This is a genomic window from Acidobacteriota bacterium, assembly GCA_030697165.1.
In the GTDB taxonomy this organism is placed as follows: domain Bacteria; phylum Acidobacteriota; class Vicinamibacteria; order Vicinamibacterales; family UBA2999; genus 12-FULL-67-14b.
On record JAUYQQ010000019.1, the window covers coordinates 113660 to 171330 of the forward strand.

The window sequence follows — 57671 nt, forward strand, 5'->3', positions numbered from 1 at the left end:
TAACCGGACGAGCCCGGCTCGTTGAATGCCGCCGAGGTCAGGCCCATGGTGAAGTGTTCGGTCACCGGGAACCGCTGCCAGTCGGCGCCCGCGCGGACGCGATAGCGGCCGGAGCCACGATTGTACCGGCCGCTCACGGTGAACGTGGACAGCCGCCGCTCCTGGGCGGCGGTCACCGGCGTGTCACCGGCGCTCGGCAGCAGCGACGCGCTCGTGGTCCGGTAGCCGGCCGTCCCCTCGAACGACGCGCCGGCATCCAGGGTCCTGACCAGCGTGGTCCACACCGACACATCATCCAGTTCCTGCCGTTGGTCCTGGCCGGAGGCGTGCTGCGAACGCTGGTTGGCCAGCTCGAAGCGCGAGCCCCCGGCCATGATGTGGCCGCGCAGATGCGTGCGATCGTTAACGGCCATGTCGACGCGGCCGAAGGAACGCGCAAACCGCCCCGCGTTGTGCAAGTTGTCGATCGAGACCTGGTCGAGAAAGCGATCGGTGGTCAGGGCCGTCAGTGAGCCAAAGTAGCCGAAGCGCCCGCGCTCGCCGCCCAGTTGCAGCGATCCTTGTCCCGTGCCCGCCGCCCCGCCGGCGAGCGAGAACGATCCGGTCACCCCTCGTCCTGTGCCACGTCCGCTGCGGCTGTTCAGAATCGCCACGCCGGAGACCTTGCTGCCAAACTCGGCAGGAATATTTCCGGTCAGCAGCTCCGCCGTCTGAATCACCGCCACATCGAGGGAGTTGGCGAACGCGCCGGTCAACTGGTCGCTGATCGGCAACCCGTCGATCAGGAACGTCATCTGATTGTGCGCGCCACGCGGATGAATGGCGCCATTGGCATTCTGCGCGAAGCCTGGAAACGCGACGAGCACGGCCTCGATGCCGCGGCTGGAGACGGCGACCGGCATCCGCTCGAAACGCGTGACGCTGACGGCATGCCGGGTGCCGGCGGACGTCGTGTCCATGGCCGGCTGCTCAGGCACGACCTGCACGGTGTCGGTGAACGTCGCCACGGTCACCAGGGCATCAACGTGACTGGGGCTGGCATCGAGCGCGTCGACGCGCTGTTGGAAGGAATTGAATCCAGGCATCGCAATCGTCACGTGATGCGTGCCAAGGGGAAGGTTCTCGATCTTGAACCGGCCCGACGCTTCTGTGGTGGTGTGGCGTTCAAGGCCGCTGGCGGCGTGGCGCGCGGTCACGAGCGCGCCCGGGATGGCGCCCGCCTGCTCGTCGCGCACGACCCCCGTGATGGTGGCGGTGCTCTGCGCGGTAGCAAGCAGCGGCAGCAAGAGGCACAGGGCCAAGCAAAAGGCGAGGCGACGTTGGGTAGTGGAAAATATTGTCGCCATCTATGAAAACATATATTTTGAGTTATCAAAATATACTGACATAGCTAGGCTGTCAAGGGCTTTGGGGCCAAATTATTGGGGTGGGAGGACGCGGCCGCCGGTAATGAAGCGGCGATACCCGGAATACTGCGTGCTGGTGCGCAGCCGCGGCATGCCGGATCCGCGGGTAATGCGGAACGAGGTGGCCGATGCCGGCAGCACCAGCGTTTCAGGCGGATCCTCGAACGTCACCGGCTTGAAACGAATCGACGTATCCCACCGCTCCATCGTCCACGACGGCCACGAATTACGGTGGGCGACCTTTCGCGGCAGCGGGATGTCGACCAGGCCGATCAGCCCCTGATCCATGCGCAGCACGTCATAGGTTTCGGCATCAATCCAGATGCGCCCGCGCAGGCCGCCATCGAGTGTGTAGCTGAGGCAGTCTTCGTTGCCGTTGACCAGTTCCACTGTGACCGACGGCTTCTGCACCATGCGGTAGTCCACCAGGATGGCCGCGCGGTTATCGACCCTTCCGGCGCCGGCCAGCTTGAACGAGTACTCGTGGCGCTGTTGCGGCAACAACAATGACAGGGGCTGAATCTCGGAGGTGTTCTGCTCGGGCCCGGTGCAGTTGTCGCGATCGTTCTTGCGCGGTGGATGGCCGTTGACCTTGAGCACCTGGCGCAGCGTGCGCGCTTCGATGGGGATGGGGTTCTCGTCAGTCGGTTCCCACGACAACCGCAGTTCCGACTCCACCGTGCGGCCGCGCGAGGGGCCACCCGAATCAAACGGCATCAGGCCGACAATCTCGATGCAGACAATGCTTTGGGCGCGCGCGAAGTACTGCTCGACGCGTGCGCCCACTCGCTGCAGCACTTCAGCCAGGTCCGGCCCGTTTGTGGGCTGGCGCGCGGCGGCCGTCGCCGCGAACAACACGAGCGCGGGAAGGGTCAGCGCCGTTCGGCTGGGACGAGCCACAACGCGGGAATTATACTCAGGGATCAGGGATCAGGGATCAGGGATCAGGGATCAGGGATCAGGGATCAGGGATCAGGGCGGTCACGTCGTCCGCAGGGCATCGCCGGGATCGACCTTCGACGCGGCCAGCGCCGGCCGCAAACCAGCCAAAACGCCGACCACGATGAACAGCAGCACGGCCGCGCCGAGCGTCCATGGATCAGTTGGCGCCAGCCCGTGCAGCAGCGCCGACGCAGATCGCGACGCGTACAGGGCCAGTGGGATGCCAATCGCAATCCCGGCGAGCGTCACGATCAGGCTCTCGCGCACCACCGCCCGCACCACGCGGTCGCGAGACGCGCCGAGCGCCATGCGAATGCCGATCTCGCGCGTCCGCCGCGCCACCGAGTACGCCAGCATGCTGAAAATGCCGATAAACGCCAGCACTACGGCGAGCCCGGCGAAGGTGGACGAGAGGGCCGCCAGCAGCCGGTCCTGCTTCAACGCGATCTCCACCTGCTCGTCCATCGAATAGATCCGCCGGGAGTACTCGTGCCCCATCTCGAAGATCGCCTTGGTCACGGCCGCGTCAAGCGCCGCCGGATCGCCATCACCGCGAAACAAGATAATCGGCGTGCGAAACCGCGGCTCCTGCGCCTTGGGCCGAAAGGCCACCGGCTGATGGGTATTTCGAAAGCCGCCGACCGTCGCGTCAGACACGACGCCGATCACTTCCACTTCCCTGCGCGCCGCTTCGTCGCCGATCCGAATTCGTTGGCCGATCGCATCACCGTGGGGAAACAGCTTGCGCTGCAGGCTCTCGTTGATCACCGTCACGGCACGACCTTCGGCCGTGTCGGTCCAGGCCACGTCGCGGCCGGCGTGCAGCGTGATGCCGTTAATAGCGAAGAAGCCCGGCGTGATGAAGTCCATCATGCCCATCACCGCGCTGTCGGCCTCGGCGGCGCCGGTCCTGGCCATGGCGTGCTCGGTCGCGAGGTTGGCGAAGTTCCAGTAGGCCGGAAAATAATAGGACAGCGCGACGGCCGTGACGCCCGGCACCGCCGACAACCGCTCGACCAGCGCCGGATAGTAGGCCGCGTCGTTGATGGCGCGATAGCCGCCCGGCTGCGAGAACGCGCGCGTCCAGCGGACGCCCTCGGTGCGGACGCCGATGTCCAGGTCGCGCAGCGACGCCAGGCTGCGCACGAACAGCCCGGCGCCAAACAACAGCACCAGCGAAATCGCCACCTCGGCGATCAGTAACGCGCGGCCCCAGCGACTGGTGGCCGACGACACGGTGCGCGTGGCCCGCACCGGCTCGGTGCCGCCGCGGGTCGCGACGAGCGACGGCAGCGCGCTGACCAGCAGGCCAATCGCCGCCGCGCCGGCGGCCAGCACGGCGAAGACGCGCGCGTCGGGGGTGACGGACACCGCGGGCGTGATGCTGCTGTCCCACAACACCACGAGCAACCACGTCGCAATCGCCCAGGCCAGCGGCACGGCCAGCGCGGCACCGGCCAGCGACAGTAGCAGGCTGTGCGCCAGCAACTGCTGCGCGATCCGCCGGCGCGAGGCGCCAAGCGTCATGCGGACGAGCAGCGAGTGATGCTGCGCGAAAGCGCGCGTCAAGAGCAGTCCGCTCAGGTTGACGCAGCCGACCAGGAGCAACAGCACGCTGGCACCGGCCAACAGCCAGAGCGGATCGCGGTATCGCGTCCGCAGGGTCGAGAATCCGGTGGCCAGCGACTCGAGCTTCACGAGCCGCGTGCGCAGCTCGGCCTGTTCGTTCGCGGGCAACCCGGCCGGCGCGGCATCGACGCGCAATTGGGGCCATGCCGTTTCGAGTGCCGCACTGGCGTGCGCGAGCGTGGTGCCCTGGCGCAGCCGGCCAACCAGGTTCAGCCCGCGCATGGGTCCGCCGGTGAACTGGTTGATCGCCAGCTGCCGCCCCAGCACGCTTTGCGGCACCAGGACATCGGCGGCGCCTTCGATCGACAGACCCGTGTACTTGCGGGGCGTGATGCCGATGATCGTCAGCGGCACGGCGCTCACGGTCAGTTGCTCGCCGACGGCATTCGGATCGCCGCCGTAGTAGCGCTGCCAGAACCGGTGCGTGATCACCACCACCGGCGCCGACGGCCCGTCGCCGGGTGCATCCTGTTCGGTGAAGAAGCGGCCGAACTGCGGGGTCAGCCCCATCAGGGTGAAGTAGCCCGGGGTCACCGCTTCGATGGCGCCCTCGCCGGCGACGCCGCGCGCCTCGGTCAACAGCACGCCCCCACCGGAATAGAGCGCCAGCGCCTCGAACACCGGCAGGCGCGCGACCTCGGTATAGGTTCGGTAGTAAATCGGCCGAGGCTGGAGGCCGCGCTCGTCGGTTGAGGACACGACCACCAGGCTGGCGGGGTCCTGGATGGGCAGTGGACGCAACACCAGCGCGTTCAGCAAGCTGATGATGCCCGTCGTGACGCCCACGATCAGGGCGAGCACGGCGATGACGGACAGGGAGAAGGCGGGCTCCCGAGAGATCTGGCGTACAGCAAACCGGCAGTCGTGCACGAATCCGGCGATCATGCTCACTCTTCCCGGGGGGCGGGTGGTCGTGCTACTTCCGGTCGGGCTCCTTCACCGCGAGCGTAAAGCTGACCGGCACCCGCGTCGGAGCGTAGCAGACCCGGTCGTCACAGGCTTGATACTCGAGGCGGCCCGACAGCGTGACCGTGGGCGATGCCGCCAGCAGTTTCTGCGCCTCCGGCGTGGACAGGATGGTTACATCCTGCACCAGTTTGAAGGGCTTGCCGTAGGTCTCGACCTTCTCGTCCAGCACTTCGAAGTGGTACATCTCCGACGGCGGATAGGTGGTCGGCTGCACGCGAAACCACGACTGCGGATCGAGTTTCACGGCAATCACCTGGTAATCGTGCTTGCCGGGCGCGTAGACGTGCATCAGCTTCTTCGGCGTGACCGCGAACGCCAGCGACACGCGCTGGCCGGGCGCGACCTCGGTGTCGCTGATCGACGTCACCACGGTCAGGTGCATGGTGTCATTGCGCACCGCGCCCGACGCCGACTGGCCGAACGGCGACGACTGGCCCAACACGCCAGGGCCACTGGTGACGCAGATAGCGCAGAACACCATCAAACCAATGCGTTTCATAAGAGTTCCAATTCCACGCGACGTCCTAAACGATACCGCAACTGCTAAGATCGCGGAAACCATGTCGGCGAGGCCCCCCACCCGGATTCTGGTCGCGGAAGACGATCCCGACATTGGCAGCCTGCTCGAGCATTACCTGCGCAAGGCGGGCTTCATGGCCACGATTGTGACGTCGGGCCGCGACGTCATGCCGCAGATCAAGCGCGAGGCGCCCGACCTGGTGGTGCTGGACCTGATGCTGCCGGGTCTGGACGGCCTGCAGGTGTGCCGCGCAATCCGCGCCGACGCCAATACCGCGGCCATCCCGATCATCATGCTGACCGCCAAGGCCGAGGAATCGGACCGCATTGTCGGGCTCGAGCTGGGCGCCGACGATTACATCACCAAGCCCTTCAGCCCCAACGAAGTCGTGGCGCGGGTGCGGGCGCTGCTGCGCCGCGCTCACCGCGCCGCGCCGACCAACAGCCGGTTGACCTACGGCGGACTCACGGTTGACGTCGAACGTCACGTCGTCAAGTTCGACGGCGATGAGGTAAAGCTGACCGCGAAGGAGTTCCTGCTGCTGCAGTACCTGATGCTGCACCGCGGTCGCGTGCTGTCGCGCGACCTGCTGCTGTCGGACGTGTGGGGCTACTCCTACACCGGCGGCACCCGCACGGTTGACGTGCACGTGCGGCGCCTGCGCGAAAAGGTGCCGATGCTGGCCGACACGATTGTGACGATCAAGCAGTTCGGCTATAAGTTGCTCGACCCGGCGCCCGCCTGATGCCGCTCTCGACCACTACCCTCGTCTTGCTCGGCGCCGTGGCCGGCGTGGCCCTCGCCGTCGCGGCGCTGGCCTTGTTTCGCTCGTCGCGGGCCGCCGGCCTGCACCAGCGTGTCAGCGCGATCCAGGCGGTCGCCCGGCGCTACGCCCTGGGCGACCTGAGTCGGCCGGCCCCCGATTACGGAGACGATGACCTGGGCAGTGTCGCGCGCAGCATGGATCAGGCGGTGCAGGAGCTCGGCCGCCGCGTCGACAGCCTCGCTCGCGATCGCGCGCGCATGGAAGCCATTCTCGCCAGCATGATCGAAGGCGTGCTGGTCGTGGATGAACAGGGACGCCTGCAGTTGGTGAACGACGCCGCGCGGCGCATCCTGAAGCTCGAACAGGGCGCCATCAATCATTCCTACGTCGAAGCCATCCGCCATCCCGGGATCGTCGAACACCTGGGCCGCGCGCTGGCGGGCGGCGAGACCAGCGCGATGGAGTTGTCGGTCACGCGCGACACCACGCGAACCCTGATGGCCCAGGTGGCCCCGGTCGTGACCGCCGGGCGCGGCGCCGTGCTGGTGATGCACGACATCACCGAACTGCGGAAGGCCGACTTGATTCGTCGCGACTTCGTCGCCAACGTGTCACACGAGCTGCGCACGCCGCTCACCGCCATCAAGGGCTACGCCGAGGCGTTGCTCGACGATCCCGAAGATCCGGAAGCCCGCGAACGATTCATCGAGATCATCCACCGCCAGGCCGAGCGCATGGAGCGGCTGGTCAAGGACCTGCTGCGGCTGGCGCGCCTCGAGGCCGGCCAGGAAACCGTGGAAGTGGCGCCCTGCGACATCGCCGCGCTCATCAGGAGTATCGTCGCCGACTTCGAGCCGATGGCCACCAAGAAGAACCAGACCATCGCGGTGTCGGTGCCTGCGGACGCAGCGATGCTGCAGACCGATGCCGCGAAGCTGCACGACATCATCCGCAACCTGGTCGAGAACGCCGTGAACTACACGCCCGACTCTGGCGCGATCGACATCGGCGCGAAGGTCGCGGACGGGCGATTCCAGCTGACCGTGGCCGACACCGGCCACGGCATTGCGCCCGACGACCTCGGGCGCGTGTTCGAACGTTTCTACCGCGTGGACAAGTCGCGCGCGCGGCCCGGCGGCACGGGCCTGGGCCTGTCGATCGTCAAACACCTCGTCCAGGTGCTGGAAGGTGAAGTGTTCGTCGAGAACCAGCCCACCGGCGGCGCGCTCTTCACCATCAACCTGCCCTTCCGATGACGGCCGGCAACAAGGGGCCGCGCGCAAACGTGGCCGGGAACCTGTCGTTCCTGGATCGCTTCCTGACGGCCTGGATCTTCATGGCCATGGGCATCGGCGTGTCGGCCGGCTATTTCTTCCAAGGCGGCGTTGAGCAGTTCAACGCCGCGCTCACGGTCGGCGAGAACACCAACCTGCTGATTGCCGTCGGGCTGATCCTGATGATGTATCCCCCGCTGGCCAAGGTGGACTACGCGCTGCTGCCGAGGGTCTTCGCCGACTTCCGCATCCTGGGCCTGTCGCTGGTGCAGAACTGGATCGTGGGCCCGGTGCTGATGTTCGCGCTGGCCGTGGTCTTCTTCGGCGTGATCGCGCCGGCGCTGTTTGGTCCCGATCCGCGTTGGGGCTCCTACATGGTCGGGCTGATCCTGGTGGGCATTGCCCGCTGCATCGCCATGGTGCTGGTCTGGAACCAGTTGGCTCACGGCAGCAGCGAGTATGCCGCCGGCCTGGTTGCAATCAACAGCGTCTTCCAGGTCGTCACGTTCGGCTTCTATGCGTGGGTCTTCATCACGGTGCTGCCGCCGTGGTTTGGCCTCCAGGGCATGGCCGTCACGGTCAGCATCGCCGACATCTTTATGAGCGTGATGATCTACCTCGGGATCCCGTTCGCGGCGGGCATCCTGAGCCGGTTGATCCTGGTGCGGCTATACGGGCGCGACTGGTACACGCGGACCTTCATCCCGAGGATCTCGCCGATCACGCTGGTCGCGCTGCTGCTCACGATCGTCGTGATGTTCTCGCTGCAGGGTGAACAAATCGTCGCGCAGCCGCTGGATGTGTTGTGGATTGCGATCCCGCTCAGTACCTACTTCGCGATCATGTTCCTGATCAGCTTCTTCATGGCCTGGAAGCTCGGGGCGGATTACTCGCGCGCGGCCACACTGGCGTTCACGGCCTCAGGGAACAACTTCGAGCTGGCCATCGCCGTTGCCATTGGCGTGTTCGGGATCACTTCGCCAATCGCGTTCGCCACGGTGGTGGGGCCGTTGGTGGAAGTGCCGGTCCTGCTCGGGCTCGTGCACGTGAGCCTCTATTTCCTCCGCCGGCTCTACGGCGGGCGAGTCAGTGCATGACTACCCTGACGCCGACCTGGCCCACTGCCCACCCGATCCAGTTTTTGCTGGCGGCAGCCCTCGCATGGGTGGCCCTGTATTGGTCGCTCGTCCCCGCGTCCGAGGCGCTGGTGGCGGCCCTCCCGTGACGCCGTTCTGCTCGTGTTCGGCGGTGCCGCTCGTCATCGGCTTCGTGCAGGCCGGCATCCCGCTCGGCGTGACGTTCTCGTTTCTGATCGCCGCGCCGATGGTGAACGAGGTGGCGCTGACGCTGCTGTTCGGCCTGTTCGGCTGGCGCATCGCGCTGCTCTACCTTGGGCTCGGACTCGCGATCGCGATCGTGGCCGGGTGGGTGATCGGTGGGCTCAAGATGGAGGCCTACCTCGAAGACTGGGTGCGCAACATGCCGCGCATCGTGGCCCGTCGCTTCCGGAAATGGTGATTCTTCGCAAGGTTCTAGAGACGCGGCTGATCGTGACCTTCATTGCCGTCGTCGCCACCGGCGAGAAAGGCGTGGCGCGCGAGGTGGTCAAGGTGGAGGAGATCCAGGACATCATGCGCTACGGCATCATGTCGACACAGGGGTCATGATCGAGGAGCAGGTCGTGCATGCCGGCGGCGTGCCGAGCCGGGCCAAGGTGGAAGGGTGGCTCTCATCGACGCAGGGGTAGTTTGGTCGCATCGGCAGCCGCTCCGAGCGTCAGGCGCGGCGCGTTCAGAAGGTCTGCTTTTGCGGTCTTGCCGCGCACGCGCTGCAGCGCGACGTTTGCGAGCGACGCGCGGACGTGTCGCAGCAATTCGCCTGGCAGGCACGGCTTCGCCAGAAACAGATCGCAGCCGGCGCGCCTGGCTCGCTCACGCTCGGTGTCCCAGGCACATGCGCTCAGCACGATGATGGGTCTGCGCTCTGCCCCCTCGTCGCGGCGCAGCCGGCCAATCAACCCAACGCCGTCCATACTGCCAGCCAGCAGAACCTCCGTCACGATGAGATCCGCGCGCGGTGCCGCGACCAGCGCATCCCAGGCCTCCGAGACAGCAATCACCGCAAGTCCGTGCGTGCGGAGACACTCCGCATACGTGTGCAAGCCCTCGTCGCGAGGCTGAGCTAGCAGAACGACCGCGCTGGCGCGCGTCGTGAGCATCGACTGGCGCATCGCGCATCGTGTGCGTAAACGAACGCGAATCGCTGTCCACAATTGCACAGGGGACGCCCCGCCGACTAGTTCAGAGTCATTGCTCAGGGCCCGTTTCGAAACGCGGATACGATGGACATGAATGGGGACGACGCCGGCTCGACCGTGTTCTCCGGCATTTCCTGGTCGTGAACTGCTGCAGCGAACCGTGCTGCTCGGTTGCCTGTGCAGCGCGTTGAGCTCGACGATCACCGCTCAGGAACCTGCACCCCCAGTCAGCGAACAGCGCCCACCTGCGGCCCCGGACACCACCGCCGTGTCCCCGGCACCGGCGAAGGTCGACGTCAATCCCGTCGCGCGCGACGAAGAGATCCGCGCGCGTCTCCAGAACGTCCTGACTGCGACGAATTGGTTCACCGACCCACAAGTCCGGGTTGCGGAAGGAGTCGTGTTTCTGAGCGGGCCGGTGGATTCCGATGAGCTCAAGCAATGGGCTGGCAACTTGGCCCGCAACACCCAGGATGTCGTCGCCGTGGCCAACCGGATGGAGGTCATCGAGTCATCGGTATGGGACTTCCGCCCGGCATGGAGCGGACTGTTGGTGCTGTGGCGTGACGTCATCCGGTCGCTGCCCATTCTCGCGTTTGCGCTGGTCATTCTGGCCCTGGCGGTGGTGGCCGGTCTCCTGACTACGCGGGGAGCGCGGCTGTTGCTGCGCCCACGGATCCGCGCGCCGCTCCTGCGCAACGTGATCGCCCGTGCGGCGGGTACGCTGGTGTTTCTCTCCGGCTTCTACATCATCCTGCGAGTGTCCGGCCTGACCCAACTGGCGCTAACGGTGGTCGGCGGCACCGGCCTGGTCGGGCTGGCCGTTGGCCTCGCATTCCGGGACATCACCGAGAACTTTCTGGCGAGCATCTTCCTCAGCCTGCAACGGCCATTCGAGACGGGCGACCTGGTCGAGGTCTCCGGTGTAACCGGATATGTGCAGCAGTTGAACGTGCGCACCACCATCCTGATGAACCTCGACGGCAACCTCGTCCAGATTCCGAACGCCACCGTCTACAAGAGCAACCTGAGGAATTTCACGACCAACGCCAACCGGCGCGAGAGCTTCGACGTCGGCATCGGCTACGACGATTCGATCACCGCGGCTCAGGAGATTGCCCGGCGGGTGCTGGCGGAGCACCCGGCCGTTCTGAACGACCCCGCGCCTTCGGTGCTCGTTGATGGCCTGGGGCGCGCGACCATCAATCTGCGCGTCTACTTTTGGCTCAACGGCCACGAACACAGTTGGTTGAAGGTACGGTCGTCGGTGATCCGGCTGGTGAAGGTCGCTTTTCAGAAACAGGGGATCTCAATGCCAGATGAGGCTCGCGAGGTGGTCTTTCCGCAAGGCGTCCCTGTCACGGTCCTCGCGGGGACGCCCGAGGGCCCGCCCGTCGGTCAGCCAGGACAACAGCCGCCGGTTGAAGTGCCGGACGAGGAACTCGATGCCGTCTCCACGAAGGCCGAGGCCGGCCTATACAGCGAAGCTGGGGTCATCGAAGAACAGGCTCGGCAGCTGCAACCGTTGAAGGACGAGGAGAATCTGCTGCGACGTGCTGACGGCATTCCTTCCTCTGAGGAACAGCCATAACACCGGTAGGAAGTCGAACCTCGGCTGTGGCCGTGCTGTTCTCTGTACTCGCCCACCTACGTCTAAGGTAAGCGGTCGGTCATCGACGAGTTGTTACGAAGAACCCTTCAGGGACTCAGAGACGTGTGTCGCGTGCGACTCGAGTTCGCCCTGTTCCCGGGGGCTTGGCACGCTCCGCTGGATCATCTCCCGGACCGCTTCCACCTGCAGGAACAGTGCGCGACGACGCTCGCTGCCTGAGGTGATGCGGCTCAGCGTCTCCAGTGAGCGGATCAGGCGCCGCAGCACCGCCACGTTGCCGGCGGCATTCTGACAGATCTGGTCGAACGCCTCGGCCACGAAATCTGCGTAGGTCGGGCGACGGACGATGACCCGCAGCTCACCGGCCTCAACGCGGCCGGGGGCTTCGAGTTGACGCTGCGCCAACCGCGCCAGGATGGCCGTCAGATAGTCCACGCACATGACGGCCGTCGTCGTGTCGTTGATGCCGGGCGACAAGCCCTTGAGCGCGACGTCGACCAATTGCCGAATGCCGTACGCGGCGTCCTGGTCGACAGTGCGCTGCCGATCGACGGTATAGGCGGCGTTAATCTGACGGATGGCGGCGGGATCGGCGTCTCGCGCTTCGGAGACTGAAGCAAGGGGCGTGTCCTCGATGACGAACTCACCGATACGACACTCCATGCGCACGGTCGTCTGCCGCGCGCGCGCGAACGCGATCAGCGCACCGATGTCTACCCGCTGGACGTAGCCTGTGCGCCGCGCCGGAATCGTACCCCGGAACTCTTGCAGGGACATCGCAGCGGCCCCTTCGGGCCAATCAGCCGGCTCGCCCCGATTCCCTGGGAACAGATGGTCCACCGCTTCCAGCGTATCCCTTGCCACCCTGGCAATGATCTGCGATGCCTGGATCGACGAGCTGATGTGATCGATGAAGAGGATCAAAAACGCGATCCCGACAAAAGCCAGCGCCACAGCGACCAGCACGGACAGAGCCGGCACGAAGGCACCTTCGTCGCCGCCGCGGATCGTTCGCAGCACCACCAGGCAGTAAGCGAAGATGCCGACGAACACGCCAAGGACCGTTTGGTTCGTGCGGTCATTCATGAAGTTCCGGAGGACCCTCGATGAGTACTGGCTTGAAGCCAACGACAGTGACACGATTGTGATCGAGAAGATCACGCCCGCGACCGTGATCATCGAGCCGGCAATCGTGGACAGCATGCCGCGCGCGCCGGCCGCCCCGGCGCCGAACAGGCGCGGCCATCTGACGCTGACGTCCGGCGTCAGCATCCGATCCGTTTCAATCAGCGCGAACGCCAGCGCCACAGCGGCACAGACGATCACCGCGGGCACGAACCAGAAGCTGGATCGCAGGTCCGTCCAGAGATCACGCGGTTTCTTCATGGCCGCTCACCTCCCCTGTCTCTCCGTCCCGTTCCGTCAAGATCTCGATGCCCGCGGCGCGGAGATATTCGACCAGGCGGCCGGGCTCTGGCGCGTGAATCGCGCGAAGGCCGACGGCCCGCGCTCTCGCCACGTTCTCCGCGCGATCGTCCACGAACAGGCTGGCCGCGGGCTCCGCCTTACGGTGACCGTACAGCGGTAGCCACAGCCGCCACTGTTCACAAACGCACAGTCGTCGGCTGGGTGTTCCCGCAAACTGAGAGTTGCAGCGAAGGACTCATCCTGTCAGATGGGGAAACCGCGATGAAGCGACACGAACACCCGGCACCGAGCACCGAGCCGTCGCATGACCCCGTGGCCGGGAAGGCACACGCTGGGCCGACCCACCATGCGCACATGGCGGCGGATTTCCGCAAGCGGTTCTGGATCTCACTGGTCCTGACGGTACCGATTCTCCTCCTGTCGCCGATGCTCCAGTCACTGGTGGGGCTCCGGGACGCCATCCAGTTTCCGGGGGACCTGTACGTGCTGTTCGGTCTGTCTTCCGCAGTCTTCTGGTATGGCGGTTGGCCGTTTCTCCAGGGCTTCGTCAAGGAACTGACCTCCCGCCGGCCCGGGATGATGACCCTCGTCTCGGTCGCCATCGCCACGGCATATCTCTACAGCAGCGCTGTCGTCTTCGGTCTGACAGGAAAGATGTTCTTCTGGGAACTGGCCTCCCTCGTCGACATCATGCTGCTCGGGCACTGGATCGAGATGAAGTCCGTGATGGGCGCGTCGCGAGCGTTGGAGGAGCTGGCCAAACTCATGCCCTCCGATGCCCACAAGCTCATGCCCGACGGCAGCGTGACGGACGTGCCGCTCAGCGAACTGGCGGTGGATGACAAGGTCCTAATCAAGCCCGGTGAGAAGATTCCCGCCGACGGTGTGATCGTGGCCGGCGACAGTTCGGTCGATGAGGCGATGCTCACCGGTGAATCCACCCCCGTGGCCAAGGCGACCGGCGGCGAGGTCATTGGCGGATCCATCAACGGCGAAGGGTCGCTGACCATCCAGGTCAAAGGCACTGGCAGGGATTCGTTTCTGTCGCAGGTCATCGATCTCGTCAAACAGGCCCAGGACAGCAAATCAAAGACTCAGGACCTCGCCAACACCGCGGCGATGTGGCTCACCGTCGTCGCCCTGGGTGGCGGCGCGATCACCTTCTTTATCTGGCAGGTGATCGTGGGCCGGGACTTCGCGTTCGCCATCGAACGCACCGTCACCGTCATGGTCATTGCCTGCCCGCATGCCCTGGGCCTCGCCGTGCCGCTGGTGGTGGCCGTCTCTACTGCGCTGGCGGCCAGCAACGGCCTGCTCATTCGCAATCGCGTGGCGTTCGAGGGCGCGCGGAACTTGCAGGCCATCATCTTCGACAAGACCGGCACGCTCACCGAGGGCCGGTTCGGCGTGTCCGACACATTGGTCCTTGGTGAGGACATCACCGAAGAAACCCTGCGCACCTACGCCGCCTCCGTCGATGCGCATTCCGAACACCCCATCGCCAAAGCCATTGCCGCCGCCTCGGAGCAGAAGCTGCCGGTGGACGGTTTTCAAAGCATCACCGGCAAGGGAGCCGAGGGCCGGGTCGACGGCAAAGACATCAAGGTCGTCAGTCCCGGCTACTTGCGAGAACAGAACATCGCGCTCACCGACCCGCGCGTGGAGCCGCTGCAGGCCCAGGGCAAGACCGTCGTATTCATTCTCGTCGACGGAGCGTTGAAAGGCGCGATGGCGCTGGCCGATATCGTGCGACCGGAGGCGAAGCAAGCGATCGATGCCCTCAAGGCGCTCGACATCCGCTGCCTGATGCTGACCGGCGACAACCAGGCGACGGCCAAGTGGGTCTCGGACCAGGTCGGCCTGGATGAGTACTTCGCCGAAGTCCTGCCCAAGGACAAAGCGGCCAAGGTGAAAGAGGTCCAATCGCGTGGCGTGTTGGTGGCCATGACTGGCGACGGCGTGAACGATGCCCCGGCCCTGGCGCAGGCAGATGTCGGCATCGCCATTGGCGCCGGTTCCGACGTGGCGGTCGAAACCGCGGACGTGATCCTGGTGCGGAGCAATCCGCTGGATGTCGTGGCCATTGTGCAGCTCTCGCGTGCCACGCATCGCAAGATGGTCCAGAACCTGCTCTGGGCCACCGGCTACAACGTGGTCGCCCTGCCGCTGGCGGCCGGAGCCCTGTATGCCTGGGGCGTGCTGCTGACTCCGGCGCTCGGCGCGGTGCTGATGTCCGCGAGCACGGTGATCGTCGCCGTCAACGCACGGCTGTTGAAATTGCAGAAATGAACCGTCGCGGGGACGATTTGCCGTCGCCTGACCGAGTAAGGTCGAAGGGTGGCGGCAGGGTCCGGCATCATGCGCGAGGGGGGCGTCTGGCGTTAGTCGTCGACCACGAACGAGAACAGCTTGTAGCGGCCGTCCTTGACCATCGCGGAACCGAAGAGGCGCAGCACCAGCTCGCGGCCGGTGTCGTCGGCCGCCACGATCTCGCTTTCCCGCATCACCGAGAACGTTTCGTATTTCGTCGCTTCGCCCGTGTACTTCGTGCTGACGAACCTCAGCTTCTGCCCGGCATAGCGGCCGACAGTGGTGTCGAGATAGCCGTCGCTGCGCTGCTTCAGCTGGCCCCAGGCGTACTCGAACGGCACGTTCCGCTCGGGCCGGCTGGTGTCGAGTTCAGGCCAGACGTGGTCTTTGAACTCCTGCTCGGACAAAGCCAGGGCCTTCAAACCGTCGACGTCGCGGCGTGCCAGCCGATCCAGCACGGCCTGCGCCAACGCTTCAGGAGTCTCAAAGGTATTGGAGAGAGGGTTCTTGCTGGCGGGCGCGGCGGGCTGGGTGCAGCCGGCCATCGCTAAGGCGATGACCACGACACCCAGCCCGAGAATTGCCTTCACGAACGCTATCCTAACGCTGCTCGAACGACGTCCAACCGGTCATCCAGTTGTCGGCCGGTGCGGGCGGCACGGCGCCGATGAAGGTCACCGCTTCGAAGAAGCCGTCGTTGGGCGGTTGAATCGGCGCAATCTGCCCGCCTGCCAACGTCGCGACGCCAGTCGGCTGGAAGTTGTGGTTCTCGTGGTTCGAGCAGCCGGCCATCGAGATGCCGACTTCCGCATCCGTCGCCCCGACCCGGATGTTCGGGAACTGGCCGCCGGTGATGAAGGCCATCACGCTCGAGTGCATGTTGGTCGGCATTCCCCACGCCACGCCGGCGCCCATGTGCGAGGTGCCGTTGGTGACCTGCGCGCTGGTCGACGCGTCGCTGATCTGGAAACCGACGTTCTTGAAGCCGGTGACCAGGAAGTTACGCACCGTGAACGCGGTGCCACGACGGAAGTTCGCGCCACGCGGACCCTCACTGCCCTCGTTGCGGTCGGGGTCACCGCACAAGGTGATGTTGTAAATCTGCGGGTTCGAGCGCGGCAACAGGTTGTTGTTGAACTCGTTGTTGTCGGCCTCGATGCCGTTGTCGGCATCGTCGCCGCGCTGGGTGATGGCGATGAACTGCGCGCGGCCGGACCAGCCAAAAGTCCAGTCGAAGCTGTCGTCGGCCGCATTCGAGACGACGGCGTATTTGATATCCGCGGTGCCGCCGAACCATTCCAGACCGTCGTCGCGAGCCATGTGCACCTGGATGTATTCGTAGGAGCCGCCGCGGCCAACCCCCTGGAAAGCAATGCCGTTCAGCTCGTTGTCCGGGCTGAACTCGGTGCCGCCGTACTCGACCCGCACGTAGCGCATGGTCCCGCTGCTGTCGTTCGGGCTGTTGCCGCCGTAGATGCCGGTATCGCCTTCACCGGCGCCTTCGCCGCCTTCCAGGTTGACCGGCGCGCGGCCGTTCAGGATGATGCCGCCCCAGTCGCCGCGGGCGCGACTGCCGATGGCCTGGTCACTGGTGAACACGATCGGCGCCGTCCGCGTGCCAATCGCGTTGAGCCGGCCGCCACGCTCCACGATCAGGGTACCCACACTGCCCGCCTCGCCGATCACACGGGTGCCGGCGGCGATGTTCAGCGTCCCGCCGTCTCGCACGAACACCGCGCCGCGCAGGACGTAGTAGAAGTTGCTGGTCCAGTTCACGGTGCTGGTGATCTCACCGGTCACGACGATCACCGGCTTGTCGATGCCGGGCACGTTGGTCTGGGTCGATACCGGCGCCACGCCGCCCGTCAACATCGCCACCACCATGGCGAGCCCGGCCAGCCTGTAAGACATCTGTTTCATGATCATGCTTCTCCGCTGTGCGTATGCCATGGCCTAGAACACATCCACGCCGAACGAGAACCCATAGGTCTGTCCGAGCTTGTAGGAGCGCTGGCGCGAGCTGCCCTGGTTGAAGAGATATTCGGCGTCGGTCAGGTTCTCGACGCTGAAGCGCAGGTTGTAGCGCGAGCCGAAGCGCTGTAACAGCACCAGGTCCACGGTCGCGCGGCCCTGTTCGACGATGTCGGGCGCGCCGTTCGAGCCGACGTCCGAAATGCGGTCGCCGACGAAGTTGACCAGGCCGCGCACCGAGAACCCGCCGCGCGCGAACTCGCCGGTGAGGTTGAACAGGTTGTTCGACTGGCCGGCCAGCGACCGCTCGAGCGAGGTCTGCACCGTCTGCTGCTCGGGCAGCAGGGTGATTTTCGAGTCCACGTAGGTGTAGTTCGCGTTCATGAAGAAACCGCCGCCGAGCTCAAACGCGGTTTCGAACTCGAGGCCGAAGTTGCGGGCCTTGTCGGCGTTCTGGAACGTGGTAATCGGGTTGGCCGCCGCGATCACGACGCGCTCGATCGGCTGGTCGAAGTACTTGAAGAAGGTGCTCGCCGACACGATGCTGCGGCCGCCCGGGAAGAGTTCCCAGCGGGCGTCGACGTTCTGGATCAGCGCGCGCTTCAGGTTGGGATTGCCGCGCGTGGCTCGGCTGCCCACCACGTCGGTGAACTCGAACTCGGCCAGCTCGCGGAACTCGGGACGGTTCACCGTCGTGCTATAGCCCAGCCGGATGTTCTGCCGGGCGCCGACCGACTGCACGAAGTTGACCGACGGAAAAATGTCGGTGTTCTTGTTCTCGGCGGTGATGGTGCGCTGGAACAAGCCGAACGGGTCGAACGTGTTGACGGTCTGCTCGAAGTTTTCGACCCGGGCGCCGGCGATCAGGCGGCTGCGCGCCGACAGCGTCATGTCCATCATGCCGTAACCGGCCATGGTGGTCTGCTCGCCATTGTAGGCGTCGACCGGGCGGGTTTCCTCGTTGAAGCGAAACGCCGTGCCGATGTTGTTCGAGGTGTAGAGCTGCTCCGGCGTCTGGGTCAGGTCAACCGGCGACGCGCCGTCCTTGGTGGCCACGATCGGGATGAACCGGAAGCGGCGGGACGAGAAGTCGCGGGTCCGCTCAACGTAGTTGACGCCGAACTTGAACTGGGTCGGCCGGGCGCCGGTCGTTTTGAACGCCGCATAGTTGGCCGCCAGGTCGAGCGTCTCGTCGTCCAGTTCCTGGAACAGGCGGAAGCCGCTCTGCGATTCGTCGGCGAGGACCGGCCGGACCGCCGGGTTCGGCTCCAAGGTCCCTGACCGGAATGGCTGCTGATACAACGTCTCGCGCAGGTCCGGCTCGTCGCGGTTGGCGCGCGCCAGGTTCACCCGCCAGTCAATACGGCTGTTGGACGCACCCGGAAAAAAGTGGTCGCCGGAGAGAGCCGTTGACAACAGGCCCTCTTCGACGAAGGCCAGGCGCGAGTTGCGGTAGTAGAAGACGTTCTCGGTATTGGGCCCCTCGAAGGTGCGGCCCTCGTCCTTGCCGCTGTGGCTGTAGAAGTTCTCCAACGAGATCCGGTTGTTGGAGTTCATCTGGTACGCGAAGTTGGCCACCGCACCAATCTGTGCGCGCTGGGTGCCGTACTTCATGTCGTAGTCACTGACCGCCTCGAGCTCGTCGTCGTCGCCAATACGGTAGAACGCGCGCTGTTCCTCGACGTACTGCTCCTTGTACGACTGCGTGAAGCTGGTCACCACGCCGACCTTGCCGAAGCGATTGCCGAACACCGCGCCCCAGTTCTGGCCGGGCGCGCCATCCGCCGCCGTGGGGCTCCACGTATTCCCCAGCTGCCGGCCGTACTCGGTAATCTGTTCCGGCGTGTAGCCGACGTCAGGGGTGTAGATGCCGCGCCGGACCACTTTGTTGCCGGGAATGCCGCCCGGCAGCGCCCGCAGCCCGTTGTCGAAACCGAGGAAGTCACGCCCGTTGAGCGGGCTCAGCGGAATCGACTTGCCGGTCGCGGTCGAGTAGCCACTCAGGCCATACGAAAACGACATCACGGCGCGGCTCGGGAACTTGAGGGGGTTGATCTGCACCAGGCCGCCGGCGAACTCGGCCGAGCGATCCGGCGAGTACGACTTGCTGACCTGCACGCTGTCGAGCAGGCCGGCCGGGAACAGGTCCAGCGGCACGACCTTCTTGTCGGGTTCGGTCGTCGGCAGCGTCGAACCCGAGAGCGTGGTGTTGCTGTAGCGCTCGCCCAGGCCGCGGACGAACACATACTGGTTGTCAACCACCGACAGCCCGGTGACGCGCGACATCGCCGCGGCCGCGTCGGAGTCGGCGTTCTTCTTCATTTCCTGCGAGCCCAGGTTGTCGGTGATGACCGGCGCCGCCTTGCGCTCAACCATCTGCGCTTCGGCCGACGAGGTCACCGCGCCGAGGAACGCGTCGGCCGTGACGGTCACGGTTTCGGCGAACCGGCTCATCTGCAGGGCGACGTTGGCGTCGATCACGCGCGCGCCGGCCGGCACCACGACCTTGATCACCTGGGTGTCGTAACCCTCCATCGCGACCTTGATCTCGTGGGTGCCCGGAGGCAACTCGAACAGGAAGCGGCCGTCCACGTCGGTATAGACCGTCGCGGCACCCGCCACTTCAACCGGAATGCCCGGTAACGTGATGTTGTTGGATTCGTCCTTGACGATACCCGTCACGCGCACTTTGCGGGCCGTCGTGGCCTGGGACGCCTGTTCGGCGGCCGCGAGAGCGACCGGGCTGGACAGCAACAGGCCGATTAGGGCCGCCGCGCCTACATTTCGATTCATACACCCCTCAACATGGACTCGGGAAGACTCGCCACACAGGACCGTCGATGGGCCTGGCGGCAACCTGCTCAGGTTAGACAGGGGGCATGAATCGCGAATGACGGGTGTGTTACAACCGGGTTAAACGATCGCCGGCAGGGCGGCGCAAACGGGCCCCGGCCGGGCTGGCTGGCGGCGAGTGTGCGATTATGGACGGGGGCGTGACCGGCCCGGTGCCGGCCCCCGCGAACTACGGCGAACACGTTTCTCGAGGATCACTAATGACCCGGACACTTTCAGCACTTGCAATCGCATCACTCATGACGTTGGGCCTGTCGGCGCAAGGCATGAAGCACGTCGACCTCAAGGACGCCAAGGGCGCGGCGGTCGGCATGGCCATGATTTCAGCCGCCAAGGACGGCGGCATCTCGATCGAACTCGACGTGAAGGGCCTGACGCCCGGCGAGCACGCCATTCACATCCACCAGATTCCCAAGTGCGAAGGGCCGGCCTTCCTGAGCGCCGGACCGCATTTCAACCCGGCCGGCAAGAAGCACGGCTTGCAGAGCCCCGACGGCCCGCACGCCGGCGACATGATGAACTTCACCGTGGCGGCGAACGGCACGGCCAAGGCCACCATCTCCAACAAGGCCGTGACGATGGCTGATGGCGCCAATTCGATTTACGCCAACGGCGGCACGGCGCTGATGATTCACGCCGCGGCCGACGACATGAAGTCGGATCCGGGCGGCGCGGCCGGCGACCGGATCGCGTGCGGCGTGATCGTCAAGTAACAAGTAATACCGACGGGAGGACACCTCTCGTCGGGAGGGCACCGCTTGTCGGGGGGCAATCCTTGTCGGGATTGCCTCCCGATTCTATTTTCGGCGCCATCTCCCGGACAACGCCACCAGCACGGCCACCATCAAGGCCGCGAGAATCCCGAATACCACGCCGTAACCCGTAACGCCGGCCAGCGCCGCCGCCGCCACCGGCCCGGCCGCGCGTGCCAGTTGTTGCGGACGGGCGAACACGCCGTTCATCTCACCGGCGCGGTCCTGGCCATAGAACACCAGCACGAGGTACGGCCTCGCGACGGTCGCCAATCCCGAACCACACGCAAACAGCGCCACACCGCCGGCAATGGGCGCGAACGAGTCTGACGCCGCGAGGACCAACAGCCCTGCGACCTGCAAGCCAACGCTCGTGGCCAGCAATGCCCGTGGGCTGATGGCGCCGGTGCGTCGGGCAAACAGAAGCCGGCCAGGCAGTTGCATGATGCCGAAGACGCCGCCGAGCGCTGCCGCCGCCCTCGGCAGCAGCCCGCGATCCACCAAGGCCGGAACCAGGTTGGTCGCGAGGGCGGCCCCGGCGAAACTCGAGACGGTGAAGATCGCGATCAGTGCTGCCTGCTTGCCCGCCGTAGCGCGCAGCGCGAAGGTGGGACGGGAAGGCACATCCTGTCGGGAGGGCAAGCTCTGTCGGGAGGGTGCCACTGGTCGGGAGGGTGCGTTGCCTGCGAACACCAAACGGTGGACCGCGACGGTCGCGATTGCGAGCAGTGCGGCCAGGATGCCGACCGCCGGACGCCAGCCCAGGCCATCGACCAGTGCGCCAGTCAGGGGCAGGAACACCGTGCTGGCGAGGCCGCCGAAGACGGTGATCGTGGCGATGGCGCGCAGGCGATCGCCGGCGTCGGCCACGGCTTTGCCGACCATACCGAAGATGGGCTCGTAGAGCACGGCGGCCATGCAGACGCCGAGCGCGGCCCAGATCAGGTACGAAAGCACGACGTTCGGCACGAGCGCCCACACCGCGAGCAGGGCCGCCGCGGCGAGGCCACCGGCCTGCACCACGAACGGACCCTGCCCGCGATCGACGAGCCTGCCGACCGGCGGTGACGCCACCGCCGACACCAACAGCGCCACCGAGAACGCACCGACCACCACCCAGCGCGCGACGCCAAGTTCGCGCTCGACTGGGACGACCAGGACGCCAAAGGCGTAATACAACACGCCCCAGCTCACGCACTGGCCGAGGCCGGTGGCCCAGACCTCGCGGCGGGTCATGTGCGGGCGAGCGCGCCGATCTGCAGCAACTCCGGCGGCTCCGGCTGTGTGCCGCAGCCACACCCGCTCAGACCCGCCATCTTCGCGTCGGCGTCCTTCACGCAGCAGGCGTCCACTTCGGCCGGGGCCGGCCCGTCGCAGCAGCCCGCCGCGCCGTCGGCGAGGGTGGTGTTGCACACACCGGTTTCCGGCAGCTCGAGCTCGACGCGAGCAGCCGCCGCGAAGTCGCCCGAAAGTTGAGCGACGACCGATCGGGCCTGCTCGAAGCCGGTCGCCAGCAGGAACGTCGGTGCACGGCCGTAGCTCTTCATCCCGATGACGAAGAAATCCCTCTCGGGATGCGCCAGTTCGGTCGCGCCGTGCGGGCGGACGCTGCCACAACTGTGCTCGTTCGGATCGATCAGCGGCCCGAGCGCCGACGTGCATTCGAGCCAGGGATCCATGCCGATCCGGACTTCGCTCAGCATGGCCAGGTCCGGCCGGAAGCCCGTGCACACGATCATCTCGTCGGCATGGACCGTGAACTCGACCCCGCGACGCGCGCCCGTGATCGCCAGTCCGCCACCAGTGCGGGCAATGGCACGAATGCGATACGGACTGAGCACCGTCAATTGCCCGGCTTCGACGGCTCGCTTCGCGCGCGCACCGAGCGCTCCGCGCGCCTCGAGTTGATCTGCCGCCCCGCCGCCCCACACCGTCTCCAGGTTCTCGCGCCGCATCACCCAGGTCACGTCAGTCCCCGGCGCCTGTGCCGCGAGCGTCAGCAAGTCGAGCACGACGTTGAACGCCGAGTGTCCGCTGCCGACAACCATTACCTTCTTGCCCGCATAGCGGGCTCGGGCGGCGCCGGCAACATCGGGAATGCCGTAGGCAATGCGATCGGCGTTGTCACGCTCCCCAGGCACCGCCAGGCCGCTCGACCCGGCCGGGTTGGGATGGCGCCAGGTCCCGCTGGCGTCAATCACCGCGCGGGCTTCGATCACCTCGCCCGATTCGAGATGCACCTCGAACGGTTGCTCGTCGCGGCCCTTCGTGCGGACCTTGTCGAAGTCTTTGCGGCCGATGGCCGTGACCCGCGCGTTCAGCCGCACATGCGGCGCAATCGCCGGATGACGCCCGAGCGGCGCCACGTAGCGGTCCACCAGTTCGTTACCGGTCGGCAGGGCCTCGTCTGGCGGCGCCTGCCACCCGGTGGCTTCAAGGAGGCGTCGCGCCTCCCGGTCGGCGGTGTAGCGCCACGGCGAAAACATCGCCACGTGGCCCCACTCGCGAATGGCGGCGCCCACTTCCCCACCGGCTTCGAGCACGATGAAGGGCTGGCGCCGGGACAGCAGGTGCGCCGCCGCCGTGAGGCCCACCGGGCCTGCGCCGACAATTGCGACTGGTAGTTGCGGACTCGCGTTCATCTCTTCGCTCGCTTTCGCCGCACCTGGCGGGAAGGGGTTACGTGTCGGGAGGACAATCCTTGTCGGGAGGACAATGCTTGTCGGGAGAAGTCAGGTTCTGATCCCGACAAGAGGTTCCCTCCCGTCAAGAAGTGCCGCCCCGTCAAGAATTGTCGTCCCGTCATATTCGGTTTAGCGAATATATGGATCGATGATATATTTGTCAACACGAATATGTCAGCCCCCTGCTGCTCGGCCAAACCGGCGCCGAAAGTGAAGGATCTCGAGGCCTTGACCGGCGTCTATGCAGCGCTGGCGGACTCGACCCGCCTGCGCATTCTCGCGCTGCTGCGCGACGGCGAGGTCTGCGTGTGCGACATCCACGCCAGCCTTGACGTGCCGCAGCCCACCGCGTCGCGCCACCTCGCCTACCTGCGCAAGGCCGGCCTGGTCGATGCCAGGCGTGATGGCACCTGGATGCACTATCGGCTGACGCCGATCGACAACCCGGTCGTGGCTGCCGTGGTCGATGCGGCGCTGCATGCCCTGTCGCATACCGCCGCCAGCGTGACCGACGAGCGGCGCCTGCAGGTGGCGCGCAAGGCCTCGTGATCACCGTCCTGTTCGCGTGCGTGCACAACGCCGGCCGGTCGCAGATCGCGGCGGCCCTGTTCAACCGCGCCGCCGATCCGGTCAAGGCTCGCGCGATTTCCGCCGGCACGCAGCCGGCCGATCGCGTCCATCCGGAAGTGGTGGCGGTGATGGGCGAGATGGGCATTGACCTGTCGGCCGAGCAGCCGCAGAAGTTCACCGAGACACTCGCCGCACAGGCGCAATGGCTCATCACGATGGGTTGCGGTGACGAGTGTCCCGTGGTTCCGGGGACGCGAAGAGACGATTGGCCGCTCCCCGATCCCAAGGGCCAACCACCCGCGATCGTGCGCAACATCGTCGACGACATCGACCGGAGAGTGCGGGCGCTGGTCCAGGCCAACGGCTGGCCGTAGGGGGCCACTGGAAGGGCTCGCGGTTACCTACCAGTGGTACAAGACCAGGTCATGGCGATCTTGTTAATCAGGGTGATGGCGTGCGCGGTCGCAATCTCCGCGTTGTTCGGCGCCGGCGAGCAACCCGCGCCGGCCGGCGCGGCCTTCGGCGGCCGCACCCTGCTGCATGCCCACAATTGTTATCCGGAAAAAGGCCAGTGGCAGGATCGCCTCGACCGCGCGCTCGCGACCGGCGCCTCTCCGTTGGCGATTGAACAGGACCTCGCGTGGGCGCCCGCGGCCGGCGGCCGCCCCGGGCAGCCGGTGGTGTCGCACGACACCGACCTCACCGGTTCTGAACCGTCCCTCGAGCAGCACTTCTTCGCGCGCATCCGGCCCTTGATGGAGCGCGCGCTCGCCGACAATCAGCGCGACCGGTGGCCGCTCGTGGTCCTCCACCTCGATTTCAAGTCGCATGAACCCGAACTTCACCAGGCCGTGTGGACTTTGCTCGCGCGTCATCGCGCGTGGTTGACGACGGCGGAGCGGGTAGCCGATGGGAGCCGCGTCATGCCCCTGTCGCGGGGGCCGCTGCTGGTGCTGACCGAGAACGGCGACGGCCAGGAGGCGGCGTTTTCGACGCGCGTTCCGGCCGGCGAGCGGTTGCTGATCTTCGGCACCACGCCGGGTCATGGGTTGGCCCTGCCGGATGATCCCGAGGCCCGCGCAGAACGGCTGGCCACTGCCCCGCCCGCATCGCTCGTGCCGTGGCCGGCGACCAACTACCGCCGCTGGACCAACTTCGCCTGGAACGTCGTCGAGCGCGGCGGCCAGGCCGGCGCCGGCCCGTGGAGCACGGAGGATGCCGCGCGGCTGGCCGCCATCGTGGGGCGTGCGCACGAACTGGGCCTGTGGGTTCGCTTCTACACCCTCAACGGCCACGATGCGGCAGCCAACCAGGGTTGGACGAACAGCTACAATTTCGGCTCGGTCGCGGCGGTACGGCCGCGCTGGCAGGCCGCGATCGCAGCCGGCGTGGACTTCGTCGCCACCGATCAGTACGAGGAGTTCGCCGCGCTGCTGCCGGTCCGTCAGTGATAGCGTCACTACGCTGTAACGTAAGACCGCTAAGCTGGACAGACCATGACCACCCCCCGTCGAGAGTTTCTTTATAAGGCTGCGCTGCTCGGCGGCGCCGCCGTGACCGCGCCGCTCGAAGCGCTCGTGCAGCAGTCCGGCGTGGGCCGGTTGGTGGCCGATGACCCAGGCTACGGTCCCTTGCGGCCGGTCACCGACGAAACGACCGGCGTGCCGATGCTGCAGCTTCCCGAGGGCTTCCGCTATCGATCGTTTGGCTGGACCGGCGATCCCCTGGACTCCGGCGTGCGGACGCCCGGCGGTCACGACGGGATGGCGGCCTTCCCAGGGGCCAACGGCACCGTCGTCTTGATCCGCAACCACGAGCTGTCGCCCGGCATCGCGTTCGATCCAGCCATTGCCTACGACGCACAGGCAGGCGGCGGCACGACCAACATCACGTTCGACCCAGCCACGGGACTGATGACGAGCGCGCGCACCAGCCTCGCCGGCACGCTTCGCAACTGCGCCGGCGGCATGACGCCCTGGAACAGCTGGCTCACGTGCGAAGAGACGACGCTTGGCCCCGAGGACAACCCGGCCCTCCAGTTCAAGCACGGTTATGTGTTCGACGTCCCGGTCGACGGCCGGCCGACCATGGAACCGCTGGTGGCGATGGGACGCTTCGTGCATGAAGCCGTCGCGGTGGATCCAGAGTCCGGCATCATTTACGAAACTGAGGACCAGCGCCGATCGGGGCTCTATCGGTTCACGCCGCGGTCGCCAAGGCGGCTTGCCGACGGCGGAAAGTTGCAGATGCTGGCCCTCGATGGCCGCCCGCGCGCCGACCTGCGCCTTAACCAGCGCGCTGGGGTCTCCCTCGGCATTCACTGGGTGGACATCGATCAGCCCGACAAGGCGCACGCCGACACGGCCGCCCGCAATGGCGGGGGCGTGTTCGCGCAGGGCTTTGAAAAGGGTGGCGCCATTTTCGGCCGGCTCGAGGGCGCGTGGTTCAGTGATGGCCGCGTGTTCGTCACCAGCACCGACGGCGGCAACGCAAAGATGGGCCAAGTGTGGGAGCTGGACATTCGCAACCAGGCCATCCGCTTGATCTACGAGTCGCCGGGCGCCGAAGTGCTCAACATGCCCGACAACCTGGTCGTCAGCCCGCGCGGCGGACTGGTGTTGTGCGAGGACGGCACCGCCAATCCGTGCGTGCATGGCCTGACCCGTGACGGAAAGATCGTCCGGTTCGCCCGCAACAACATGGTGCTGAACGGCGAGCGCAATGGCTTCGCCGGCGATTTCCGCAATCGCGAGTTTGCCGGCGCCACCTTCAGCCCCGATGGCCGTTGGCTGTTTCTCAACATCCAAACTCCGGGGCTCACGCTGGCCATCACCGGCCCTTGGGAGCGCGGAATTCTCTAGGAGCGGCTCGAGTCCGAGTAGAATTCAGCGCAAATGTCGCGCACTCGCGGTTTGGCCGCGCTGGTCCTGCTCTACTTCGTTCTCGGCCACTTGATTCCTCCGCCGGAGACCATCACGCCGCAAGGCTGGCGGCAAACTGCGATCTTCATCACCGTGATCGCCGGCATGGTCACCGAACCCTTACCGGCGTCGGCCCTCGTGTTGATGGGCCTCACCGCCATGGCTGCCAACGGCATCCCCATGCGCGACGTGCTGGGCGGGTTCGCGCAGCCGTCGGTGTGGCTGGTGATCATCGCCATGCTGATCGCCAAGGTGATGCTCGACTGCGGCCTCGCCCGTCGCATTGCCCTGTTGTTCGTCCGCGCGGTCGGCCGCACCTCGCTCGGCGTGGCCTACGCGCTGCAGATGACCGACGTCACGCTCGCCTCGGGCGTGCCGTCGATCACGGCGCGCAGCGCCGGCATGATCCTGCCGATCGCCCGCAGCATCGCGGAGTTGTTTGATTCGCGTCCCGGCCCCACCGGCAAGCGCCTGGGCGGCTTCCTGATCGCCGCGATGTACCAAGGCTCCGCGGTCGCGTGCGCGATGTTCCTCACCGGGCAGGCCAGCAACCTGCTCGGCGCCGACCTGGCGCTGAAGCTCGTCAACGTCGAGGTGACGTGGGTCAGCTGGTTCGTGGCGGCCATCGTGCCCGGCCTGCTGTCGTGCGCGGTCGTGCCGTGGATTGCCTATCGGCTGCTCAAGCCCGAGGTCACCACCACGCCCGAAGCGCCAATCTTTGCCGCCGGCGAGCTCAAGAAGATGGGCCCCCTCAGCCGCGACGAGTGGGTCACGCTGCTCGTGTTCGTCGGCGTCGGGCTGATGTGGATCACCTCGGCGTGGCATCGGCTGGACGTCACGTTCGTGGCCATGGTGGGCATTGGCGTGCTGCTGGCGACGGGCACGCTCACGTGGCACGCGGCCGCGAGCGAGCGCGCCGCCTGGGACGTGTTCGTCTGGTACGGCGGCATGTTGCAAATGGGCGACCTGCTGAACCGGACCGGCTCGACGCGCGTGCTGGCCGAGAACGTCGCGGGCCTCTTCGCCGGCATCCCGTGGGTGGTCGTGTTCATCGGGATCCTGATCATCTACTTCTACGCGCACTACTTCTTCGCCAGCATCACGGCCCACCTGCTGGCCATGTTCCCGCCGTTTGTCGCAGTGATGATCGGCATTGGCGTCCCGCCGCAATTGGCGGTCTACAGCCTGCTGTGCACGGCCAACCTCACCGCCGGCCTCACCCACTACGGTACGACGACGGGCCCGATCCTGTTTGGGGTGGGCTACGTGTCGCGCGGCGACTGGTGGAAGGTAGGCTTCTTCACGTCGGTCGCCAACATCGTGATCTGGCTGACGGCGGGCGCCGCGTGGTGGAAGTGGCTGGGATTCTGGTAGGCGCGCGCTTTCAGCGCGCGTAGGGCTCGCGCCTCCGGCGCTCGTCGGGGTCGCTCGCTCCGCTCGCGTCCTGGGGCTTGACGCTCCGCGCCTTGTGGGGGTGGCTCTGTTCGCTAAGAGGTACTCCCCTACGAGCGGCGAAGCCGCGAGCCCTACGATGGCGCGCAGCGCCGAGCCCGACGAGTGGCGCAGCCACGAGCCCCACCGCGCCCGAAGGGCGCGGCCCCCGCCGACGCCTACGCGGCGAGCACGCCCGCCACTCGCGAAGCTTCGGCGGGCTCTGCGGTGTGCGAGTCGCCACCACCAAGCAGATGCTTGCCGGTGGCGCGGGCCAGGCACATCGCGGTGCGATTCTGCGACGGCAACCGCGTGCCGTTGATCACCTCGAGCCCGTCGACCCACGGCAGGACGGCCGCGAGGTGGGCGGCGGTCAGCGGCCCGTTGATGCCGGAGGCCACGTGGTTGAGTGAGGTGTAGATGCCTTCGCGACCGAGGTACGGCATCAACTGGCGCACGTCCTGCCGCAGACGCTGGATCTCGTCGTGCTGGGCCGGCGTGATGTCGAGAACGTTGAGGTGCACGCACAGGTCCACATCCGTGAACTCTGCCGTGACCTCACAGCCCACCAGCACATCCGGCTGGTGAGCAATGTCGAGGGCGCCGCTGACCTGGTCGTGGTCGGTGACCGTGACCAGATCCATGCCGCGCCGTTTCGCGGTGTCATACACGCCCTGGGGCGTGTTGTAACACTCGCGCATGAAGTGATTAAAGGGGAACACCGTGGCGTCGCCTGAGTGAAATGTGTGGACATGTGTATCAAGCCTCACCGCTCACCTCCCATTGCTTCACGCAGTGTCGCAAGGGCAAATGGCAAAACCGTGGCGATCACATCTCCAATACGCAACATTTAGGGGCGCACATCCAGATGCACCGTATCCTTGGGGCGGTGATGAAGCAGTTCTGACACGAAGTTGCGCACATACAACCGGAACACCGCGCCCTTCCCCATCGCGTTGTAGCGTCTTGCCGAGGTATAGAGGAAGCAGTCGTAGCGCAGTTCCACGCGCCCGACGCGCGACAAGCGGCGGCCCAGGTTGGTGTCTTCGCCGTGGAACTCGATCGAGGTGTCGAAGCCGCCGATGAGTTCAAGCGCCTCGCGACGCACTGCGAAGTTGCCGCCGTAGAACACCACGCCAATTCGCAGCACGTACTTGACGAGAATGTGCGTGGCCGGGCCCAACGTGAAGTCGTACGCCCGCAACAGCGCACGGCCCCACCAGTCCCAATCGTAGAATCGGTAGTTCCCCGACAGCGCGATCAGGCTGGCATCGCCGCGGAATCGGCGCTCGATGCGCTCGAGCCACCTGTGCGGCGCCCGGCAATCGGCATCGACATAGACCAGCACATCGCCGGTCGCCTCCTGCCGGCCGCGCTCGCGCGCGATCACCAGGCCCTCGCGAGGTTCGTCAACCACGCGCACGCTGGCAATGGCGCGGGCGACGGCGCCCGTGCGATCGGAGCTCGCGTTGTCGATCACGATGATGTCGTCGGGGGGCCGGCTCTGCGATAGCAGCGACTGCAGGCACGGCGCAAGGTAGTGCTCTTCGTTATAGGCGCAGACGATGACGCTGATGGTCACTCTGGAGGCACAGGTTACGGGACCGCCGTGACGGGACGATCACGGACGCGTGACGGACCGGTTAATCCCCACGAAGACGCGAAGCGCCGAGCCCTACGATGGCGGCGCAGCCGCCGAGCCCCACGAGCGCCGACTTGTCCCGCCGTAGCCTTGGCGAAGGTGGAAGGCGCGAGCCCCAACCGTTACCCAGAATTAACGCCCCCGTCACCGGCCGGAAACCTGCACTGACTACTGTGGGAGTGTCCTCATGCAGGCAAAGGAACGCCGGATGCAACAGAACAGCTTGGTACGTGCCGATCAACCCTCGTCTTCGCCACGCCCCAGAGTCTCGGGCAGTCCCGGGGGCAATCCCAAGACGCGCGTCCTGGTCGTGGAGGATGAAAAGGACATCTCGGGCCTGATCAAGCACACCCTCGAGCGCAGCGGCGATACCATTGTCGAGATCGCCGCCAGCGGCGACCAGGCGCTCAAGCTGGCCAGCGAGCAGCAAGTCGACCTGATCATCCTCGACCTCAACCTGCCGGTACTGGGAGGCCTCGAAGTCTGCCGCCTGCTGCGGACGCGGCCGGGCACCGCCAAGACCCCGATCATCATGCTGACGGCGCGCAGCAGCGAGAGCGACCGCGTGGTCGGCCTCGACGCGGGTGCCGACGACTACGTCACCAAGCCCTTTAGTCCCCGCGAACTCTCAGCCCGCGTGCGTGCGGTATTACGCCGCGGCCGTCCCGAAGAGGCCGGTCCGCCGCCGATCTACCGCGGCGAGCACCTGGTGGCCGACTTTGATGCGGTATCCATTGCCGTGGATGGCGTGTCGGTGCGGTTGACGCGGCGCGAGTTCGAACTGCTGCGCCACCTGGTCGAGAACAAGAACCGCGTGCTGTCGCGAGATCGCCTGCTGGAACGAGTGTGGGGCTACGATCGGATGATCGAAACGCGTTCGGTGGACGTCCACGTCGGCCGCCTGCGCGGCAAGCTGGGCGCCGCCGGCAAGCAGATCGAAACCGTGGTCGGGCTGGGCTACCGGTTTATTGAGTCTGAGAAGTAGCGGCGACTTCGACCCAGCCCTTGGTGCGAAGCTCGTCCAGCTCGCTCGCGATCGAACGCTTGGCGCGTTCGACGCGGTGCCAGTCCTGATAGTGCGCCTGGCGCACCACCTCGCTATCGCGTTCCTCTTTCACGACCCAGCCCTCATCAGTCACCGAAATCGAGTAGTGGCGCGTGTGATCGAGAAACTGCAGTTTCTTGGTGAAGGCGTCCATTACTCCTCGATGGTGGCTCGAACGGACGCTGCGCTGGTGTAAATTCTTCGCGACAAGTCCTCGGTCAAATGAGATAACTCGCTGAGCCATCAGGACTTAACTCGCACGACCAGCGTTCGCGGACGGGTGCGTAACTGGATCGTTTTCGACCCGCGGCGCGGTTCTCCGTCCACGTGAAACCAGATGTCGCTGTCCGACGAAATGGCCGCCTGCGCGGCCGTGCGCATCAACACGCTCTCGTCGGCTTTCAAGGTGCCGTTGAAAAACGCGGGGATGCGCGACGCCATCCCGATCAGTGAAAGCGGCCTCACCAAGACGACGTCGATCTGACCGTCGTCGAGAAGCGCGTGTGGAGCAATCTGCGCGCCGTTGCCGTACTGCCGCGAGTTGGCAAGCGCCACGAACAACGCGGGCGACGCCATCGGCGCGGCCTCGCTCTCCGGAAACGTGATCGCGTAGTCGCGTGCCCGATAGGCTGGCAGTTCGCTCATCGTGGCGACCACATACCCCAGCAGGCCCCGGCGAGCACCCGGCAGGGCCATGCGATTGGCGATGCTGGCATCCAGCCCAATACCGGCGACGTTGAAGAACAGCGAGCCGTCCAGCTCGCCCGCATCGATCGAGCGAGTCGTGCCCGTGGCTGCCACCTCGAAGGCCGCAGCCGCATCGAGTGGCACGCCGAGGTCCCGCGCCAATCCGTTGCCCGATCCACCGGGGATGATCGCCATCGCGACCGGTGAGCCTGCCAGGCCGGCACCGACACCATTGACCGTGCCGTCGCCACCCCACGCCGCCACCAGAGTGTGGCCGGCACTGACCGCCGCCGCGGCAAACCGCTGCGCATCGTCCGGACCGGTGGTGATGTGGACGTCAACTTCGAATCCCGCGCGGCCGAGCGACTCGCGGGCGAGCGCAGCGCAAGCGTCCAGCGTGCGCGACCGGCCAGGGCCCGCGATTGGGTTGACGACGACGGTCGCCTTCATGGCCACAGATTCCACCGAGTCGCCTTCACAGCCACAGATTCCACCGATTAGGCACAGAGTCCTGACGGGGGTTAGCGAGCGAGGGCGCGGAGGGTCCGCGGCGTGAGGTGCCAGCGCAACGTGCCGGGCCCTCCTGGCGTCGCGCCGTCCAGGTCGATGGCGCACACGGCGCCCTTCTTGAACTGGATGATGCCGCGGGCGCCCAGGAGGCGGGCCGCCAGTTCGCCGAGATCCGGCTCGTGCCCGACCAGGGCGAGGCGGCGATGTCGCTTCGCCGCGTGGGTCTTAATCGCCTCGAGGATCGCCTGGTGCCGCCCGCCCGGAGCCAGTGCCGCCACTTCGGCAATGGCCGGCTTCGGCTTCAGTCCCGCAGCCAGCAGGGTGGCGGTGTCGCGCGCGCGGACCAGCGGGCTGGTCAGCACAAAATCGATCACGACATCCAGTTCGAGCAAGCCCGGCACCGAAGACGCGAATTTCCTGACGCCCTCAGGGGTCAGCGGCCGCAGGGTATCGTCGGGGTACTTCGGTCCACGCTCGGCGGCCAGGCCGTGGCGGACGAGGTACAGCTCAATGGTGGCGGCCATGGATGTTCCGGTTCAGGCCGCCGTCGCGCGAAATTGCCCGGCGGAGTCGACGACCGACTCGCACAGTTTCAACAGCGACGGCCTGGCGTGCATGTAGGCGGCGTGCCCCTCGCGGCACTCGTCCTCGAGCACGCGGATCAGCGCATCCAGTTCGGCCATGCTGCGGCGGTTGCGGGCCGGCAGCGATGCCTGGACGGTGCGCGTGCTCTCGATCAGGATCTCGAGGTCGTGCATGCGGCCCAACAGGTCCTGTTGGGTCTTCAGGCGGTTGAGGTGCAGTCGCGATCGCGAGCGCGCCAGCTCGCGCTGGATCTCGAGCGCGTAGCGCAGCTTTTTGGCCTCGATCCGGACCCGATGCAGCCGTTCGGCGAGGTAGATGCCGCCGGCGCGGATGATCGCGGCGCGCAACCGGCGGGCGCGCTTGCCGGCCTGGGCCAAGGCGTGGGCGACGGCATCGCCCGGCACCCCTGATCGCGTTTCCGGCGCCGCGACATCGACCAGGCGCTTGCGCAGCTTGTCGAGGCGCGACGGCGTGATCTCGTCGAGCATGTCGCGGCGGCGCTTCAGCCGTTCGGCGGTCACCGCCTCGCGCACGCGGCCAATCGCCGCCGCCGGGGCCACGCCGCGGCCTTCCAGTTCGGTCAGCAGCTGCAACGACACGTCCAACTCGCGCACCGGGCCAAGGGCCCGGGTAATGCGGCGGACGCGGCGATGGACGCGGTCGAGTGCATCGGCGTCGGCGCTCGCGCCCAGCATGGGCAGGGCGCCGCGCAGCCGGCGGGAGGCGACGCGCGCCTGGTGCACCGAGGTCTCGTCGCCCGACTGCGCAGCCGGCATCGCCGCCAGCAGCGAGATCAGGCGCTGGCGGAGAATCGCGACGGAGAGGGCGGAGGGCGCCATGCTAGGATCAGCGCCGATTATACCCTTCGACTCGGGATTCGGGCCGTTCCGCCCGAATCCCTCGCTCAGGGCAAGCCCAGTCCCTATATGCGACTAGCCGCCATCGATATCGGTACCAACTCGGTCCACATGATCGTGGTGCGCGTACGGCCGGATTTCTCGTTCGAGGTCGTGGACCGCGAGAAGGAAATGGTCCGGCTGGGCGCCGGCGGCCTGGACGGCAAGAAGATGACGCCGGAATCGATGAACGCCGCGCTGCAGGCGCTGTCGAAGTTCCAGCGGCTGGCGACCTCCCACCAGGTGGACGAGATTCTCGCCGTGGCGACCAGCGCGACGCGCGAGGCCGAAAACGGCGGCGCGTTCCTCAAGGCCATCGAGCGCAAGACCGGCATTCGCGCGCGGTTGATTACGGGCACCGAAGAGGCCCGGTTGATCCACCTGGCCGCGGTCTACGGCGTCGACACGCCGAAGCCGGCGGTGGTGATCGACATCGGCGGCGGCAGCGTGGAGATCACGCGCGGCAGCGGCCGCGAAATCGAGTTCGCGCGCAGCTTCAAGATGGGCGTGATCCGGCTGACAGAGCGCTACGTGGACTCCGACCCCATCTCCAGCCGCGACGAACGCAAGATGGTCGAGTTCATCAGCGAGCAGGCCGACCGCTATCTCGAGACCATCGTTGAAGCGGGTTACGACCGCGTCATCGGCACCTCCGGCACCATCCTGTCGCTCGGTACGGTCGCGACCGCCATCGATCGCGGCGCCGTGCCCACCGAGATTCGCAACCTGCGTGTGCCCGCCAAGAGCCTGCGCAAGCTGCGCAAGTCCGCGATCGACATGGACCTCGAAGAGCGGATGCACCTCCCCGGCCTCGACCCGCGACGCGCCGACCTGATGGTGGCCGGGGCAATCCTGCTCGACACCATCCTGCGGCGGCTCGGCGCCGAGGAGATCACGCTCTGCGACCTCGCGCTGCGCGAAGGCGTGCTGCTCGATTACATCCACGGCCATCGCAAGCACATCACCCGCATCGATCGGTACCCGGACGTGCGGCGCCGGTCGGTGATCGAGCTGGCGGAACGCTGCAGCTGGGAAGGCGAACACTCGCGCCAGGTGGCGGCGCTGGCGCTGACGATGTTCGACCTGACCAAGCGCATTCATGGGCTGGGCGACCGGGAGCGGGAGTGGCTGGAGTATGCCGGCTTCCTGCACGACATCGGCAACCACATCAGCTACGAGAAGCACCATCGCCACTCGTACTACCTGATCAAGAACGGCGACCTGCGGGGCTTCGAACCGGACGAGATCGACATCATCGCGCTGGTGACGCGCTATCACCGCCGCGCCACGCCCAAGGACCACCACATCGGCCAGCAGGACCTGAACAAGGGCCAGCGCCGCGCGGTCGAGGTGCTGTCGGCGTTCTTGCGCCTGGCCGAAACGCTGGACCGCAGCCGCCACGGCGTCATTCGCGGGCTCGAAATGCGCGAACGGCTCGGCCAGTTGCGCATCAAGGTGCAGGCGCTCGGCGACGCCGAGCTGGAAGTGTGGGCGGCGCACAAGCAGGCCAAGGCGCTCGAAGAAGTGCTCGACCGCAAGATCCGGATTGAGAAGGTCCCCTACCGCAAGGGACTGAAGTCGGTGGCGACCGAGTTGACGCGGCAGCGGCTCGCGCCGACCGGCCGTCCGCGCAGCGTGCCGCCCGGCGCCGCCAAGTCTCGCAAATAACTTTGTGATATAAAGATTATGTGACTCCGACCGCCCGGCGCACCCTGATCGGCCTGGGCGGCGCCGGCGTCGGGATCTCGCTGTTGCTCGCCAGCTACCTGTCGCTCGGCCTCTGGTTCGCGCCTCCGTGGCCGGCCCCGGCCCCCAACGGCACCGTCACGCCGCTGGCCGGCGAGGCTCTGTGGGCCCGCGCCGAAGGCGGCGCCGCGACCGATCTCAATCCCTTCCGCCCCCTCAACCTGGCTCAGCTGCTCGTGTGCATCGCCCAGGCGGAGACCGCGGACGATCCGGATCTGCAGGCCGACGCCCAGGCTGCCTGCCGGACCCGGCACATGCCGGCGTTTGGTGCCGTGGTCCACCTCTCCCGGGAACACGTGCGCGCCGCAGGCCATGCGGAACCCGGCTTCCGCGAGGGTCACGCGCGGTTTGTGACCACGATCTGGCTGGCGCGATCGTGGACGAAGGCCGAGCTTCTGGCCACGCTGGCCGAGCGCGCGGAGTTTGGCATGGGCTTGCGCGGCCTGGAGGCGGCCGCGCACGGGTACTTCGGGCGGCCGGCGGCTGATCTAAGCCTGCCCCAGGTGGCGATGGTGGCGGCCCTGGCCGGCGATGTCGCCATCGACCCGTGGTGCGAGCCGGCCGAGGCAGCCGGCCTGCGGCATCGCATCCTCGAGCGCATGCGCGACAACCTGGCCATCGACGAGCAGGCGTTCCTGGCGGCCGACCGCAGCGACCTCGACCTTAGCGAGCGGTCCGATTCGGCGTGCCCAGGCCGTTAACACGGATTTAACACGCCAGAAACTGCCGCGAAACCCACAACGCGTACGCTATGGACCATGTTGTTGTCCCTGTTTCGTCGCATTCTGCCCGTTGTGCTTTTGATCGCTACGCTGGCCGCCTGTGGCGGTGGTTCCGGCGGCGGAGGCTCGGCGCTCGTGACGCTCGACGGGTCCAGCACGGTTTTTCCCATTGGCGAAGCCGTCGCGGAGGAATTTCAGAAGGCCAACCAGGGCATCAACGTGACCGTGGGTATCTCCGGCACCGGTGGCGGCTTCAAGAAGTTCTGCCGCGCCGAAATCGACATTGCCAACGCCTCGCGGCCGATCAGCGCCAGTGAAGTTGAGGCCTGCCGTCAGTCCGGCGTCGAGTTCATCGAGATGCCGGTGGCGTACGACGGCATTGCCATCGCGGTGCACCCGACGGCAAGCTGGGTGGACAAGATCACGGTCGCCGAGCTGAAGACACTCTTTGCCCCAGAGTCGCAGGGAAAAATCAAACGGTGGAACCAGGTCCGGTCCTCGTGGCCCGACCGTGAAATCCACCTGTTTGGCGCCGGCGTCGATTCAGGCACCTTCGATTACTTCACCGAAGCCATCATGGGCACGGCCAAGGCCAGCCGCGGCGACTTCACCTCGAGCGAAGACGACAACGTGCTGGTGCAGGGCGTCAGCAGCGATGAACTCGCGCTCGGCTTCCTGCCGTTTGCATACTACGAAGAGAACGCCGCGCGGCTGAAGCTGGTACCAGTGGACGATGAAAAGGCCGATAACGGCGCCGGGCCGATCCTGGCGTCGCCCGTCACCATCAAGGACGGCACGTACCAGCCGCTGTCGCGGCCGGTGTTCATCTACGTCGCCAAGAAGGCCGCCGACCGCCCCGAAGTACAGCGATTCATCGAGTTCTACATGCAGAATGCCGAAGAGCTGGTCCGTGAGGTGAACTACGTGGGCCTCGGCCCCGAGATCTACGGCCTGGTCACCGACCGGTTCGCCAAGCGCATCACCGGCTCGGCGTTTTCGGGCCAGCACACCGTGGGCGTGACCATCGATCAGCTGCTCAGCAAGGAACGCGCGCAGTAGCGCGGCCGCATGTCCACCCCGACGCTCGCCTCTCGAAAAACTCGGGGCGCCCTGAGCCTGCCGAAGGGCGAATGGATCATCGAGCGGGTGCTGTTCCTGTGCGCAGCGCTCTCAGTACTCACGACCGGCGGCATCATCGCCGTCCTCGCGATTGAAACGTTCGAGTTTCTGCGCGAGGTGCCGCTCATCGACTTCCTGACCGGCACCGAGTGGACACCGCTGTTCTCGAGTAAGAAATTCGGGGTCCTGCCACTGGTCGTCGGCACCATGCTGGTGTCGAGCATCGCGATGGTGGTGGCGCTGCCCATGGGCCTGCTGTCGGCCATCTACCTCAGCGAGTACGCGCCAAGCGGCTTCCGGCGCGTCATCAAGCCGGTGCTCGAAATCCTGGCCGGCGTGCCGACGGTCGTCTACGGCTACTTTGCCCTCACGTTCGTGACGCCACTGCTGCAGCAGATCTTTCCCACCCTGTCGGGCTTCAACGCGCTCAGCCCGGGCCTGGTCATGGGCCTGATGATCCTGCCGCTGGTCTCGTCGCTGTCGGAGGATGCGATGCGCGCCGTGCCGCAGGGCCTGCGCGAGGGCTCCTATGCCCTCGGCGCCACGCGCATGCAGACCGCCCTCAAGGTGGTCGTCCCGGCCGCCTTCTCGGGCATCACCGCCGCCTTCATCCTGGCGGTGTCGCGGGCCATAGGCGAGACGATGATCGTCGCCATTGCCGCCGGCCAGCAGCCGCGCCTCACCGGCAACCCCTTCGTCCCGATCGAAACCATGACCGCCTACATCGTCCAGGTGTCGCTCGGCGACACGCCGCAGGGGACGATTGAATACCGGACGATCTTCGCGGTCGGCATGCTGCTGTTCCTGATGACCTTCTCGCTCAACCTGATCAGCACCTGGCTGCGCGAGCGGTTCCGCGAGGAATACGCATGAGGAAGCACGCCGATGTGATCTTCCAGTTCGTGTCGCTCGGCGCGTTGCTGGTCGCGCTGGCGGCGCTGGCGGCGCTGGTGTTCAACATCGTCTCGGACGGCGGCGGGCGCCTGAGCTTCCAGTTCCTGACCAGCATCGCGTCGCGCAACGCTGAGGACGCGGGCGTCTATCACGCGCTGATGGGCAGCATCTGGGTGATCGCGCTGACCGGTGCCATGGCGTTGCCGGCCGGCGTCGCCGCGGCGATCTATCTCGAAGAGTACGGCTCGCGCAGCCGGGTGGCGCGCTTCATCGAACTGAACATCTCGAACCTCGCGGCGGTGCCGTCGATTATCTACGGCCTGCTCGGCCTCGGGCTGTTCGTCCGCCTCATGGGCATGGGCCAGAGCGTCTTGGCGGGCGCCTCGACCCTGGCGCTGCTGGCGCTGCCGGTGGTGATCATGTCCACCCGCGAGGCGCTGCGCACGGTGCCCAGCTCGATTCGCGAAGGCTCCTACGCGCTCGGCGCCACCAAGTGGCAGACCATCTGGAACCAGGTGCTGCCCATGGCCATGCCGGGCGTGCTGACCGGCCTGATCCTGGCGCTGTCGCGCGCGATCGGTGAAACCGCCCCGCTCATCACCATTGGCGCCCTCACGTACATCCCGTTCGCGCCCGACGGGATCTGGTCGAAGTTCACCGTGCTGCCCATCCAGATCTTCAACTGGGTGTCGCGGCCACAACCCGAGTTCAAGGCGAACGCCGCCGCTGCTATTCTGGTGCTTATGGTCCTGCTGCTCTCGATGAACGCGATCGCCATTATCGTGCGCGACCGCCAACAGCGCCGGGGGCGCATATGAACGCCACCACCAATCGCGCCGTGCCGGCCAGCCTGGCCGGGGTGGCCGCCCGGCCCGGGCAGGGCGCCGGCAGCCTCGATCAACCGGTCAAGATCGGCGTGGAGGGCCTGAACTTCTACTACGGGCCGAAGCGCGCGCTCGACGGCATTTCGATCGAGATCCGGTCGAACCTCGTGACGGCGTTCATCGGGCCGTCGGGCTGCGGCAAGAGCACGTTCCTGCGCACGCTCAACCGGATGAACGACATCATCCCGATGACGCGCGTCGAGGGCACGGTGCTGATCGACGGCGAATCGATCTATGACGCGGGCGTTGACGTCGTGCACCTGCGCCGCAAGGTCGGCATGGTGTTCCAGAAGTCGAACCCGTTCCCGAAGTCGATCTTCGAGAACGTGGCCTACGGCCTGCGCATCAACGGCCTGGTCAAGTCCAAGGCCGAGCTGGCCGACCGCGTCGAAGAGAGCCTGCGGCAGGCCGCCATCTGGGACGAGGTCAAGGACCGCCTCCACGACTCGGCGCTGGCGCTGTCGGGCGGCCAGCAGCAGCGGCTGTGCATCGCGCGCGCGCTCGCCATCAGGCCCGAAATTCTGCTGATGGACGAACCGGCGTCGGCGCTCGACCCGATCGCGACCCAGCGCATCGAAGAGCTGATCTACGAGCTCAAAAAGCAGTACACAATCGTCATCGTGACGCATAACATGCAGCAGGCCGCGCGGGTCTCCGACTTCACGGCCTTTTTCTGGCTCGGCCGGCTGGTCGAGTACGACCGAACCGACCGGATCTTCACGGCGCCGGCGGAGAAACTCACCGAGGACTACGTCACAGGCAGGTGCGGCTGATGGAGCGCGTGTTTCGACACTTCCAGGACGATCTCGATGCCCTCAAGCAGCGCCTGCTGGCCATGGGCGGCCTGGCCGAGGAACGGGTGCGCGAGTCGGTCCGCGGCCTGATGGACCGCGACCTCGCCGCGCTCGACGCCGTGCTCGCCGGCGACCAGCCCATCAACGACCTGCACATCGAGATCGACGATCGCTGCTTCAAGCTGCTGGCCTTGCACCAGCCGATGGCGAACGACCTGCGCGTGATTGTCGCCGTCGTCAAGATCAACACCGACCTGGAACGGGTCGGCGACCTGGCGGTCAACATCGCCGAGGCCGGCAAGCGCTACCTGCGGCACGCCCCGGTCAAGCCGCTGATCGACATCCCGCGCATGGGCGAGCTGGCGCAGTCGATGTTGCGCGATGCGCTCGATGCGTTTGTCCGCCGCGACATCGCCCTGGCCGAAGCCGTCCTGGCCCAGGACGACATCGTCGACGGGCTCAAGTCCCAGATTTTCCGGGAACTGCTCACCTACATGCTGGCCGACCCAGCCACCATCGAGCCGGCGCTGGACCTGATCCTGATTTCCCGCCACCTCGAGCGCATTGGCGACCATGCGACCAACGTGGCCGAGGACGTCATCTTCATCCTGTCGGCCAAGGACGTGCGCCACACCGGGGCCGGCCCGGCCAGGACCGAGTAGAACTCTCTCCGTGACGGCAATGGGCGGGTGATCTAGAATGATCGGGATCACCCTATGCCTGAAACGCTGTCCATTACCGACAACCGGACCGGGAAGACCTACGACATCCCGATCACGGAAGGCGCTGTCCGCGCCACTGACCTGAAGAAAATCACAACCGGCGGCGAGGATCCGGGGTTGTGTACCTACGACCCGGCGTTCATGAACACCGCGGCGTGCAAGAGCAAAATCACCTTCATCGACGGCGACAAGGGCATCCTGATGTACCGGGGATACCCCATCGAACAGCTCGCCGAGAGCAGCACCTATCTCGAGACGGCGTACCTGATTCTCTACGGCGAACTGCCGAACAAGAGCCAGCTCGAGGCGTGGAACCACCAGATCACGATGCACACGATGGTGCACGAGAACATCAAGAAGTTCATGGAGGGCTTTACCTACGATGCCCACCCCATGGGCGTGTTCATCAGCACCGTCGGCGCCATGTCGACGTTCTACCCGGATGGCAAGCTGATCTTCGACGCGCAATCGCGGCAGAAGCAGATCCTCCGCCTGATCGCCAAGACGCCGACCGTGGCCGCCTACGCCTATCGCCACAGCACCGGCCGGCCGTACGTCTACCCCGACAACGACCTCAGCTTCACCGGCAACTTCCTGAACATGCTGTTCAAGATGACCGAGGTGAAGTACACGCCGAACAAGGCGCTCGAGCGCGCGCTCGACGTGCTGTTCATCCTGCACGCCGACCACGAGCAGAACTGCTCGACCAGCGCCATGCGGGCGATCGGCAGTTCGAACGTGGACCCGTTCTCGGCCCTGGCCGGGGCGGCCGCGGCACTGTATGGCCCGCTGCACGGCGGCGCCAACGAAGCCGTGCTGCGCATGCTCAAGGAGATCGGCTCGGTCGAGCACATCCCCGCCTTCATCAAGAAGGTCAAGGCCGGCGACGGCCGGCTGATGGGCTTCGGCCACCGCGTCTACAAGTCGTACGACCCGCGGGCCAAGATCATCAAGAAGACCGCCTACGAGGTGTTCGAGGTCACGGGCAAGAACCCGTTGCTCGACATCGCGCTCGAACTGGAGCGGATCGCGCTCGAGGACGAGTACTTCGTCAGCCGCAAGCTCTACCCGAACGTCGACTTCTACTCCGGGCTGATCTACCAGGCCATGGGGTTCCCCGTCGAGATGTTCGCGGTGCTGTTTGCGATTGCCCGCACGGTGGGCTGGGTCGCGCAGTGGGAAGAGATGCTGCTCGACCCGGAAACCAAGATCGCGCGCCCCAAGCAGATCTACGAGGGCGCCTCGACGCGGGACTACGTCCCCATGTCGAAGCGATGATCTCGTGATCTGGTGATCTAGCGAGCTGGTGATTCGTGATTCGAAGACTGACTCTTGCCTGGTGCGCCCTGGTGGTGCTCGCCGTCTCCGGCGCGCACGGTCAGGGCGCCGTCGCATTCGACAGCACAAGAGCCTGGGAGCATCTGCGCCAGCAGGTGGCCATCGGCCCGCGGCCGTCCGGGTCGCCGGGTAACGTCAAGAACCGCGAATACATCACCAAGACGCTCGCCGCGATCGGCCTCAAGACCGTCGAACAGGCGTGGACGGCCACGACGCCGCTTGGCCCAATCAAGATGGTCAACCTGATCGCGTCCATCCCCGGCCAGCGGGCCGAGCGCATCATCATTGCCAGCCACTTCGACACCAAGCTGTTCCGGGAGTTCCGGTTCGTCGGCGCCAGCGACGGCGCGTCGAGCACGGCGGCGCTGCTGGAGCTGGCGCGGGTCATCAAGGCGCGGCCGACACTCCCCTTCACCATCGAGCTGCTGTTCCTCGACGGCGAGGAAGCCACCGGCGAGTGGGTGGGCACCGACAACACCTACGGCAGCCGCCACTACGTGGAGGTCGCCCGCAAGACCGGGACGCTGAAGTCGCTGCGGGCGATGATCCTGCTCGACATGATTGGCGACCGCGACCTGAACATCCGCCGCGAGTCGAACTCCACGCCGTGGCTGACCGACATCGTCTGGAACGTGGCGCGCAGGCTCGGCCACCAGCGTCATTTCATCGAGGAATCGATGGCGGTCGAAGACGACCACCTGCCCTTCCTGAAGGCCGGCGTGCCCGCGATCGACATCATCGACCTCGACTACCCGGCCTGGCACACCGCGCAGGACACCCTCGACGCGGTATCGGCGCGCAGCCTGCAGATCGTGGGTGATGTGGTGGTGGCGGCCTTGCCGGAAATCGAAGCGCGACTGCTGAAGAACTGACTCTTGCGGTCCGGCTAGAGCCGGACTCTACATCTGCAATGTGGCGTCGCAGCTCCGATGTGGCGTCCGCCTTTAGGCGGACCGACTACCGGTAGACTTCCGCGAGAATCTCGGCTTCGGTAAGGACGGTCGTCGATCCCTTCGCCTTGGCGAATACGCGATCGACCACCGGGTCGCTGGTCGGAATGCCGTGCTGCTCGAGCCAGAACAGCACGTTCGACTTGCCCGACATCGGCCCGACCTCGATCTCCTGCTGGCGGCCGACCAGGCTGGCCGGAATTGCCGAGTAGACCGCGTCCATCAGCTCGCGATCGCCCATGCGCCACGCCTTGACCACGGCCGCGGCGTGCACGCCCGTGGCGGTGCGGAAGGCGTCGCGGCCAATCACCGGGTAGTTGTCGGGAATCGGCACGCCGCACGCCTCGGACACGGCCTCGCAGTACGGCATCAGCGGCGTGAGGTCGCGTTCGAGGAAGCCCATCAGCACGAAGTTGACGAGCAGCAAATCCATGGGGGTGTTGCCGACGCGTTCGCCGATGCCGAGCGCCGCGGCATGCACGCGCGAGGCGCCGGCCTCGAGCGCGGCAATGCTGTTGATGATCGCCAGGTCGCGGTCGCGGTGGCCGTGCCAGTCGATACCGACGTCGGCGCCCTCGTCCTTGATCACCTGCGCGGCAAACTTGACCACCGCGGTGGCGCCCCACGGCGTGGCGTGACCGACGGTGTCGGCCAGGCAAATGCGCTTGGCGCCGGCGCGGATGGCGCACACGTACAACTGGCGCAACGTCTCGGGATCGGCGCGGGTCGTGTCCTCGGTCACGTACATGACCTCGAGGCCCTCGCCGACCGCAAACGTGATCGCCTCTTCGGTGCTTTTCAGCAGCCAGTCAAGCGTCCAGCCCTCGGTATATTGCCGGATCGGCGACGAGCCGATGAAGGCGCCGACCTCGATCGGCAGGCCGGTCCGCTGGGTGATCTCGGCAATCGGGCGGATGTCGGTGATCGTGGTTCGCGCCGCGCAGTTCGCGCGGACCTTCAGTCGCGCGTCGACGATCTCGCGCGCCAGGCGCTCGACGTCGGCGGCCACGTGGGGACCGGCGCCGGGCAGGCCGATGTCAGCCGTGTCGATGCCGAGCTGGTCGATCAGGTGGAGGATCTTGATCTTCTGGGCAATGGTCGGCGTCTTCACCGACGGCGACTGCAAGCCGTCGCGCAACGTCTCGTCGTCCAGCATCACCCGCTTGGGGGCCGCCGGGGCGCCGATTTTGTTCCAGTCGTAAATCAGTTTATCGAGCATCGAGTTCTTCAGACTTCTTTTGACGTCCGGGTGGCCACGATGGTCGCGATCGCGCCGGTGCCCAGGATGAGGCCCAGCCAGCCGCTCGAGCGAACGGCGGCGGCGCGGACCATCGGGCGGAAGCCATCGTTAATGGTGGCCACGGGCTGGCCGGCCGCGTGGCGGCGCGACTGCGCGCCCGCAAACTCCAGGCCCGCCAGGCGGGTCTGCCAGTCGAACGTCACGTTGAAGACCGCAACGGCGAACACCGCCCACAAGGCCATCGCGACACGTGCCCGCTTGGTCATGATGGGCCAATGTAGCGAATGACCAGGGCGGTGACGTCGTCATACTGCTCGGCGCCGCGCGCGAACTCGCTGACGGCCGCGATCAGCTTCTCGAGCACGACGGTGGCCGGTTCCTTGTGGTACTGCTCGAGCACCGCAGCCATGCGTTCTTCACCGAAGTCATCGCCCGCCACGTTCTGCGCTTCGGTCACGCCGTCGCTATACAACACCATGGTGTCGCCGGGCTTCAGGTCGAGAGTATCGGCTGAATAGGGCGCCATCTCGAACAACCCCACGGGCATGCCGCCGCTCTCGATGCGCCGCAGGCCGTCGACGCCGTAGATCAACGGCGGGTTGTGGCCGGCGTTGCAGAACACCAGCTTGCCGGTGGGCGCCAACTGGCCGTACATCAGCGTCGCGTAGCGCGCGTCGATCTGGCGGCGGGTCAGCACCTTGTTGATGTGATCCACGGTCTGCGCCGGATCGTCGCCAATCGACGCGAACGCCGAGAAGATGCCCATGATCTTCGACGTCAGCAGGGCCGCCGCCGGCCCCTTGCCGGCGACGTCGCCGCACAGGAAGCCAAACATGCCGTCCGGGGTATCGATCAGGTCGAAGAAGTCGCCGCCAATCGACCGGGCCTGCAGCGAGGTGCCGGCCGACTGGAAGAACGTCCCGTTATGCGTGCCTTCGGGCAGCAACGCGCGCTGGATTTCGGCGGCGATCTTCAGCTCGTGCTCGAGGCGGGCCTTGTCGAGCGTCTGCCGGTACAGGCGCGCGTTCTCAATCGCGACACCGGCCTCGGTCGCCAGCGTATCGAGCGCGGTGCGCGTGTGCGGCGCCAGCAGGCTGCCCTTCTCGCGGCTGTCGAGATAGAGCACGCCGATGTTCTTGGTCTCGCTGGCCATGTCGGCGCGATCCAGGTACCGCACCATGCGCAGCGGGATGCACGCGACGTGACGAATGCCCAGTGCGACCGTGCCCATGTGCACGTTGGCCAGGTCGCCGTCGAGCAGGTCGGCCACGATCTTGAGTTCGCCGGTGGCGAACACCTCTTCGGGGATCTTCCGGCTGGTGTTGAAGCCGGTGTTCGGCAGCGTGATGCGTCCCTTGGCGCGGGCCAGCTTCAGTTCGAGCGGCGCGTTGTTCGACGACAGCATGATGAAGCCGCGTTCGGCGCCGGCCACGTCGATCGCGGCATCGAGTACGAGCGCCAGCACTTCATCGAGGACGCGGCCCGAGCCGAGCGCGCGCAGGCCTTCGAGCAGCGCGGCGAGCTGGCGCAGGTCGTTGACGGCGCTGGCGTGCGAGCGGTCGGTGTGGGCCGGCGCGTCGCCGGTCAAGAACACGACGTCGGCGCCGCTGGCGCGGCCGAACTGCACCTTGTCGCCGTGGGTGAGCTTGTGCTCGGAGACCGCTTCGCCGTTGACGTAGGTGCCGTAGCGCGACCCCTTGTCGCGCAGCAGCCACTCGCCGTTGACTTCCACGATCTCGGCGTGTTCGCGGGAGACGTCGCTGCCGACCAGGCGCAGGTCGCTCTCGGTCCGGCGACCGATCGTGAGCTGCGTCTTGGTGATCGGGACGATTCGCTGGCCGAGGCCGTCGTTTACTTCGAGCCGCGCATTTGCCATAGGGACTGGCGGGCACCGTCGCGGGGGCCCGAACGCCTCATCATAACAGGCTTCCGCACGCCACCTGGCGCACGACCGCGGCCAGCGCCAGGCCCAGCAGCACGAGGCCGGCCACCGAGACGCGCGAGCGCCGTGGGCGCGATGCGGGCGGGGTGATTCGCGGCTCCGACGTGGCGGTGCCACACTTGTAGCAAATCAGTGCGTTGGCCGCGATTTCGGCGCCGCATGAGCGACAGGTCATCGTTATTGACTATTCTAGCTGAAGCCCATGATTCCCCTGCGCGACGTCATCCCTTCTCGCACGCGCCCGGGCGTCACCATCGGCCTCATCGGGTTCAACCTGCTGGTCTTCCTGTTCCAGTCCACCCTCCCCGCACCGACCGCCGAGGCGTTTCTTGTCACGTTCGCGGTCGTGCCGGCGTACTTCTCGCTGGCCGATGTCTTCACGTCGATGTTCGTGCACGCCGGCCTCGTGCACCTCGCCGGCAACCTGCTGTTCCTGTGGATTTTCGGCGACAACGTCGAAGACCGCCTCGGACATGGACGCTTCGCGGTGTTCTACGCGCTGTGCGGCTTTGTGGCGGCGTTCACGCAGACGGCGCTCAATCCCGATTCGCTGATTCCCATGGTCGGCGCCAGCGGGGCGATTGCCGGCGTGATGGGCGCCTACCTGGTGCTCTATCCGCACTCGCGGGTGCTGATGCTGTTCCCGTTCCCGCCCATCCTGTTCGAGCTGCCGGCCGTGTTCTTTCTCGGCTTCTGGTTCTTCATGCAGTTCCTCAACGGCATCGGCACGCTGCCGTTCTTTCAGTCGGGAGAGATGACGGGCGGGGTCGCGTTCTGGGCGCACGTCGCCGGCTTCGCCTGCGGACTAATCCTCGTCCGGCTCATGCGACGGCCCGAGCGGATGGCCGTCGATTGGTGGGATGTCCGAACAGGAGGTCAAGAGATCAGGAATAAGACCTTCTAATCCTTGTCTCCTGTTTAGGATTTTTTCCTGATCTCAGCTGAGACTTGCGCCAGCTCTAGCATCAGCTTCTCGAACTGGGCATTCCACTCCGCGTCGGGCATCACGCCCTTCAACTGCTTGTGCTCTTCGGCCTGCAACTCGAGCGTGCGGCGGCGCTTGGCCAGCGCCGCCAGTTCCGGGTTCGCTGATTCGGCGGCCGGTTCGGCATCGAGATACGAGAGGCGGGCCACGCTGCCGTCGGGACCCTCGGTCAGGGCCTCGACGCCCTTGCCGTCGCCGTTGTCGTCAAGCACGGCGCGCTCGGTCGCCAGTTGGCCCTTCTGCTCGTAGTGCTGCTTCACCGACGCGCTGGCCACGGTGAAGACCTCGAACAACGAGGTCCGGCCGTTCTTGTCAAGGTCGGTGGACGCTTCGCGGATTGCCTTCACGAAGTACTCGGGGAACACGGTCGCGTACTTCTGCGCCGCCGAATCGGTTGCCGTGATCACGACGCGGCCCTTGGCGGTAAGCGCTTCCAGGAACGGAAAGCTCGCCGCGGTCGTGTTCACCACGGCCAGGCGGCCCGGTACGCCCGCCAGGACGCCGGTCCAATCACGAGCGCTGAGGTCGGGGCCGACCAGGTTGAACTTGGCGACGTCACCGTCGTACGTGCCATGCCCCAGCAGCACCACCAGCACGAGGTCGTCCTTGGTACCGGCCTTCTTCAGCTCGGCAAAGACCCTGCGGACGTTCTCGGCGGTGCCCTTCTCCCCGCTCGGGGCCGTCTCGTCCACCAGGAGACGAACCTGTTCGGGCTTGAACCCGTAGCGATCGACCATCGCCGACCGCAGGCCCTCGCGCCAGTCGCGCATCTGCTCGGCGTACTTCTCGCCGCCCGAGGCTCCGGAAATGATCACGGCCCAGCGCGCCTGGGCTTCGGCCGAGGCAGGCGACAACGCGAGCACGACGAGCACCGCCCCAACGAACGTTTTCATCGTCATCGCCAAATCACCAAATCCGGTTACGACATCCCTGCGCGCCGCCGCAGCAGCCACTCGGCACCAAGCAGGGTGACCAGCACGAGAAAGCTCCAGCCATTGTGCCAGAGGTCGCGTTGCTCGGGCGTACCGGCGGCCACCCGCGACTCGCGCAGCAACTCGGCCAACTCGCCGGCCCGCTCTGCCGGCAGGTAGTGGCCCGCGGTCTCGGCCGCCAGCCGCTGCAGCACGGCCTCGTTCAACCGGGGCTGCGCCATCTCGAGGTCGGTGCCGCCGACCAGCACCTGGCGTGAGGCGGCACCCAGGCGAATGCCTGCGCGATCGGCGGTGGCGTCGAGGCGATAGACCCCCGGCTGGTCGAACCGGGCCGCGACCCCGTAGCGGCCCTGCTGCGGGCTCGACAACGCCGGCGCGAGGATCCGCGACTCGCCGTTGGGCGCGGTCAGTGCCAGCGACACCTCGGCGTTGGCCACCGGACTGAAGGCCGCGTCGCGGACCGTCATCGAAATCAACTCGGTCACGCCCGGCACGGTCGGCGTCAGCGGGGCAATGGCAACCGGTGCCGCCGCGCCGGCGGTGATCCAGCGCGCCAGTTGCCGCCAGATCGTTTCGTAGCTCAGGTCCGTCGCCGGCCGCATCATGCGCCAGCGCCACGAGGCCTCGCCGGCAAACACCAGCGATCGGCCCTGGCCGTACCGCTGCGCCGCAATCAGCGGCTGTGGGGCGCCGCCGCCACTGGGCGCCACGACCAGCACCTGCGCGCCCGGCCGGGGGCCGCCCACCGCCGCCACCGACGCGAGCGCGGGCAGCTGGGCCCACCGCTGGCGGCTCTCATCCATCGACGGAGCCAGGCGGGTCGCCGGGTGCAGCGCGCCGTCGGGCGTCAGCGCCGGCGCGTTGGCCGCCATCGGCGCGAACGCGTTCGAGGCGAGCGCAACCGTCGCGCGGCGATCGGTGAGGTCGATCGGCAGCACTTCTTCGAGCGGCGTGCCCGACAGGCCCTGGCGTTCGAACGACCGCCCGCCGAGCACCAGCAGCCCGCCGCCGCGCTCGGCCACGAAGGCTGCGGTCAGCGACAGCTGGTCGCGCGTAAAGAAATCCGCCGCGATGTTGCCAAAGATGATCGCGTCATACACGAACAGCTCGGCCCGCGTGGACGGATAGCCGCTCGTGAGCGCCGCCACGCGATCCGGCGCGGCCTGCACATAGAACGTGTCGCGCCCATCGTCGTTCTGGCCCTTGCGCACGACCGCATCGATGTCGAGGCCCGGATCCTGGGCCAGGGCCCGCTTGAGGAAGGTGTGTTCGTAGCCAGGCGCGCCTTCGACCATCAGGATCTTGCGGCGGCCCGATTGCGCCGGCACCAGCACGCTGCGCGCGTTGTTCTCGGCGGCAAGCTCGCCGCCAGCCACCGGGATCTCGACGGAGTACACCGTGGCGACGCCGGGCGCCGGCGACACCGTGAACACCTCGTGAACGGGCGCACCCTCGGCCTGAGGGGTGACACGGCGCACCTCGATGGGCCGGCCATTCGCGCTGACGCGCAGCTCGACCGGTTCGGTTCCAAATCCGGTGCTGATCGCCGAGACGCTGAGGTCCACCGAGGCGCCGGCGAGGAGTGGCTCGCCCGCGGTCAGGTTCAACACCTCGCGATCGCGGCCGCCGTCGGCGCGGCCCATGCCGACCGCCACCACCGGCGCCTCGCCCACTCGTGGCGCCGGGTGTTCCTGCGGCGACGTGTCACCGCCGTCCGATAGCACCACGACGCCGGCGACCCGGCCGCGGCGGTGCCGCTCGGCCAGGTCGGCCAGGGCCCCGCTCAGGTCGCTGCGCCGGGCCGTGGCGGTCATGGTCGCGACGTCGCCGGGCGCGAGCGCTTCGCCGAAGGTCAGCAACTCGATCGAGTACTCACCCGAGAGCCGGGCTTGCAGGTCGCGAACGATTTCGCGGGCGCGGTCGAGCCGCGACGGGCCGTCGCCATCGGCCAGCCGCATGCTCCTCGACACGTCCACGAGCACGGGCAACAGGCTGTTGTTGGCCGCTGCGGGCGGGATCATCACCACCGGGCGCAGCAGGATGGCAATCAGCAGCACCATGGTGACGGCGCGCAACCCGGTGAGCAGCCCGCGCATGCCCCGCGACAGCGCCACCGGCACCCGCGCATAGGCCAGCCACGCCAGCACCAGCGCGCTGCCGAACACGAGCACATAACCCCACCACGGGAGGACGACGGCGAACCTCATTACGGCTTGGGCTTTCGCGGCGCAGCCAGCGACTGGTAATAGCGCTCCACCAGCTGACGATAGGTCTCGGCCACGGCCTCGTGGCGGCCGGCATTCAATCGTTCACGGTTCTCGCGCGCCCGCAATTGGTCCGACAGCTGCGACTCGGTGCGATCGAGGGCCGTCAACAGGTTCTTCTTCAGCGACTCCCAGTTCGAAAAATCCTGCTTGAACGCTTCGGTGCCTGGCGCCGACACGCCGCGCTCCCACTGTTCCGGCGTGGCACCGCGGGGCATCTGGGGATTCTCGCGCTGCACGCCCTCGGCCAGCTTCTGCGCCTCGCGCATCTGGTTGTCGGCATCGCGCTGCAAACGCGCCACCGATTCGGCCCGGTCCGCGGCCGCGCGGCCCTGCTGGCCGGTGGCACCTGGCTGCTGACCGGCTGATCCCTGCTCCCGCGCGAGCGCGTCCATCGTCCGCTGCAACTCGCCGAGCCGATCGCGCAATTCCTGTGTGCGCGCCAGCTGTTCCGACAGCTTCGCCGACTCGCGGTCCTGCGCGCCGCTGGCGGAACCCAGCCGCTCGGCCACCTTGTCGAGCGCGCGCGCCAGTTCTTCGGGCTGCCCGGCGCCGTCGCCGCCCGGCGACGTCTGCCGCAGCGACTGCGCCGACTGGCGCATGCGCTCGGCAATCTTCTGCTGATCGATCTCACGCGACGCGTCGGTGATCGCCTGGCGATCCTCGGCATCCGCCGCACCGGTCCTGGCCATCTGCTTCACCGACTCACCCAGCCGCTCCGCGCGCTCGGCCAGGCGCTCCTGTTCCGCGGCCAGCCGCCGCCGCGCATCGTCGCCGGCGCCGGTGCGCCCGGCCTCGTTGCCCAGCCGGCGCTCGGCCTCGGCCAGTTGCCGCGCTTCCATCTGCAGGTCGCCAATCGCCCGGCGGCGTTCGTCGGGCCGCGCGCCCTGCATCTGCTGTTCGAGGTTGCGTAGCTGCTGCGATGCGCGCTCGCCGCGGGCACTGGCCTGTTGCGGATCCTGCTGGCGCAGGTCCCCTTCGGCCTTGCGCATCTCGTCGGTGATCTCGCGCAGCGACTGGCCCTGGCCGCTTGACGGCGACGACGATGGCGAGCTGCCGGGGCTTTGGGCTTGCGATGCCTTCTGCATCTGCTGTGACAGCTCTTCGGCTTGCTTCCGCAACTCGTTCTGATCGCGAGTCAGGCGTTCGAGCTGCCGCTTGATCTCTTCGGCGGTCAGTCCCGACTGGTTCTTGGCCAGCTCGCGCTGCTGGCGGGCCAATGCCTCCTGTCGCCGAGCCAGTTCGCGAATGCCCGCGAGCGGGTCGTCTTCGGTGCCCGTTTCTTCGGCGCGCGATTCGCTCGTGGACGGCGTCTCGTAGTTGGTCTGCTGGCGCTTGCGCAGTTCCTGCTCGAACAGGGTCGACAAGTCGAGCGATTGGCGATTACCGTTGCCGCCGCCCCCCTGGGCCTGTTGCATGGCGACCTGGCGCCGGCGTATCTCGGCCTGCGCCTTCAGCAGGTGGCCGAGCGCCGTTTCTTCAAACGGCAGGGCCTTCGCGGTGCTGAAGCGTTGCAGCTCGCCGACGGCCTGCCCCATGGCCGTTACGGCCTGGGCCAGCGGATCGTCGGCGCCGGCCCGCGACAACCCCGGCGGCACGCCGCGGCCGCGGCGCCGCTGCGCCAACCGGGCGGCGGCCATCTCGCCGGCCAGTTCTTCAGCCTTGTCCCTGACGGCGGTTTGCGCCGCGGCCACGGCCGTGATGTCGCCCTCGGACCGGGCATCGCGCGCGCGCCGGGCCCTGGCGTCGAGCTTCCACGTCGCCGCCAGAATGTCCTTCTGTTGGGCAATCAGGTCCTCAAGGCCGGTCTGCTCGCCCGGCATCCCGCCCATGGCCTGGCTTTCAGCGGCCGTGAACTCTTCCTCGTAGGGCGTGACCTCGAGGAAGAAGATGTCGCTGCGCGACTCGGTCGAGCGCCGGCCGCGGCCGACGTCGCGGGCCCGCGCGTGATAGGTCACGAAGTCGCCGGGCACCACGCCCAGGTCTTCGAGATAGACGGTGTGGGAGCCGGCCGCCGCCGCACCGCTGATCGGCCGGCCGAGCGGCACCACCGTCTGCTTGCCGGTCGAGGCCTTGATCACCAGTTCCAGGGCCTGGACACCGTAGTCATCCTCGGCGCTCGCCTCGATCGCGACCTCTTCGAGCGGCGACACCTGCTTGTCGCCGGCCGGCCGCAGAATGCGCACCTCGGGCGGCCGGTCGTTCAGCATGCGGATGAAGTACTCGGTGCCTTCGCTCGCGAGGCCATCCACGTCGTTCAGCGCAATGCGATACGAGCCGTCCTTCGACACGGTGAGCGCCGCCGACAGCGTCGTCGCACGGCCGCCGAGCGCGACGGCGGTACCGTCAGACAGCTTGAGTTGTCCCTGCCGCACCGGCTTGTCGGTGGTGATCGTGAGGTGCGCCGTGGTGCCGGCCGGCGCGTAGATGTCGCCGGTGTCTTCTTCGGTCTGCGTCGGCAGGCCCACGCCCTGCGGATACTCGTAGCGCACATCGACGCGCGCCACGCGGACCGGACGGATCACATCAACGTCGAACTGCGCGGATTGGGCAGCGCCAAGCGACACCAGGTACGCGAACGACATCTCGATGTTGCTCAGGGTGAACGTGAACTCACCGGGGGCCTCGCCCGGCGTCATGCGCGCCGACCGCGCCGCCGCGCCGGTGCCGACCGTCAGGTCCGGCACCAGTCCGCCGTCGATGCCGGGGATGCGCGCGATCACCGTCAACGGCTGGCCCGCAGGGAGCTTCACCGACCCCGGCGCCACTTCGATGACGTACCGTTTCGGGAACAGGTACGCGCCCACGACATCGGCGGCGCGACCGGCCGACGGCGCAAACAACACGACCGCGCCGGCGAGCACGAGGCTGCCCACCGCGGCACCGGCCATGGCGCGTCTCACGGTGCCGGTTGCAATGATGGTCTCGAACGGTTGCGACCGTGCCGTGCGCAGCGCCTCGGCCACCAACAACTCGGTCAGGGCCGACCTTGCCGCGCCGGCCTTCTCGACGGCCGTAACGAGAACATCGTCCAACCCGCCGGCCTGTTCCTCGATGAACCGGGCGACCTGGCGATCTGAGGGCGGCTTGCGAAGGGGGGCCAGCGCGAACACCAGCGCGGTGACGGCGACGGCGCTGACGGCGAGGACCGCGAGCACGAGCGGGACGCCTTCGCGGGCAACGAGCCAGATGGCCAGCAGCCCGACTAGCAACATCGCGGCGGCCGTGACCGCGCCAAGCGTCCACGCGCGCAGGAAGGCGCGGCGCATCCATCGCGCCCTGACGTCGGCGAGAAGGGTCCGAAGTTCGCCGAACCGATCGCTCATGGGTTCGCGGTCTCTCTGCCCAATCCTAGCTCACGCTGCCCGTCGCCCAACCAGCGCTTCACCGGCCAGCGCGGCCAGCATCACCAGCAATCCAACCTGCCACCACCGCTGCTGATCTTCCACCTCGTGCGCTACGGTCATCGCCTCGGTCCGCTCGACGCGAGCCGTCCTCGTGATGCCGTTGATGAACTCATCCACGCTGGTCGCCGCCGGGTTCGATTCACCGGCGCCAGTGACCACATCAGTGACCGGCTGCCGTCCCGCGGTCAGGTAACGCGCAGTTTCGATGGCAAACGGCACGAACGACGGATGCAGCGGGAAACGATTCCATTGGTTGTCGAGATCCGATGTGAACACCAACAGCCGCCCCTGCCCGACCACCTGTTCCGTGAGCGCAGCGTCGCCTCCAGACAGCCGCGCGAGCACGGTCCGGCCCTCCTGGTTCTTTAGACGCCGGTGCTGGTCAATCTGGACGTCGCCAAGCGCCCCCGACGGAATGACGAATGGCCGAAAGATGGGATGACGGCTGTCGCTGGCCACCAAGGTGGCGCCGGGCTGGCGGACCGGCGCCGGCGACAGGCCAAGGTCGACGCCAACGACGTCGCCCAGCGTCCCCGGGTCAACGTCGGGCCCCAGGGTCAGCAGCACCGGTCCGCCACCGGCCAGGTAGGCCTTCACCAACTCCCGGCCGGTTCGGTCGAGCGTGCGCGTACCGAGGATGACCAGCGCCGCGTGCCGGGTCATCTCGGCAGCCGTCCATTTCGAGAGGACACGGCCGTCGGCCACGGTCACGGCAAACTCACGTCCCTCGTCCGCCACCGACAAGGCGCGCTCGATATAGATGCCGCCAGTCGCGCCGGTCGGGTCGGCGACCAGCGCGGCAATGGCCACGGCAGGCGGCGGACTGAGCGCCACGAGTCGAACGTTGTCGGCCTGGTAGCCGGCGGCGTCGTCGATCACGACCTGCGCCTCGGCGGCCTCACCGAAGCCGCCACGCAGTTCGACATCGGCCGCGGCCTGCGGCGCCATGGTCGCAACCGCGCCGGCGACGGGTTGCCCATCGACCATCAGCGTGACGGACGTCTTCGCCTCGTCCGGACCGTAATTCTGGACGGTGGCGACCACCACGCGGTCGCGACGCGCAGCGGACGTCACGGCGAGGTTGCCGGCAGGTCGCGCCACCGGAACGACCTCCACCTCGATGCCGTCCGGAATGCCACCGTCGTCGTTCGCTTCCCATCCCGCCTGCTGCAGGTCGGTCACGATCACCACGCGGCCGTCGCGCGCGCCAATCACCTCGCTGGCGGCCGCGAGGGCGGTGCGGTACCGGGTGCCGCCAGCGCCCACGGTCGCGCCGCTGATGGCCGCCCGTGCGGCGTCGCGGTCGGTCGTGGGCGGCGCGGCCACCGTCGCGGCGTCGGCAAATGCAATCACCGCGACGGCGTGCGAGGCCGGCGCCGAGGCCACCGCCTGCACCGCCGCCTGCTGCGCCCGCGCGAACTGGCCCGGCGCCGACAGGCTCATCGACGTATCGAGCGCGATCACCGTCACCGGCGCCGATAGCGGCGCGGTCGCGCCGGCGAGATACGGCCGCGCGAACGACACCGCCAGCAGCACGAGCGCCGCGACCCGCAGGGCCAGCAGGATCAACTCGCGCAGTTGCCGGCGCCGATGCTGCTGCACCGGTGCGCGCGTCAGCAGCTTGACCGACGGAAAGTCGATCACCACCTCGGTCTTGCGATGGAACAGGTGCAGCAGGATCGGCACCGCCGCCGCCAGCGCGCCAACCAGGAACAACGGGGAGAGAAAAGACACCCCAAACATCACGGCATCCGGCGGCGCGTCATCAGGTACGCCATCAACCCCAGTTCGAGTGGCTGTGACGTGTCGAGCAGGCAGTAATCGATGCCGGCGAGCGACAACTCGCGCTGGTAGTGCGCGATCATCGCCTGCATCCGCTCGAGGTAGTCCTTCCGGACGTTGGCCGGCACGGCCATGACCTCGGCCGCGGTTTCCATGTCGCGGAAGCGGGCGGCGCCCTCGAACGGGAACTTCAGTTCGTCGGGATCGAGCACCTGGAACACGACCACGTCGGTGCCACGGTAGCGGAAGTGCTTGAGGCCCTCGAGCACCTGCGCCGGATCATCGAGCAGGTCCGAGACCAGCACGACCAGTCCGCGACGGCGCACCGCCGCGGCGAAGTCGTGCAGCGGCTTGGCGACGTCGGTGCGGGCGCCCAGCTTCAGGCGCTCCAGCGCCAGCAACACCGCCCGCAGGTGGCCGGTGCGCGCGCTGGCCGGCACCAGCGAGGCAATGCGATCGTCAAACGCGATCAACCCGAAGGCATCACGCTGGCGGTTCATCAGGTAGGCGAGCGCGCCGGTGAGGTACGACCCGTACTGCAGTTTTGTGATGCCGCGCGAGCCATAGCCCATCGAGGCGCTGACATCGAGCAGCAGGTGGCAGGCGAGGTTGGTTTCCTCTTCGTACTTCTTGACGAAGTGCCGGTCCGAGCGCGCGTAGACCTTCCAGTCGAGCGTGGCCAGGTCGTCGCCGGGCAGGTACTGACGATACTCGGCGAACTCGACGCTGAATCCCTTGTACGGGCTGCGATGCAGCCCGGTCAGGAAACCCTCGACGATGGTCCGCGCCTTCAGGTCGATCGTGCCGAGCCGCGCGACGACCGCCGGGTCGAGAAACCTTGCTTCACCAGCCACGTTCGTCAGTGCCTAATCGGTGTCAATCGGTGGCCCTACAACCCGCTGGCGGGCACCGGCACGGCATCGAGCAACTGATCGACAATGCGATCCGACGTGATGCCTTCGGCCTCGGCATAGAAGTTCGGCAGCACGCGGTGCCGCAGGATCGGCTTGGCCAGCGCCTGGATGTCCTTCACCGACACATGCACGCGGCCATGGAGCAGGGCCCGCGCCTTGGCGCCAATCACCAGCGCATGCGACGCGCGCAGGCCGGCGCCCCACTTCACCCACTTGTCGATGAAGTCGAGCTTCGCGCCCCGGCCGGGACGCGTGCTGTCGGCCAGCCGCACCGCGTAACGCACGACCTCTTCGGCGACCAGCACCTGGCGCACGCAGTCCTGGATCGCGAGAATCTCGGCGCCATCGAGCACCCGCGACGGCTCGGCTTTCTTGGTGCTCGTGGTGTCGGTAACCACCTGCACTTCGTCGTCTTCCGACAGGTAGGTCATCACCACGTTGAAGAGGAAGCGATCGAGCTGCGCCTCCGGCAAGGGATACGTGCCCTCCAACTCGATCGGGTTCTGCGTCGCCAGCACGAAAAATGGCCGCTCCAGCGGATAGGTGCGGCCGGCGGCGGTGACGTGGTACTCCTGCATCGCCTCGAGCAGCGCCGCCTGGGTCTTGGGCGGCGTGCGGTTGATCTCGTCGGCCAGGATGATCTGCGCGAAGATCGGCCCGGGCACGAAGCGCAGGGCGCGGTGCCCGTTCTCTTCGTCGAGAACCTCGGTGCCGGTGATGTCGGCCGGCATCAGGTCGGGCGTGAACTGGATGCGCTTGAACTTCAGGTCGAGGATCTGCGCGATCGTCTTGACCAGCAGCGTCTTGGCCAGGCCCGGCACGCCGGTGATCAGGCAATGGCCGCCGCAGAACAGCGCCATCAGCACTTCATCGACCACGTCGTCCTGCCCGACAATGACCTTGCGCAGTTCCGTCAGGATCTTCTGCCGGCTCCCGGCCACGCGTTCCGCCAGGCCTTCGACCGCCACGTCCGTCGTCCGATTCATGAGACCTCAGTGTGTCAGCGAATAAATCACTTCATTGATGAGCATCTGGTAGGCCAGCGCGGTATGCCGGATGTACCCCGGGTACTCCTGCGCGTTCGACCATTCCACACCGTCGCCCATGTCGGTGTTCCAGTTGATCAGCACCATGGGCCGGCCGGCGTCATCGAGAATGCCGCGCAGCCGCGCCACGAAACCACCCTTTTCCCAGGTCCGGCCGCTCAGGAACGAGCCGAGGCCGGGAATCTGCGGGTACTTATCGAGGCGATAGAAGCAGCTGTAGATCGGGTGCGGCGGCGCAATCTCGACGACCTGTCGATCCGGAAACACGCGCTGCAACTGGCGCATGGTGAGGTCCCACTCGTAGGGGCCATGAAAATCATCGAGCGTGAG

52 protein-coding genes and 1 pseudogene (2 of these 53 running past the window's edge) are annotated in these 57671 nt (G+C 66.8%); 25 read left to right on the forward strand and 28 right to left on the reverse strand.

The features are described 5' to 3' along the window. The 4 genes from Q8T13_17970 to Q8T13_17985 form a co-directional block, all read right to left on the reverse strand. On the reverse strand, positions 1-1301 hold the 5' portion of the coding sequence (locus Q8T13_17970) for a carboxypeptidase regulatory-like domain-containing protein (GenBank protein MDP3719652.1). Its footprint begins 1075 nt before the window's first position; 1301 of the gene's 2376 nt are visible here — the first part of the coding sequence; it begins with the start codon at positions 1299-1301; the stop codon falls past the left edge of the window. Between the two features lie 117 nt (positions 1302-1418). Further along, positions 1419-2306: a hypothetical protein gene (locus Q8T13_17975; GenBank protein ID MDP3719653.1), complete on the reverse strand. Its 888-nt coding sequence runs from the start codon at positions 2304-2306 to the stop codon at positions 1419-1421. 81 nt (positions 2307-2387) lie between these two features. After that, entirely contained in the window at positions 2388-4862 is a 2475-nt protein-coding gene (locus Q8T13_17980) for an ADOP family duplicated permease (GenBank protein MDP3719654.1), read from the reverse strand. Positions 4863-4893: 31 nt separating this feature from the next. Beyond that, positions 4894-5445: a protein-disulfide reductase DsbD family protein gene (locus Q8T13_17985; GenBank protein MDP3719655.1), complete on the reverse strand. Its 552-nt coding sequence runs from the start codon at positions 5443-5445 to the stop codon at positions 4894-4896. Between the two features lie 61 nt (positions 5446-5506). Here Q8T13_17985 and Q8T13_17990 point away from each other — a divergent pair, with 61 nt between their 5' ends. The 6 genes and pseudogenes from Q8T13_17990 (at position 5507) to Q8T13_18015 (ending at position 9253) form a co-directional block, all read left to right on the forward strand. After that, complete coding sequence (locus Q8T13_17990) at positions 5507-6211, forward strand: response regulator transcription factor (protein ID MDP3719656.1); 705 nt, start codon at positions 5507-5509, stop codon at positions 6209-6211. Continuing rightward, positions 6211-7488: an ATP-binding protein gene (locus Q8T13_17995; protein ID MDP3719657.1), complete on the forward strand. Its 1278-nt coding sequence runs from the start codon at positions 6211-6213 to the stop codon at positions 7486-7488. The genes Q8T13_17990 and Q8T13_17995 overlap by 1 nt, the downstream gene beginning before the upstream one ends. Next, positions 7485-8603 (forward strand): ACR3 family arsenite efflux transporter, encoded by a 1119-nt coding sequence (arsB, locus tag Q8T13_18000; protein ID MDP3719658.1) that lies wholly within the window; start codon positions 7485-7487, stop codon positions 8601-8603. Before Q8T13_17995 ends, arsB begins: the two co-directional genes overlap by 4 nt. Further along, positions 8600-8731 carry a hypothetical protein gene (locus tag Q8T13_18005; protein MDP3719659.1) on the forward strand — a complete coding sequence of 44 codons (132 nt, stop codon included), beginning with the start codon at positions 8600-8602 and terminating at the stop codon, positions 8729-8731. Before arsB ends, Q8T13_18005 begins: the two co-directional genes overlap by 4 nt. Next, the gene (locus Q8T13_18010; protein MDP3719660.1) at positions 8728-9024 is read left to right on the forward strand and encodes a permease; all 297 of its coding nucleotides are present in this window, start codon (positions 8728-8730) and stop codon (positions 9022-9024) included. The genes Q8T13_18005 and Q8T13_18010 overlap by 4 nt, the downstream gene beginning before the upstream one ends. Further along, positions 9018-9253: pseudogene (locus Q8T13_18015) on the forward strand (thioredoxin family protein). Before Q8T13_18010 ends, Q8T13_18015 begins: the two are co-directional and overlap by 7 nt. Here the strand turns inward: Q8T13_18015 and Q8T13_18020 are convergent. Next, a complete protein-coding gene (locus Q8T13_18020; protein ID MDP3719661.1) occupies positions 9236-9736 on the reverse strand; it encodes a response regulator in 501 nt (166 codons plus the stop codon). The pseudogene Q8T13_18015 and the gene Q8T13_18020 sit on opposite strands and share 18 nt — an antisense overlap. A gap of 121 nt (positions 9737-9857) precedes the next feature. On the opposite strand from Q8T13_18020, the gene Q8T13_18025 reads away from it, so the two are divergent. Beyond that, positions 9858-11354: a mechanosensitive ion channel family protein gene (locus Q8T13_18025; protein ID MDP3719662.1), complete on the forward strand. Its 1497-nt coding sequence runs from the start codon at positions 9858-9860 to the stop codon at positions 11352-11354. 93 nt (positions 11355-11447) lie between these two features. Here the strand turns inward: Q8T13_18025 and Q8T13_18030 are convergent, their stop codons facing one another. Next, complete coding sequence (locus Q8T13_18030) at positions 11448-12761, reverse strand: DUF2254 domain-containing protein (GenBank protein ID MDP3719663.1); 1314 nt, start codon at positions 12759-12761, stop codon at positions 11448-11450. A 396-nt stretch (positions 12762-13157) separates the two neighbouring features. Between Q8T13_18030 and Q8T13_18035 the strand changes: the two genes are divergently transcribed. Next, complete coding sequence (locus Q8T13_18035; protein MDP3719664.1) at positions 13158-15092, forward strand: copper-translocating P-type ATPase; 1935 nt, start codon at positions 13158-13160, stop codon at positions 15090-15092. Between the two features lie 92 nt (positions 15093-15184). Here the strand turns inward: Q8T13_18035 and Q8T13_18040 are convergent, their stop codons facing one another. Genes Q8T13_18040 through Q8T13_18050 form a run of 3 tightly spaced genes read right to left on the reverse strand, consistent with a single transcriptional unit; the run spans position 15185 to position 19877 of the window. Further along, on the reverse strand, positions 15185-15703 hold the full coding sequence (locus Q8T13_18040; protein MDP3719665.1) for a hypothetical protein: 519 nt from the start codon (positions 15701-15703) through the stop codon (positions 15185-15187). A 10-nt stretch (positions 15704-15713) separates the two neighbouring features. Continuing rightward, positions 15714-17033 (reverse strand): hypothetical protein, encoded by a 1320-nt coding sequence (locus Q8T13_18045; GenBank protein MDP3719666.1) that lies wholly within the window; start codon positions 17031-17033, stop codon positions 15714-15716. 33 nt (positions 17034-17066) lie between these two features. After that, the gene (locus Q8T13_18050) at positions 17067-19877 is read right to left on the reverse strand and encodes a TonB-dependent receptor (protein MDP3719667.1); all 2811 of its coding nucleotides are present in this window, start codon (positions 19875-19877) and stop codon (positions 17067-17069) included. A 299-nt stretch (positions 19878-20176) separates the two neighbouring features. Here Q8T13_18050 and Q8T13_18055 point away from each other — a divergent pair, with 299 nt between their 5' ends. Further along, positions 20177-20650 carry a superoxide dismutase family protein gene (locus Q8T13_18055; protein MDP3719668.1) on the forward strand — a complete coding sequence of 158 codons (474 nt, stop codon included), beginning with the start codon at positions 20177-20179 and terminating at the stop codon, positions 20648-20650. Positions 20651-20734: 84 nt separating this feature from the next. Here the strand turns inward: Q8T13_18055 and Q8T13_18060 are convergent, their stop codons facing one another. Together Q8T13_18060 and Q8T13_18065 are read right to left on the reverse strand one after the other, a co-directional pair. Beyond that, a complete protein-coding gene (locus tag Q8T13_18060) occupies positions 20735-21925 on the reverse strand; it encodes an MFS transporter (protein MDP3719669.1) in 1191 nt (396 codons plus the stop codon). After that, complete coding sequence (locus Q8T13_18065; GenBank protein ID MDP3719670.1) at positions 21922-23331, reverse strand: NAD(P)-binding domain-containing protein; 1410 nt, start codon at positions 23329-23331, stop codon at positions 21922-21924. Before Q8T13_18065 ends, Q8T13_18060 begins: the two co-directional genes overlap by 4 nt. Positions 23332-23544: 213 nt before the next feature. On the opposite strand from Q8T13_18065, the gene Q8T13_18070 reads away from it, so the two are divergent. The 5 genes from Q8T13_18070 to Q8T13_18090 are packed head-to-tail and all read left to right on the forward strand — an operon-like array spanning position 23545 to position 28238. Next, positions 23545-23922 carry a metalloregulator ArsR/SmtB family transcription factor gene (locus Q8T13_18070; protein ID MDP3719671.1) on the forward strand — a complete coding sequence of 126 codons (378 nt, stop codon included), beginning with the start codon at positions 23545-23547 and terminating at the stop codon, positions 23920-23922. After that, positions 23919-24317 (forward strand): arsenate reductase ArsC, encoded by a 399-nt coding sequence (locus Q8T13_18075; protein ID MDP3719672.1) that lies wholly within the window; start codon positions 23919-23921, stop codon positions 24315-24317. Before Q8T13_18070 ends, Q8T13_18075 begins: the two co-directional genes overlap by 4 nt. Before the next feature lie 51 nt (positions 24318-24368). After that, positions 24369-25394, forward strand: a complete 1026-nt coding sequence (locus tag Q8T13_18080; GenBank protein MDP3719673.1) for a hypothetical protein — start codon at positions 24369-24371, stop codon at positions 25392-25394. Positions 25395-25439: 45 nt separating this feature from the next. Further along, the gene (locus tag Q8T13_18085) at positions 25440-26804 is read left to right on the forward strand and encodes a DUF839 domain-containing protein (GenBank protein ID MDP3719674.1); all 1365 of its coding nucleotides are present in this window, start codon (positions 25440-25442) and stop codon (positions 26802-26804) included. Between the two features lie 33 nt (positions 26805-26837). Beyond that, positions 26838-28238 carry a DASS family sodium-coupled anion symporter gene (locus tag Q8T13_18090; GenBank protein MDP3719675.1) on the forward strand — a complete coding sequence of 467 codons (1401 nt, stop codon included), beginning with the start codon at positions 26838-26840 and terminating at the stop codon, positions 28236-28238. A 236-nt stretch (positions 28239-28474) separates the two neighbouring features. Here Q8T13_18090 and Q8T13_18095 read toward each other — a convergent pair whose 3' ends face one another. Both Q8T13_18095 and Q8T13_18100 read right to left on the reverse strand, forming a co-directional pair. Further along, complete coding sequence (locus Q8T13_18095; GenBank protein ID MDP3719676.1) at positions 28475-28996, reverse strand: hypothetical protein; 522 nt, start codon at positions 28994-28996, stop codon at positions 28475-28477. 149 nt (positions 28997-29145) lie between these two features. Continuing rightward, complete coding sequence (locus Q8T13_18100) at positions 29146-29877, reverse strand: glycosyltransferase family 2 protein (protein ID MDP3719677.1); 732 nt, start codon at positions 29875-29877, stop codon at positions 29146-29148. Positions 29878-30145: 268 nt separating this feature from the next. On the opposite strand from Q8T13_18100, the gene Q8T13_18105 reads away from it, so the two are divergent. Next, positions 30146-30922 (forward strand): response regulator transcription factor, encoded by a 777-nt coding sequence (locus tag Q8T13_18105; protein ID MDP3719678.1) that lies wholly within the window; start codon positions 30146-30148, stop codon positions 30920-30922. Here Q8T13_18105 and Q8T13_18110 read toward each other — a convergent pair. The 4 genes from Q8T13_18110 to Q8T13_18125 form a co-directional block, all read right to left on the reverse strand. Continuing rightward, entirely contained in the window at positions 30903-31136 is a 234-nt protein-coding gene (locus tag Q8T13_18110) for a hypothetical protein (GenBank protein MDP3719679.1), read from the reverse strand. The two genes, Q8T13_18105 and Q8T13_18110, sit on opposite strands and share 20 nt — an antisense overlap. A gap of 89 nt (positions 31137-31225) precedes the next feature. Beyond that, positions 31226-32119, reverse strand: a complete 894-nt coding sequence (locus Q8T13_18115) for a diacylglycerol kinase family lipid kinase (GenBank protein ID MDP3719680.1) — start codon at positions 32117-32119, stop codon at positions 31226-31228. A 71-nt stretch (positions 32120-32190) separates the two neighbouring features. Then, the gene (gene sixA, locus Q8T13_18120; GenBank protein ID MDP3719681.1) at positions 32191-32703 is read right to left on the reverse strand and encodes a phosphohistidine phosphatase SixA; all 513 of its coding nucleotides are present in this window, start codon (positions 32701-32703) and stop codon (positions 32191-32193) included. Positions 32704-32715: 12 nt separating this feature from the next. Continuing rightward, a complete protein-coding gene (locus tag Q8T13_18125; protein MDP3719682.1) occupies positions 32716-33603 on the reverse strand; it encodes a CHAD domain-containing protein in 888 nt (295 codons plus the stop codon). A gap of 87 nt (positions 33604-33690) precedes the next feature. Here Q8T13_18125 and Q8T13_18130 point away from each other — a divergent pair, with 87 nt between their 5' ends. From Q8T13_18130 to Q8T13_18170, 9 genes are read left to right on the forward strand one after another with little or no spacing between them, the layout of a single operon-like run. Next, complete coding sequence (locus Q8T13_18130) at positions 33691-35328, forward strand: Ppx/GppA phosphatase family protein (protein MDP3719683.1); 1638 nt, start codon at positions 33691-33693, stop codon at positions 35326-35328. A gap of 20 nt (positions 35329-35348) precedes the next feature. After that, on the forward strand, positions 35349-36107 hold the full coding sequence (locus tag Q8T13_18135; GenBank protein ID MDP3719684.1) for a transglycosylase domain-containing protein: 759 nt from the start codon (positions 35349-35351) through the stop codon (positions 36105-36107). A gap of 57 nt (positions 36108-36164) precedes the next feature. Next, positions 36165-37187 carry a PstS family phosphate ABC transporter substrate-binding protein gene (locus Q8T13_18140; GenBank protein MDP3719685.1) on the forward strand — a complete coding sequence of 341 codons (1023 nt, stop codon included), beginning with the start codon at positions 36165-36167 and terminating at the stop codon, positions 37185-37187. Positions 37188-37196: 9 nt separating this feature from the next. After that, entirely contained in the window at positions 37197-38120 is a 924-nt protein-coding gene (gene pstC / locus Q8T13_18145) for a phosphate ABC transporter permease subunit PstC (protein ID MDP3719686.1), read from the forward strand. Further along, on the forward strand, positions 38117-38959 hold the full coding sequence (gene pstA / locus Q8T13_18150) for a phosphate ABC transporter permease PstA (GenBank protein ID MDP3719687.1): 843 nt from the start codon (positions 38117-38119) through the stop codon (positions 38957-38959). Before pstC ends, pstA begins: the two co-directional genes overlap by 4 nt. Then, a complete protein-coding gene (pstB, locus tag Q8T13_18155) occupies positions 38956-39798 on the forward strand; it encodes a phosphate ABC transporter ATP-binding protein PstB (GenBank protein ID MDP3719688.1) in 843 nt (280 codons plus the stop codon). The genes pstA and pstB overlap by 4 nt, the downstream gene beginning before the upstream one ends. A gap of 8 nt (positions 39799-39806) precedes the next feature. Further along, on the forward strand, positions 39807-40481 hold the full coding sequence (gene phoU, locus Q8T13_18160) for a phosphate signaling complex protein PhoU (protein ID MDP3719689.1): 675 nt from the start codon (positions 39807-39809) through the stop codon (positions 40479-40481). 54 nt (positions 40482-40535) lie between these two features. Continuing rightward, entirely contained in the window at positions 40536-41819 is a 1284-nt protein-coding gene (locus Q8T13_18165; protein ID MDP3719690.1) for a citrate synthase, read from the forward strand. 35 nt (positions 41820-41854) lie between these two features. Further along, on the forward strand, positions 41855-42751 hold the full coding sequence (locus Q8T13_18170) for a M28 family peptidase (protein MDP3719691.1): 897 nt from the start codon (positions 41855-41857) through the stop codon (positions 42749-42751). Between the two features lie 85 nt (positions 42752-42836). Here the strand turns inward: Q8T13_18170 and Q8T13_18175 are convergent, their stop codons facing one another. Genes Q8T13_18175 through Q8T13_18190 form a run of 4 tightly spaced genes read right to left on the reverse strand, consistent with a single transcriptional unit; the run spans position 42837 to position 46186 of the window. Then, complete coding sequence (locus Q8T13_18175; GenBank protein ID MDP3719692.1) at positions 42837-44048, reverse strand: LeuA family protein; 1212 nt, start codon at positions 44046-44048, stop codon at positions 42837-42839. A gap of 8 nt (positions 44049-44056) precedes the next feature. Next, a complete protein-coding gene (locus Q8T13_18180) occupies positions 44057-44335 on the reverse strand; it encodes a hypothetical protein (protein MDP3719693.1) in 279 nt (92 codons plus the stop codon). Beyond that, positions 44332-45945, reverse strand: a complete 1614-nt coding sequence (locus Q8T13_18185; GenBank protein ID MDP3719694.1) for a SpoIIE family protein phosphatase — start codon at positions 45943-45945, stop codon at positions 44332-44334. The genes Q8T13_18180 and Q8T13_18185 overlap by 4 nt, the downstream gene beginning before the upstream one ends. A 40-nt stretch (positions 45946-45985) precedes the next feature. Then, complete coding sequence (locus Q8T13_18190) at positions 45986-46186, reverse strand: hypothetical protein (protein ID MDP3719695.1); 201 nt, start codon at positions 46184-46186, stop codon at positions 45986-45988. Positions 46187-46213: 27 nt separating this feature from the next. Between Q8T13_18190 and Q8T13_18195 the strand changes: the two genes are divergently transcribed. Beyond that, positions 46214-46915: a rhomboid family intramembrane serine protease gene (locus Q8T13_18195; GenBank protein ID MDP3719696.1), complete on the forward strand. Its 702-nt coding sequence runs from the start codon at positions 46214-46216 to the stop codon at positions 46913-46915. Positions 46916-46929: 14 nt separating this feature from the next. Here the strand turns inward: Q8T13_18195 and Q8T13_18200 are convergent, their stop codons facing one another. The 7 genes in view from Q8T13_18200 to Q8T13_18230 are tightly spaced (at most 35 nt apart) and all read right to left on the reverse strand, a layout consistent with a single transcriptional unit that may run on beyond the window. After that, entirely contained in the window at positions 46930-47895 is a 966-nt protein-coding gene (locus Q8T13_18200) for a hypothetical protein (GenBank protein ID MDP3719697.1), read from the reverse strand. 20 nt (positions 47896-47915) lie between these two features. Further along, the gene (locus tag Q8T13_18205; GenBank protein MDP3719698.1) at positions 47916-50135 is read right to left on the reverse strand and encodes a glutamine amidotransferase; all 2220 of its coding nucleotides are present in this window, start codon (positions 50133-50135) and stop codon (positions 47916-47918) included. Then, a complete protein-coding gene (locus Q8T13_18210) occupies positions 50135-53518 on the reverse strand; it encodes a hypothetical protein (protein ID MDP3719699.1) in 3384 nt (1127 codons plus the stop codon). Before Q8T13_18210 ends, Q8T13_18205 begins: the two co-directional genes overlap by 1 nt. Before the next feature lie 30 nt (positions 53519-53548). Then, positions 53549-55333 carry a BatA domain-containing protein gene (locus Q8T13_18215; GenBank protein ID MDP3719700.1) on the reverse strand — a complete coding sequence of 595 codons (1785 nt, stop codon included), beginning with the start codon at positions 55331-55333 and terminating at the stop codon, positions 53549-53551. 8 nt (positions 55334-55341) lie between these two features. Beyond that, on the reverse strand, positions 55342-56235 hold the full coding sequence (locus tag Q8T13_18220) for a DUF58 domain-containing protein (protein MDP3719701.1): 894 nt from the start codon (positions 56233-56235) through the stop codon (positions 55342-55344). A 35-nt stretch (positions 56236-56270) separates the two neighbouring features. Further along, a complete protein-coding gene (locus tag Q8T13_18225; GenBank protein ID MDP3719702.1) occupies positions 56271-57281 on the reverse strand; it encodes an AAA family ATPase in 1011 nt (336 codons plus the stop codon). A gap of 6 nt (positions 57282-57287) precedes the next feature. After that, a protein-coding gene (locus Q8T13_18230) for a DUF4159 domain-containing protein (protein ID MDP3719703.1) crosses the window boundary here: on the reverse strand, positions 57288-57671 show its end. Its footprint extends 411 nt past the window's final position; 384 of the gene's 795 nt are visible here — the last part of the coding sequence; the start codon falls outside the window, past its right edge; its stop codon occupies positions 57288-57290.

Coding starts and splice junctions, on each gene's coding strand:
- Q8T13_17980 (MDP3719654.1), bottom strand. CDS start 4,862: ATGATCGCCGGATTCGTGCACGACTGCCGGTTTGCTGTACGCCAGATC.
- Q8T13_17985 (MDP3719655.1), bottom strand. CDS start 5,445: ATGAAACGCATTGGTTTGATGGTGTTCTGCGCTATCTGCGTCACCAGT.
- Q8T13_17990 (MDP3719656.1), top strand. CDS start 5,507: ATGTCGGCGAGGCCCCCCACCCGGATTCTGGTCGCGGAAGACGATCCC.
- Q8T13_17995 (MDP3719657.1), top strand. CDS start 6,211: ATGCCGCTCTCGACCACTACCCTCGTCTTGCTCGGCGCCGTGGCCGGC.
- arsB (MDP3719658.1), top strand. CDS start 7,485: ATGACGGCCGGCAACAAGGGGCCGCGCGCAAACGTGGCCGGGAACCTG.
- Q8T13_18005 (MDP3719659.1), top strand. CDS start 8,600: ATGACTACCCTGACGCCGACCTGGCCCACTGCCCACCCGATCCAGTTT.
- Q8T13_18020 (MDP3719661.1), bottom strand. CDS start 9,736: ATGCGCCAGTCGATGCTCACGACGCGCGCCAGCGCGGTCGTTCTGCTA.
- Q8T13_18025 (MDP3719662.1), top strand. CDS start 9,858: ATGGGGACGACGCCGGCTCGACCGTGTTCTCCGGCATTTCCTGGTCGT.
- Q8T13_18030 (MDP3719663.1), bottom strand. CDS start 12,761: ATGAAGAAACCGCGTGATCTCTGGACGGACCTGCGATCCAGCTTCTGG.
- Q8T13_18035 (MDP3719664.1), top strand. CDS start 13,158: ATGGCGGCGGATTTCCGCAAGCGGTTCTGGATCTCACTGGTCCTGACG.
- Q8T13_18045 (MDP3719666.1), bottom strand. CDS start 17,033: ATGAAACAGATGTCTTACAGGCTGGCCGGGCTCGCCATGGTGGTGGCG.
- Q8T13_18050 (MDP3719667.1), bottom strand. CDS start 19,877: ATGAATCGAAATGTAGGCGCGGCGGCCCTAATCGGCCTGTTGCTGTCC.
- Q8T13_18055 (MDP3719668.1), top strand. CDS start 20,177: ATGACGTTGGGCCTGTCGGCGCAAGGCATGAAGCACGTCGACCTCAAG.
- Q8T13_18060 (MDP3719669.1), bottom strand. CDS start 21,925: ATGACCCGCCGCGAGGTCTGGGCCACCGGCCTCGGCCAGTGCGTGAGC.
- Q8T13_18065 (MDP3719670.1), bottom strand. CDS start 23,331: ATGAACGCGAGTCCGCAACTACCAGTCGCAATTGTCGGCGCAGGCCCG.
- Q8T13_18070 (MDP3719671.1), top strand. CDS start 23,545: ATGTCAGCCCCCTGCTGCTCGGCCAAACCGGCGCCGAAAGTGAAGGAT.
- Q8T13_18080 (MDP3719673.1), top strand. CDS start 24,369: ATGGCGATCTTGTTAATCAGGGTGATGGCGTGCGCGGTCGCAATCTCC.
- Q8T13_18085 (MDP3719674.1), top strand. CDS start 25,440: ATGACCACCCCCCGTCGAGAGTTTCTTTATAAGGCTGCGCTGCTCGGC.
- Q8T13_18090 (MDP3719675.1), top strand. CDS start 26,838: ATGTCGCGCACTCGCGGTTTGGCCGCGCTGGTCCTGCTCTACTTCGTT.
- Q8T13_18095 (MDP3719676.1), bottom strand. CDS start 28,996: ATGCGCGAGTGTTACAACACGCCCCAGGGCGTGTATGACACCGCGAAA.
- Q8T13_18105 (MDP3719678.1), top strand. CDS start 30,146: ATGCAACAGAACAGCTTGGTACGTGCCGATCAACCCTCGTCTTCGCCA.
- Q8T13_18110 (MDP3719679.1), bottom strand. CDS start 31,136: ATGGACGCCTTCACCAAGAAACTGCAGTTTCTCGATCACACGCGCCAC.
- Q8T13_18115 (MDP3719680.1), bottom strand. CDS start 32,119: ATGAAGGCGACCGTCGTCGTCAACCCAATCGCGGGCCCTGGCCGGTCG.
- sixA (MDP3719681.1), bottom strand. CDS start 32,703: ATGGCCGCCACCATTGAGCTGTACCTCGTCCGCCACGGCCTGGCCGCC.
- Q8T13_18125 (MDP3719682.1), bottom strand. CDS start 33,603: ATGGCGCCCTCCGCCCTCTCCGTCGCGATTCTCCGCCAGCGCCTGATC.
- Q8T13_18130 (MDP3719683.1), top strand. CDS start 33,691: ATGCGACTAGCCGCCATCGATATCGGTACCAACTCGGTCCACATGATC.
- Q8T13_18140 (MDP3719685.1), top strand. CDS start 36,165: ATGTTGTTGTCCCTGTTTCGTCGCATTCTGCCCGTTGTGCTTTTGATC.
- pstC (MDP3719686.1), top strand. CDS start 37,197: ATGTCCACCCCGACGCTCGCCTCTCGAAAAACTCGGGGCGCCCTGAGC.
- pstA (MDP3719687.1), top strand. CDS start 38,117: ATGAGGAAGCACGCCGATGTGATCTTCCAGTTCGTGTCGCTCGGCGCG.
- pstB (MDP3719688.1), top strand. CDS start 38,956: ATGAACGCCACCACCAATCGCGCCGTGCCGGCCAGCCTGGCCGGGGTG.
- Q8T13_18165 (MDP3719690.1), top strand. CDS start 40,536: ATGCCTGAAACGCTGTCCATTACCGACAACCGGACCGGGAAGACCTAC.
- Q8T13_18175 (MDP3719692.1), bottom strand. CDS start 44,048: ATGCTCGATAAACTGATTTACGACTGGAACAAAATCGGCGCCCCGGCG.
- Q8T13_18180 (MDP3719693.1), bottom strand. CDS start 44,335: ATGACCAAGCGGGCACGTGTCGCGATGGCCTTGTGGGCGGTGTTCGCC.
- Q8T13_18185 (MDP3719694.1), bottom strand. CDS start 45,945: ATGGCAAATGCGCGGCTCGAAGTAAACGACGGCCTCGGCCAGCGAATC.
- Q8T13_18190 (MDP3719695.1), bottom strand. CDS start 46,186: ATGACCTGTCGCTCATGCGGCGCCGAAATCGCGGCCAACGCACTGATT.
- Q8T13_18195 (MDP3719696.1), top strand. CDS start 46,214: ATGATTCCCCTGCGCGACGTCATCCCTTCTCGCACGCGCCCGGGCGTC.
- Q8T13_18200 (MDP3719697.1), bottom strand. CDS start 47,895: ATGACGATGAAAACGTTCGTTGGGGCGGTGCTCGTCGTGCTCGCGTTG.
- Q8T13_18205 (MDP3719698.1), bottom strand. CDS start 50,135: ATGAGGTTCGCCGTCGTCCTCCCGTGGTGGGGTTATGTGCTCGTGTTC.
- Q8T13_18210 (MDP3719699.1), bottom strand. CDS start 53,518: ATGAGCGATCGGTTCGGCGAACTTCGGACCCTTCTCGCCGACGTCAGG.
- Q8T13_18225 (MDP3719702.1), bottom strand. CDS start 57,281: ATGAATCGGACGACGGACGTGGCGGTCGAAGGCCTGGCGGAACGCGTG.